This window comes from Bacillus glycinifermentans (assembly GCF_001042475.2).
Taxonomy (GTDB): domain Bacteria; phylum Bacillota; class Bacilli; order Bacillales; family Bacillaceae; genus Bacillus; species Bacillus glycinifermentans.
In genome coordinates this window covers 1-57,671 of record NZ_LECW02000001.1, presented here as the reverse complement: position 1 = coordinate 57,671, position 57,671 = coordinate 1, and the positions used below count along the sequence as shown (strand labels likewise).

Below are 57,671 nucleotides of genomic sequence, written 5' to 3'. Positions count from 1 at the left end.
CCAAGGAAAGAGGTGAAAGGGAACCTTGAAAAGGTTTTTCGTATTTATTGTTGCGATTATTCTGCTTTCAGGTATGCCCGAGAGTGCTGAAGCTAACAGCAGTCAGGCGTACAAGGTTGGAACCTCATCTTTAAATGTAAGAAATGCGCCTCAGATCAATGCAGAGGTTATTGGTTCCATACCCCGGGGTTCAACAGTGCAAGTTTATGAGAAAAAATACGGGTGGGCCAAGGTTGTTTATAACGGCCGCACCGGTTGGGTTGCTTCAACATATTTATTCAGGACATCTTAAAAGTCTGATCAACCGTCTTATAGCGGGCAAATTTCTGTAACCGGCAGCTATGTTCGCATCCGGACAGGACCCGGGACCGACTATAAAGTTGTGAGAATCGCAAATCAAGGCGATACATATCCAGTCCTTGAAAAAAAGGGGCAATGGGTACATATTCAAGTGGACAGCACTCAGTCAGGCTGGATCGCAGGTTGGTTGGTATCAGATTCAAATCAGTCAGGTTCTTCTGCAGTTTCTCGAACCTCGGCTTCTCAAAATTCTAATAGTTTAAGAGGAAAAAATATTGTGATTGATGCCGGGCATGGAGGGATCGATTCAGGATCGATTGGCTACAGCGGTTCTCTTGAAAAAAATCATACTTTAAGAACAGCATCACATCTTGCTTCCCTTCTAAAAGAAAAGGGGGCACATGTGATACTGACACGCGCGTCCGACCGTTATTTGAGTTTAAACAGCCGTGTTGCGATCAGCAATTCCTATCATACAGATGCATTTGTTTCTGTTCACTACAACTCATCTCCTGTTCATTTGAGCCGCGGGGTTGAAGTGTATTACTACAAAGGAGGCGCTGACAAATCGCTGGCTGCAAATGTTCTGCGCAACATATCCAACGAAACCGGATTTCCAAGCAACGGCGTTCGTTTCGGCGACTTTTATGTCTTGAGGGAAAATCCAAAACTTGCGGTATTGGTGGAACTTGGCTACATCTCAAATCCCGGCGAAGAATCGGCTATACAGGCAGAAACCTATCAAATAAGAGCAGCCAATGGGATTGTGCAAGGGTTATCTGATTACTTTTGTTCTTAATACGACACAAGTTCTGACAAATACGATAAGCGACCAGGTGGTTTTTACGGAGGTATCATGCAGACAATCAAAAAATCAGGGATATATGTAAATCCTAAAAAAAGGCGTTGGGAATATTGGGTTGTAGAAGAAAACAGCTCTCCCGTCCTCGTATCATGGTTAAGCCGGGGCGCTCCCCAAACCGTTTATGACAACTGGGAATCCAGTTTGGAACGATAGACGAATAAGATTAACAACAGGATATGAACAATTTAAAACCTAACCGTTTGGTTAGGTTTTAGATTTGCATTTACTTTCTCTTGAAAAGCAATTGCGAAAATCCGTATAAAGCCGATGCTAGCAAAAGAATGCCTGCTGACATATAAACGAATCGTACGCCAATCAAATCTGAAATAAACCCGATGCCCAGAATGGAAAGCATAAAAATCAACTGTACGAGAGCTGATCTGGCTGACATGATGTTCACTCGTGTTTGCTCAGTTGTAATGTTCTGAATCAATGTTTCCTGCGCTAAATCTCTCAGAATATATGCCGGTCCCATCAAGATAACCAATAAAAGAGCTAAATATGCATTACTTATAAAACCATATATTAAAGTTAACGTTCCATATGAGATAGCACCAATTAACATAAAAGTTATTAACTTGTGTTGGAATCTGCCCGAAAGTTTATAGATGATAAATCCTCCGATCATCGCCCCTAAATAATATGCTCCATTTATATAGCCCCACCACGATTCGCCTTTATGTAATGCCTCGTTTACAAAAGCCAACGAGACAGCCCCTATCCAAATCATTCCCGCCCATGACTCGATTACATCCATTATGATGATTGTTCTTAGCTTCTTTTGTTTAAATAAGTATTTCCAACCGCTTATTACACTTTTATAAGGCGTATTTTTTTCGATTATAGTGACATGTTGTTTTGTTCCAAGGCAAAACATGATGAAAAAAAGCGAAACCAACAATAAAAGGATCGTGATGATAATCGTGTATCCTTCTCCTAAAAAGGCGATGATAAGACCTCCCAGCGACCAGCCTACAAACTGAAACGTTTGATCTACTGTTGATAATAATCCATTTGCCTTCACTCTTTCATCGGGAGGGATGATTTCGCCAATCAATGCACTTTTTAAAGGCGCAAACCACCCATTAAAAAATGAAATCCCGCCAATCATCATAAAAACTAAAATCACCATTTCAAAAGAATACGTTCGCAAAAGAAAATAAACCAAGCATACTAGCAAAACAATTTGGATGAGTTGAGAAATCATTAATATAAGACGAAGATTTAATTGAGTTGCAACCAACGGCAATACAGCACTTCCTATAATACGAAACATAATACTGATGAATGTCACGAGAGAGGCGATCGTTGTAGAGTTCGTCATGTCAAACAGAAATGAAATGACTGCCATCGTATATAGAGAAAAACCTAAGTTTGTAGTGGTCTGGCTTAATAAAATAGAATAATAGCTTTTCTTCACAAAAATCCCTCCTTTTCTCCTCAAGGGCATATAACATATTAAAACAACTAGACGATTAACAACACTATTAGATTTCATTTTACATGCAATCAATAACTGTTATATATAATTATAAAAACCTGCACCTTAATATAACACCCTTTATATTATTGGGATTTGATATAAAATAAAAACTGTATTATATTATTCATAAAGTCTGTTATACAAAAAACAGGCTCCCTTGCACGTAACGAAACATTCATTTAAAGAGGATTGGGAGGGAAATGTTCATGTCAAACCATTCACCGATTACCCCTGATTTAAGCGACAGCGGAATTCGCTATTTTCAAGCTTATGACGAAAGCCTCGGTCTTTGGCCAGTTCACTACAAAGCTTTCTATGTATCTACCCGTTTCGGCCAAACGCATATTATTGCAAGCGGACCTGAGGATGCCCCGCCGCTTGTATTGCTTCACGGGGCATTATTCAGCTCCACTATGTGGTATCCCAATATCGAGGATTGGAGCAATAAATACCGAACATATGCAATCGATATCATAGGTGATAAGAACAAAAGCATCCCTGCAGATTTATGCGGTACGAGGGCGGGTTACGCCGATTGGCTTCTTGATGTGTTTGACGCTCTGGGGATCGAAAAGTCGCACATTGTTGGACTTTCGCTTGGCGGGCTTCATACGATGAATTTCGTTTTACGTGCGCCAGAAAAAGTAGAAAACGCAGCTATCCTTAGTCCCGCGGAAACATTTTTGCCGTTTCATCACGATTTTTATCAATACGCTCTTAGTCTCACAGAACCTGATGGAGTAGAGAATTTCTTAACGTGGATGATGACAGACCGTAATGTGTTACACCCGGTTTTTGCAGAGCAGTTTCATGCAGGCGTGATGTGGCAGGATGGATTAAGACAGCCAAAGCCTAACGCCGACGGATTTCCGTATGTTTTCACCGACGACGAATTAAAATCAGTAAAAGTCCCTATTCTATTATTGCTGGGTGAACATGAAGTCATCTATGACCCGCAATCAGCCTTACATCGCGCCTCAACATTCGTTCCTGGTATTGAAGCGGAAATCATAAAACAGGCAGGCCACGTTTTATCAATGGAACAGCCTCAATACGTAAATGAACGTGTATTACGTTTTTTCAGTAAATAAACGACAGTCTTGTAATTGTGTAAGAGAACCTCAATCGGTATTCGTATTCTGGATATTTTAATTAATATAGAAATAGAGTCTCTTATAGGCTCTATTTTTTTTCGCGGGATTAATGATTAGATTCAGCCTGCTCCGCATAGAAGGCCCCCCACTCAGACAAAGTGCTTAAAATCGGCAAAAGGCTTTTGCCGATTTCAGAAAGAGAGTATTCTACCTTAGGCGGTACTTGATGATGAACAAATCGATTGACTATACCGTCCTCTTCCAATTCCCTCAGCTGCTTTGTTAACATTTTTTGCGTAATTTGCGGTAAAGCTCTTTTTAATTCGCCAAAGCGCATATTTTTTTCGCCTAAATACCACAAGATGAGTACTTTCCATTTACCCCCTATCAGCTTCAATGTCAATTCTATTGAACATCTATACTCGTTATCCTTGTATTTCACCAGCATTCGCTTCCCTCCCCATATTAGTATCAAAATGGATACTGCGTGTCACAAAAGTGCCTGCTTGTTATTTTATACCATAGTTTTTATGATAGTATCAAAACCACGGAGGTGCGGGCTATGTACGTGATTACAGGGGCAACCGGACGAACAGGCAGTGCAGTTGCAAACTATTTATTAGACAAAGGACAGCCGGTCAGAGTGATTGGCAGAAACCCGGAACGCTTACAGCCGTTTGTGCGTAAAGGAGCTGAACCGTTTGTCTCTGAACCAGGAGATGCAACAAGGCTGATGAAGGCTTTTACCGGCGCGAAAGCAGTCTACGTGATGCTTCAGCCTAACTACATTGTGACGAGCACTGATTTTCGCGCTTACCAGACTCGCATGATCAATGCATTAATCCCTGCTCTGGCACAAACAAAAATTAAGAATGTTGTTTCTCTCAGCAGCTGGGGAGCAGATCAAGAAGGAGGCATCGGATCAGTAGCAGGATTACACCTGCTCGAACAACGCCTGAATCAAATAGAAGGGTTAAACGTTTTGCACTTACGGGCTGGATACTTCATGGAAAATTTACTTTCACAAATTCAAAACATTTTCATTCACGATGCTGCAAAAGGTCCTTTTCTCCCCGATGTCCAGTTTCCTATGATTGCCACACAGGATATTGGACAAATTGCAGGAGAAGCGATGCTAAAAGTTAACTATCAAGATCAACAAATAAGAGAGTTGCACGGCAGCTGTGACTTGAGTATGTCTGAAGCGGTGAGGCTAATAGGAAAAGCGATCGGCAAACCGAACCTCGGTTATATACAAACAACCGAAGAAGCAGCCCGAAATGAAATGAGAAGTCAAGGGTTTTCAGAACATATTATAGACCTTGTTTTAGAAACAGCACGGGCTCTGAATACAAGGCACATTCGAATGCTGGAACAGCGTTCATCCGAAAATACTACCCCGACGTCTTTTGACACGTTTATAAATGAAGTATTTATACCTCAATATGTTACTCTTTTATCCAGTTGAAGAAGAAGCTGCTATACTATGAAAAGGACAAACTCAGAACATCCAGACTGCCGCTCTATCATTATTTTGTTCTAAATAAAGAATAAAAGGAGCAGACTGCAATCGCATATTTTATCTGTGAAACATGCGGAGTCCAATACGCCAATCGTGCAGACAAACCGGCATCTTGTAAGATATGCATCGTCAGCATCGGCTATTCAACTTGCCATTGGTGCCATGTCTCTTAAAATAACCACAAAAAGCAACCAGTTTCGGCTGCCTTTTAATAAATTTAATGCAAATTTTTAGAAACCTTAGTTTGAAAACTTTTTTCTAACCTATGACCCTTAATATCTTCCTCAGACATGTCGAAACCCACGCTCAGGATAACGTTCAAGTGGGACCACTGCTTAAACTTCAAACATCATATATGTGTCATTCACTTGTGGTGTTTCAATTGCGGTTAGATCTGAAATACATAGTAGGTCTAATGTTGTCCGCTTTAAATAGAAGGTGGGAAAGAAATGTCCCTGCTTCCTTACTGTATAGGAATTAATATTTCACACAAATGATTATCAATCATTTGTGGAGTATATCTTTCTATAATTGGTTGTTCTCTTATTGATAGATTATTTCTTTCTATCTCAGAAGAAATATTGCCCCAAAAGTCTCTGACTGCCTCTTTTGTATGGTCAAGCAAGAAAACAGCATATTTCCCACCAGAAAATTCTCCAACATGAGCTGGTTTTTTCACATTCAAATCTTTATTTATAACAACACAAACATCATAACGACATTCCTCTTTAGGAGTAATCTCTGGGTTATCTTGCGGTATGCCTAAAATTGTAGAATTATCAAATACATCATTCAATTTTGCCCACTTTTTAAAAGTCTCCATTAATTCTTTGTTTTGCTTTTCACCGTACTCCCCAACATTTCTGAAATAAGCAATCCTTGATTCAGGTAATTCTTCAATAGTTATTTTCAAATTTTAGTCCTCCTTTCTTAGATAAGGTAATTCGATTTAAAATGTTTTTCAAGTTATTTTTTAAAAATATTCTGATTATAATATAGTTTAATTAAGCCATTAGCCACTGTATATTCCGAAGATCCATAAAAAAAAGAAGAGATTACCTCAAAAGCTTCTTGTTTTTTGGTATATTAAATAATGTATAGACAATACTGAATAAAAATTTGTATAGAAAGAAGGTGATTCCATGCCAACTAACAACAAACCCAATAGACTAATCGCTGAGAAGTCTCCTTACTTACTTCAACACGCTCACAATCCTGTTGACTGGCACCCGTGGGGAGAAGAAGCCTTCAACAAAGCAAAAAAAGAAAACAAACCGATATTGGTAAGTATTGGATACAGCTGTTGTCATTGGTGCCATAACAGACACCACTAGATTTAATTTTTAATTTAAAACGCATCTAACACATCTTTTTCCTTCGTCAAACTTTCAAATCTTGATTCTCCATTTACATACCAAATATTAAAATAAGTATTTGAACAGAATGATACATAAATGGTTAATTTTACAGATAGTGCAAAAGACCCTATAATAGAAGTGTCAAAGAGAAATGGGGGAGAATAATGAATACACAACATCCAGATGATATTATTGAGAAAGCAAAAGATTTTTTTAGAAACGAAATAGCAAAAAGTCATCTTGCGAACACTTTAAAGTTGAAAGAATTGAAACATTTATCACTGAATCCATTTTTAGATAAGTACAGAGCTAACTTTTTAGCAGGGAATGATGATCCGAAAAACATTGCAAGAGCATTAGTTTATCCAAGAGTATTAGGCACATCTTTAAACACAACATTTGGAAACAAGTTGCAGAAATTCTGTAGTGACGTCTTGGATGGTTTCGCCTCAACTACATCTGGAATTGATATTGAATTCGTTGATAAGTTAGACGGCAATAGAAAGTACTGTCAAATAAAGGCTGGCCCCAATACAATTAATGCTGACGATGTTCCAACTATTAAAAATCACTTTTTAGGGATCAAAAATCTTGCTCGAACAAATAATTTGAGTATTGGATTTAATGACCTTGTTGTAGGTGTGTTTTATGGTTCCGATGATAAATTAAGTGGTCACTACAAAAAAATCAAAGAAGAATATCCAGTAATTGTAGGTGCTGAATTTTGGTATAGACTTACAGGTGAAGAAAACTTCTATAAGCGATTAACTGATGCAATAGGAGAAATTGCATCAGAGTTTGATGGATCAAAACATATAGAAGAAGTAATTGATAGTCTAGCCAAACAAATAGAAGAGGAATTAAACGAACAAGAGTCTTTGGAAGAATAGTAATGAAAACAGGGATGTATAGTTTTCATCCCTGTTAATTTTTCCACAGAAAAAGCAGAATGCTCATGTTAGCTGATTTAGTGTGCTAATTATAGATAAACCAATAGCTTTAGCCATATTTACTGGAACGGCATTCCCAATTTGCTTATAAGCATTGTTTGTTGAACAATCAAAATTCCATGAGTCAGGGAAACTTTGTATTCTAGCATATTCTCTTACTGTAAATGGTCTGGTTTCATCTGGATGACATCTTTCTGTTTGCTTTTGTGCGGGAGAGCAAGTTAAAGTCAGAGAAGGCTCATCCCAAGATAATCTTCTAGCCATCCCCGTTCTTCCACCACCTGAGTAATAACTTTTTCCCATGTATTCTTTCGCTATTTCGTCAGGAAGATCTCTCCAGTAGCCACCAGGAGGGACGAGATCTAAAACTCTTTTTTTCGATTCTGGATATTTTGCTCCCTCAGATTCTGGAACATTTTTTAGAACATCCTTTAATGTAAGCTCATATCCATAAGGTTGCGGGAAGAAATAATTCGCCTCGTATTTCTCTACTAAATCATTTCTAATACCAACTAATACTATTCTTTCCCTCTTCTGTGCTACATCATAATCTAATGCTCTTAAAACTTTCCATTTTACTGTGTAACCAATATCAGAGAATACTTTTAACATAAGAGCTAAAGTTCGACCATTATCATGATTAACTAACCCTCTTACATTTTCAGCTAAGAACATTTTCGGAAGTAACTGTTTTAAAACTTGGGCATAGTAATAAAACATTGTACCTCTCGCATCGGATAACCCCATTTTCTTTCCTGCATAACTAAACGCTTGACAAGGATAACCTCCAGATAGTAAGTCTAATTCTCCAATTGGAACATTTACAAAGTTTTTAATCCCTTCTTCAGCAACATCAATGATATCCTTCTCAATAACATTCCAATGAGGTCTATTTTTTCTCAAAGTCTGACAAGCATATTTATCAAACTCAACAAGACCTCTAGATTTAAATCCAGCTTGTTCTAGTCCTAATGCTAACCCACCAGCTCCAGCAAAAAGTTCTACTACTGAATAATCTTTATTAGCTTTAATATCTCTTATATCTAAAAACTCATTACCTTCAAAACTTGAAACATTTATTTCCTCATCTATATTAGAATCTATTAAATTATCCGTTCCATCTAGTGATAACTCCATTTGTTCAGAATCAATAATTTCTTCAAAATTCACATTTAATATTTCACATAATTTTAATGCATTTGACTTTATAGGATTGAAATTTGGTGACAACAGCATGGAAAGCTGATTTTTACTAATTCCTAGCTGCTCTGCTAATTGTTTTTGAGTTGAAATCCCATGTTTTTTCATATGTAATCTAACTTTATTTTTACTTATAGTATACAATTGAATAACCCTCCAATAGAGTTAAAAAAATATTTAACTTTTATAGGGTTATTATGATCGATTTTTAACTTTAAGTCAATAAAACAAATTTAAACTATTACAGTTTTTATTTGGTGTATAGAATCTTGTTGTGTGGGAAAAAAACCTGAATATTATATACATCACTGTGTTACTTTAGGATATGATAAATTTAACTAAGTATTGAAAGAAGGTGATCCCATGCCCACTAACAATAAACCCAATAGATTAATCGCTGAGAAGTCTCCTTATTTACTTCAACATGCTCATAACCCTGTGAATTGGTTCCCTTGGGGAGATGAAGCATTTGATAAAGCGAAACGCGAAAACAAACCTGTTCTCGTATCTATTGGGTATAGCTAGCTCGGGTAGCTACACGCACATGTCATTGATGGCACGTTCGCTTAACTACACATATAAAAATATGCTATTCTAACAGTATACAATATCTTCATAAAGGTGATGCCATTGGATTTAAAAGAGAGAATAAAACGTGTAGCAATATATCTCCGAAAATCACGAAATAATGAAGGGGAAGAATCAGAAGAAACCCTTGCAAAACACAGGAAACGTCTATTAGACATTGCTAAAAAAAATAATTGGGCATATGAAATTTTTCAAGAAGTCGGCAGTTCAATGGATAACAACCGTGACGAATATCAGAGAATGATTCATAAACTTAATGATGGAATTTTTGATGCTGTTTTATCTGTAAATCTTGCTCGGGTTACAAGAGACGATTCAGAAACACCAAAATTCATGAGTTTACTAAGGCAAGAAGATATTCTTTTTGTTACGGACAGCGAAAGAATTTATGATTTAGAGATTCAAGAAGACTGGCAAGCCTTAAAATTCACCGGATTCGTTAACAATTGGGAATATGAAAATATTAAAGCTCAGCTCAGAAAAGGAAAAAAAGACAGCGCCAGAATGGGTAGATGGGCTAATGGAACACCTAATTACGGCTATATATATAATCGATTAGAAAAAAAGTTAGAAATAGATGAAGAAAAAGCCGAAGCTGTAAAATTGGCATTTCAAATGTGCATCAACGGAATAGGTGTTGACAATATAGCAATCGCTTTAAATCAACTCGGTTATCGCACCAATAAAGGTAATTTATTTTGGGGCAATAGTGTAAAAAGAATGATCCGTTCACCAATTTATAAAGGATGGATTGTTTCTAATCGTATAAAAGGAAGAAATAAATATCAAGGCAAATTAAGGCCTAAAGAACAATGGATAATCTCTAAAAAGGCTGCCCCAATAATCATTGACAAAGAAACCTGGGAAAAAGCTAACAACGCCTTAGACAAAAGAAAAGCGCTCTCTCCAAGATCAAGAGCACAAAAACACGGATTGTCTACTTTAATTAGATGTGGTATTTGCGGAAGAGTTCATGCAATCTCAAGGAGAAGTGATAGGGGTGGCGCAAGAGTTTTTCAATCATGTAGTAAAGTAAACCTACTTGGAGAAAAATGCTATAACAGCGGCATAATGTATGATGTGATGATGGAACTCATCATTGACAACATTAAAGAAAAAAGAGAACAAATAGCAATGGAAATCACAACATTACCAAACGACAAACAAACTATAGACCTTAAACAAATTAAAATAAAGAGAATAAAAGAACAAATAAAGAAGATTGAAAAAGCACTACACATGCTTCAATTACAATTAGAAGAAGACCTCATCGACCTCAACTATTTTAAAGAACGTAAATCCAAACGAACAATTGAACTAGATAACCTCAAAACTGAACTCAAGAATTTAATGGACACCACACAAGAAGACGAAGTAAAATCAAAAGAATCTTTTTTGAATAAAATGGATTCATTCCTTTCAAATTGGAAACAATTAGATGAAAGTGAATTAAATAAAGAATTAATGTCATTCATAGATAAAGTAACTTGGTATAGTCCAAGAGGCAGCAAAGAGCCACCTCAATTAAAAATTTATTGGTCAGAATAAGTTTAGAAGTGAGCCATTTTATTTTGCTCACTTCTTTTCCTTATTACGTTTCAATTCTGTCAGCAACAGTAAAACCTTTATCATGTGATGGTGATTTTTGGGCATTATTTATCCCCGTAATACCCAACCCCACTATCACTACCAATGATAAGATCATCAATTTGCGTTTCATAAATCATCTCTCCTTTTTGAATTTGATTTTTCGCCAAAATCACCTGACGATAGTAAAATGCAGACCTATCTGTATCACCCTTTTTCTGAAAAACTTCAGCTACTTCAAAACCAAATTCTTCAATATCCCCATACATTTTACGTTCCCTAAAAAAAGAAAATGACTCATCAATTAAATTATAGCATCCTTCCTTTAAATATAAAGCCTTTAATAAATCTAACTTTACAATATATTCAGAATTTTTTCGTTCTAGTGCGACCGCATACCCTTTTTCATAGTAAGACTTAGCAGACTCTTTTTCCCCTCTCTTAGCCTGCACATGAGCCAAATTAAACAGGGTTTTTTCTACGCAAGCATGATTTTCTTTTTTAAAGAATTCATTGGCTTCAATTAAAGATTTATAAGACTTTTCATATTCACCTATTAAGTTGTAGCAAATCCCGATATTTAACTTTGACGTAGCAATTAAAAGTTGCCTTCCCGTTTTCTTCGCAATTTTTAAAGTTTCTTCGAACATTTCTAACGCGCCTTTATAATCTAACGAATCAATTAAATTCCCTGCCACAACATATTGACATCGCAAAACACGATCTATGTAATTATCATACTTGTTATAAATACGAATCGCTCTCTTAACATAATCCAGAGAAAAATAAGTCTGTTTCATATAATAAAATATTTCAGCCATCTTGTAATAAAATTCAGCGTGTTCAATTTCATCATCAACAAATTCAAGTGATTTTTCTGCTCGTCTATACGCACTTATTGCAGCAACCAATTTTTTACGCCTAAACTCGTACATTCCCGTAAAGAAAAAGAAATAATAATCCAACATACCCTTTAAATGCCCTTGATGTTCTTTTAGAGCTTCATATGCATTTTTCAAATCTTCCTCATTTTTAGATTTTAGATAACTTAACATTAATTCGTGTCGAAACTCTAAAAGCTGATGATAAAAAAAAACATCCGAGTTCTTATCAACACGCCCAATAAACTTTTCAACCTCTTTTTTCAACGAGGTTGCTTCTTTATCGAGATTATTTCTTATCGCTGTATACCAATCATTCAGTTTCCTTGTAACAATATCATAAGGGATTCCATCATCGTAACGACGCATAGACACATGACCACGCAACCAAACACACCTCACTTACAAAAATTGCACGCGCATTTACATTAAATGTATTATGACAGATGATATAAACAGATGAAAGGGTAAAAAGTATCACTGATTGTTCTATATCCAAGCATAAAGAAGTGTTTCAATTCCATAAAAAGGGAAAAACAGAGTTAATCGTCCCTTTTATGAAAGTTTTGGATTTGTTTACGGGAGAAAGAGGAAGAATTTAAATATCTTGAAAGTAAAGGATTGTATCCTGATATTGAAGAAATGGCCGTAGATGCGGCTGAACATTATAATAAGATTGGGAAGTTAGAAGAGTCGGTCGAACTTTATCGAAAAGCAATTATGAATATCAACAAAAAGGGAGGAATCGGCCATTTTTTACCGAAAAGCAATTAAAGCAATGAAAATTGATGAAAAAGGGAGTTGTTTTAAATGATGAAGAAATTTTCACTAGGAATGATTACTGTATTATGTCTAGCTGCCTTTATAACGATCTCAAGCAATTTTGCTCATTCGTCTGAATCACACCATATTGCAGGCAGAATGATTACATCATCATTGAGCTTGGATGAAAGCACATTAACTTAAAAAAGCAGGCATATGCCTGCTTTAAACTTTACCATTATAAATCGCTATTACCTAAAGATGAATAGTTTTTCTTAATTATAGAACCTGAGTAAACAAGCAATAAAATGAATATAAGAAGCATATGATTCCCACGAAAAAAGTATATTTGTTGCGTTTATCCTCTTTTATTAACGTCATAAAGAAAAGACCGGTAAAGAAGAATCCAATGAACCAACCTATTGACATTTGCAAAAAAGCCAAAATAAAACCGACAATTCCCAACATTTGAAACGCTTTAGGTACAAATTTATTCACTAAATGTTCCCACCTTTGTAATATTTTTAGGAAAAGTTCTATTCATATCCCTTTTTTGTATGATACCATAAATTTACAAACCAAAAAATGAGAGAGAGTGAGGAATCTACCACAATGAAGAAGAAACTTTTGATCCCCCTATTATCTGCATCTCTTTTAGCTGGGATAGCTTCACCTTTTGCTAGTACAGCACATGCAAGTGAACAGCCTTCTAAAGAAGTAAAAAGAGCGTCCGAAACTATTCTTATTAAAACTATTAATTATGATGAGAAAGGTAATCCGATCGTTGCTCCAGGCGAGAGTGTTTTAAGAGTTCAGAATGTTAAAACAGCGAGTAGTTGGAGATATTACAAAACAGCTAACTATACTGATAAGATCGTATGGAGTACAGTTTCTACTGCCGCTGCTGTTATGGGCGCTAAATTAGGTATACCGAACTTATCAGTAGCTGGAATTGTAGGAAACTATTTAATAGCTAACAAAGGCGATTGGATTCACTACTCAGATAAAATGTATACTAGAATGGCAGGATATGTTTTCCAAACAGAACATAATGTAACTTGGTATAAGGACAAAAAACACAAGAAGAAACTGAAAACACAAGTTTACATTACCAATGATTACGGTGGCATGAAATAGCATAAAAGCAGGCAAATGCCTGCTTTTGAATTTATGTCGATTCTAATTCTATAACTTTGTTTCTTTCCCCTTGTCCTCTTCATAATCCGGTGTTTTCCTATCGAGACCCAAACGGTCGTTTTCCCCACTGCCAGGCATACGCTCTAGTTTTTTATAAGAATCTCCAGTCTTTTCATAATAAGAGTAAGTGATTCTTTTCTGATCATCTGAATAAAAGCCAAGTTGAATATATTTTCCTCCATCATAGACCCGAATTAACGCATTTTCTCTCTCCATACCATCCGTATCAAGATCATATTCTTTATATTCTTTTTTCTCAAGGCTGATGACTTCATCAATATTATCATCATATTTATTGCCCCCGCAGGCAGCTAACACAAACATCATCATAAGACTAAGGAAAATAAAAACGTATCTCAAAATAGCCGTCCCCTCCCTTTTCAATCTTAATTATATATAAATTTTTCTTGTTTTTCCACATTTCATCCATTCCCTTTAACCTGCACATCATCAACCAACCATTCATCCTTTACTTTTATTAGTGTAGTTTGAACAATCAACGTTTGATTTGTTGTAACAGAATTCGCTGTAGTAGCCAGTTCCACGACATTTAAAAACAATTCACGAGATTCATCAACTTTTCTCGAATAGCTTTCTAAAGAAAGCAATTCACTTTGTATGCTGACTGTATGCCTTTCATTGGTGCGGGAAGGAAAAGCATAATCCAATCCCTTTTCAGTTGTTAGCTTCTTTACATCCTCAAAACGTTTATCTACATCAGAATAATTAAAAAGCGCTTCAAAAAATGCCTTATTTTCCGAAGCGCTGTTTTCTGTTTCTTTTTGATTCAATTTTTTAATAGTTTCTTCTAAGACCTGGTTTTTTTCTTTCAAATTTTCAACCTTTAAATCTTGTTGCCTATGAACAAAAAACGCAGTTATCATAAAAATGAACACACAAACCGAAGCCCATACCACATGTATTTTCATTTTTTCACTCCTTAAAATTTTATTCTTCCAAAAGAAACAAGATGCTCTCGCCAGTAACCGGCTTTCAAATCAGAATACTCAACCCCGCTATCATTTGAATTAAACATTTTTCCATTCCCCACGTAAATTCCCACATGGGTTATTGCCTTACCTGCATATGTTCCGCCAAAAAAAACAAGATCGCCGGGTCTTGCCTGTTTTTCGCTAATCTTTTTGGTTGCTGAATATTGCTCTTGCGCTGTTCGTGGCAGAGATATTCCAGCTTTAGAATATGACCACTGAACCAAGCCAGAACAATCAAAACCAGTTTTAGGATTCGAGCCGCCCCAAACATAAGGCCGTCCTTCATATTTCAACGCTTCCTTCATAATCGTTTCATAGCCATCAATAGCACCATTTACAAGCTTAACGTCATTTGAGCCTTTGAGATAGCGCATCACATGATCAACATACTCAGGGTCACCATAGCTATTCCATCCCATTTTGAGTGCCTGTATGCGGCTAAATTCATACGCTAATTTCTTTGAATACTTGCCCCCCTTCTTTTTTACATAATCAATGAATCCGGACCCGAAGTTATAAGCTTGCAAAGTAAGTTTGATGTCCTTTCCTGCTTTAATAAAGACCTTTTTAAAATGTTTGATGCCAACCTTTATTGATAATTCCGGGTCAGTTATCGAGTTTGGGGGCAGCCCTATACTTTCTGAACTTTGCATAATATCTAAAGAACGCCCACCACTTTCTTGCATGGTGAGCGCCATAATAACATCTACCTGACCAAAAACCCCTTCCTGACGAGCATATTTTTCAAACACCACACGAAAACGTTCAACCTCTGGACTGATTCCATTAGTCACATATTCACTATCATTTCCGCCTATGTGTTTATTATCAATATTATTTTTGTTGCCTGCTATTATTGCGGCAACCACCACAATCATTACCATGAATATAAGAACAGGCGAAGAAAACAAGAACCCTAGAAAGATTTTTTTCAAAACACCCCCCCCTTTTTAATCACGCTCTCTCATCCCCTCTTAGCCTATCCTCTCCTTTGGAGGATGTACGGCTTGCAATATCATTTAAAGAAACAGTCTCCGCCCTATTGACTACAATTTGATGACTCCTTTTTAGACTTGTATTCTTTGTAGCAACCTTTTTTACAGCTTCCCTGTTTACAAACTGTGTTTCGCTGGATGGATTGTTCTGATTCTTTTCATTAAAAAAATTGTCTGTCTGAACACTAGGAGAAGGTGTGATCTGACGGACAATTTTTTCATTTCTCTCATTATTTTCTCTATGCGGTACACGAAGATTTTCTGTTTGGACATTATTTGAAGTTTGATGACTGTTGCTTTCTTCTTCCTTATGAAGTCCTGCAACAAATTGACTTTGATTTGTTCTTTCGATTTCTCTTGGATTTTCTTGAACTACTGGCGCTTTTCTTGAATTATCATCATCTTGTTCGTTTTGAAAATTAACAGCAGTATCATATTGATCATCAATCCTATTTTGTGAATCATTTAAACGGCTTTCAACAAATTCTTTTTGATCAGTTCGTTCAGTTTCATTTTTTGCATCTTGCAAGACTGGCGCACGTCTTAACTCATCATCGTCCTTAATAATCGCACCAACGTTAGGGTTTTGATCTTCACTTGTTATATTCTCGTTTTTATTTTCCGAATTTTTCAAAGCATTATTTTGTTGATCTTTCTCCATTAATTCTTGTGGTTTTCTTTCTAATGCTTTCTTATCATTCAGAGCATTAACAGTTTGATTTTTTTGTGGAGTTCTTTCAGCCGCAATTCCCCAACCAGAACCATAACTAGAAACACTAGGGTCTGAAGAATGTTTTAAATCCTCTCCATCGTCTTTTCTCCCAAAACTTTTTTTCACTTGACCAAACGCCCATGATACACCAGTTCCCACAACATTTGCTCCCTTTTTAGCTGATTCCCATGAAGGTTGAACAATTTCTTTTCTCATGTTTTCCATCAAATTGTTATCAACAGATACAACTTTTCCGGCAGTTACAAACCTCACAATTTTATTTCTGTGTTTAAATCCCATCCAAAATGTCAAAGCAAGTACAATGACATTCAATAAATACATTCCAAAATTATTTGGAGGTAATAAAGTGTCTATGATATAGCAAATAATATACACAAACAAAAATACAATCCCCAACATTGCTTTTAATATATAAACACTCCCTAAGCGCCCTAACGAAGCAAAACCGGAGTATGCAAATTGTGGTACATAAGCCACAACAAAAGCAAATGGAACAAAAAATACAATCACAAGCGCTATTATTTGAAGCAAAAAGTTTAAAAACGCCAATCCTAAAAAGGGAATCCCTAAGGCGATCGAAAAAAGCAGTGCAATTATGGATTCACCAAACTGATTAAATGCGTTTCCAGATGTTAGAGCTTCATTATTATATTTTCTTATTTCCGTACCCTTTATATATTCAAGCTTTGCTTTTTCACCATCAGAAGTTAGTTTATAGGACAACAATTTATCTACACGATCCAAGCCACCTTTATCACCGCTGCCCTTTTCATTAATTTTCTTTTCGTTTGTTTCACCGAAGTTAACAATCATATAGGGCTTTTTTAAGGCAAGATCAAAATACAAATTACGCAGTATCGCAATTGTACCTTCCATTTCCTTTCCCTTTTCAATGTTTGAAGTATCAACAAATCTCCCTTCATCCTTAGCAATCCCAAGCAGTCCATTACCTGCATTCAATAACTTCCCTTGTGCTTCGACAGACAAAGCATTTAATGATTTCATAACATAGCCTGCATTCGACATATACCAGCCACCAATAACTAAAACCATAATGAAAAGGATACTTCTTCTCATAGCTTCCTTTGCGCTTCCTCTTACGGCGAAAAGGTAAAATATATAGCCAAGAGCAAATATAAAAAGAGTTTCGCCAAAATTATTTTTTAAGGTTTTATAAACCCTCTTAGATACATTTGTAATTGAATCGGCAAATTTATCTATAGGTTGAAGGTTATTTAAAACATCCATCCCCACATCAACAACACGAACAACATTTCCAGCAGTAGAAAACAACACGTTTGTGAATCCAATGAACGGCCCTTTTAGCCAGTCATCAGAAGCCTCATTATTCGCTTGATAACGGGAAATCGGAAACCGTTTTATTTCTAATTCAACTCCACCAGCTTTTTCACTTTTCGGCTGTGTTGTTACATCGCCATCAGCAGAGAAAACAGTCAATGCAGAAGCAAAGGTTAAAAACAGCAAGACAATAGCCGATGCTATTAAAATCTTCTTTCTTTTCATGGCGTCCTCCTTAATCTAGTCTCGTGATCAAATAAAATTGATATTCAGCGTTTTTTAAATCCTCTTTTGTCAGCACTTTATTTTCCGGAAAGCGACCTTTCAAGTTGAAGCAGATTGCCTTTTGATATTTTCTTTGTCTAAAACACTTTCGACTTTGTTCAATCCTAATACCTAACAGCTCTTGCAGAAATAACGCCGTAGACTTGTGACCAATAAAGCTTTTATACGAACCATTACATAATGCCAAACATTTATGAACGTCTTCCAAGGAAATTTTCTCTGCTTTATAAATGCCCGGCCATGTCATTACCATAGAATTCAGAAAAGCAATTTCCATATTTTCATCCCCTTTATTATTTTTTCTTTTCTTCATATCCTCTTAAACCATGGAAGGCAGCAAACAGAAATCCCCCGTACGCAAGAATATAAGTTCCGATTGCCCCAAGGAGATAATTAGGGAAAAACTCTATTACAAACCAACAAATTAAACAAAAGAGTATACCAAATCCGAGACTTGAAAAGTATAAGCATTCGATCACATCAGACATTGACATCTTTCGACGATCAATAAATTCTTGCAATCTTTTTTTAAGAACAAGAAAAAGGACAATCCCTACAATTGCCCATAATATGAACATATTTAAATACCTCCATCCGGTTACAAATATTTTTCTTCCGCATATGCCACAGCTTTCTTCTCAACTGTTTTTAAAGCACCTTGCCACTCCTCAAATAAACACTCAATTGAAATTTTGGAGGTGCGCCCATAGTAATCTTTAAATAAACATTGACCTTGAAACATAGAGCCTAGCATTTTTTCATTTTCTTTTGTGACCTCCATATTCATCCACTTTAAAACCTCTTCACGTTCGTTTGGTTCATCAAAGGCAAAGGCAACACCGAAGTTTCCGGAATCCTCTTCTTTTAAAGCATCTTTTGTAGATTGAGAAATAAAAAATTCCGCATTGTTATATGATCGACCAATACGGCGCATCTGCCTTTCTACCTTTTTTCCTTGCTGGGACGTGGTAAATATCCACGCTTCATCAATAAACTCAACCGTCTGCTCATCAGGATTCATGCCAAACAGTTCACAGAATTTACCGAGCGCAAACATAACAGCACTTGATTTTAACTGAGAAATCGTATAATTCTCGATACGTTCTGAGTGCTCCGGCAAATCCAGATTTTCAACCTCTAAGATGGTGATACGCTCATCTAATGAAAGCGCTGGATTTGAACCATCATGAATACACAGTTTTAAAATTGAATCCGAAACAACTTCATTTAAATAATCTCCAGCTTTTCTGACTGCCGGCTCTTGATTCTCTCCCTGCATTTCTTTAATGATGTGGAGAGAACCAACTTGTTCGCCGCGTTGTTTTCTCTCAATCACATTTGATGTCGCCCTTAGAAAAGCCGTATTAATATCGTCCTTTCCCTTGAAGTCGTATACTTGTTCAAAGATAACTTGAACTAGTTCTTTCGCTTTCATCGGCGGCAAAAAACAAATTGGGTCAAGAGCGCCCCAGTTATTTTCGTTTTCATGATCTAATGTGATATAGTGAAACTTTTCTAAATGAGCAACATACAAAGGAAAATTTTCTATGATGTATTGATCATTTAAGACACGCTGAATCCATTTTCGCATTTCTTTTTTCGGATCAATATAAAGCGATTTTATTTTTAGAAAAGTAACGTAAATAAAAATCAACTTTGCCAGATAAGATTTCCCATTTCCTGTATCACCTGTGATCAAGCAATGAGGTGAACGAGTTTTCGAGCCTTTCAAATACTGATTCGCCAAGAAAGGATGGTATAGAACGAAATCTCGACTTGAATAAATAGCATTCTCTAAATCGGTGTGCTCCATAAATCGATCAATCCAACCAAGAAAAAATCCAATCTTGGAACCAATATCCGAGTTAATTGCAAATAAACATTCGGCTAATCCGTCTTGAGTGGTTTTCTGTATCCAGTTCTTATCTGTAATATCTAATTTTTCACCAGGCAGCATTTTATAAAATAAATTTAATTGGTCTGCAACAGGAAGCCTACACGTAATTCCTGCACCTTTTAAATGCCGTCTTACAATCGTAGCCTTTCTAACACACTCTTTTTTCGTGTCTCCATGAACCACAATAACAGCCAACCAATTCATTAAATAAACTTCTTCTTTTTTTATTTCATCTTGTAAATGTCTGACGAGAGTTGCGCTTGTAACTGTAGAAACATCACTTCTGTCTCCCGTACTTTGCTGTTCAAGCTGCTCTTCTTTTAATTGTTGTCTTTTGATATTTAAAGCCGGCTTTGTGATAGACTTCGATTCTGCTTGCACCTTCATTTGCACCTCTACAGGAAAAGGCAATGACTGAGTTTCATAAAACAAATCACTTTCCGCCATGTTATGAAGAAACTCGTCAATGACTACGAAAGATACAAAGCCTTCATCTCGATCACTGTGAAGGTTTAAAACAGATGGGTTTGTTGGGTCTATGATGGTATTTGTAATAGAATCAACTTTTCTTATTTCACTTTCTTCTTTTGTGTGATGATTTAAGCCACGGACAAAATGATAACGATTAATATACACCATCTCATGTTCTGAAAGCCTTTCCCCGCGAACAGATGTCATAATATTAGCGAGATTGTCTTCTACTTCTTCATATTGTTTAAAAAAAGAAGTGGAAACGCTTTGTTCCCACCCCAACATTTTCACAACTGTATCAGTAGCCGTATTAAAAAGCGAAAGAATATTATCCTTAACTTCCATGCTCATATTTACCAAGCTATTTTTCAACTTAACACCAAATATAAAATCATACTTTGTCAGTCTTTCTAAACGTTGTTCCAACAGCCTTACTGTTTCTTCATTGTAATATCGAGCTACGTCAAGAGCATCTTCCGCAATATCTGATTCCAACTCTTTGAAGCGTTTATCTAATTCATATTCACTTGGATACATCATCAAATGGAAGTCCTCATAAGAGGTAATTTCCTCAAGCAAATGTTGCCACTTCTTTTTATAAGCATTTACCTTTTCTTTATTCTGCATAGGAATCGAGTTGCTTTTTATGCGGTAATACGCCCAAACGTCTCCCGTTCTCGTCAACAACAAATTTTTGTGTATTGCCTTCATAGGCGTTTTCAATTTCATTTGGTTTACCCACCACCTTTACTAGTTTGCGAAATTCGATTTTCTTTTCATTACAAAGATCGACCTTTCGGTCATTGCAAAACTTTTTTTGAGGAAGCTTGATCATAAAGTAATACTTCAACAGATCAAAGAAATATAGATATATATTTTTTCCTTCCGGCTTAATTTTTGTCACGAGCATTGTTAAGAAGATTGGAATACCAAAAATCACAAAGATTGATGAATTTTCAAAAGCGTGAGGAAAAACCTTCCTCACGCCGTACCAAAAGCCAAAACAGAGAGCAACAAATAAGAAATAGTTGATTGCTGGTATTAACTCCACTGCAAAAGGCAACGAATAATTTTCCGTTAACTGCTGAATCTTCTTAGGCTCTCTCATTGCCTTACGATAGTTAAACACTAGACGCCCCATTATTCGACCCCCTAGAGTTTATCAATAAGGTTCTCGACCCAACCTGAAAGTGTAGACCAGTGATTCACAGCCCAACCCACAGCACTTGCAACACAGCAACCAAATACAATTCCACCGACTCTTAGCTTCAATAAATGCTTAGAAGCAAGAAACGCACCGACAATAAACGCAAACTGAGTAACAACATCTTTCACCCAGCCTTGAATACCCCCAAGAGTTGGGAGCGCTCCACCTAAAATAATATCGTTATAGAAATTAAAAAATCCCATTTCAATTAATCTCCTTTCTATTGATGTTTTAATTTTTCGACATAATATTGACCGCTGTTTTCAGTTAAACTTAAAGAAAAATTCTCGGTTATTGGTATTTCATTTTCTTTTTCTTTAAATTGGACAACACAAAAAGCTTCGAAACCATTTTTTGTCTCGAAGACTTTTACATTCTTAATTTCACCAAATTCTAGGGTATCATCCAACGCTTCCGGCTCCTTCATCATATAGACCATATCCTCTTTCTTTTCAGAAGCGTATTTTCCAAAGAAGGTTTGAAGGAATTTTTCTATAGAATCCTTCTTCTCCCCAGTATATTCATCCCTCGTTTCGTCTTCATTTTTGACAGTTATGTCACCCTTCAAATCATAAACCTGAGTGAAATAAGGAACAGCAGAAACAGCAAATGAATCACCTTTACTTATAACTGGAATATTCAATAGTAATTGTTTTTCAGCCTTTTCTTCCTTGGTGACTTTTTCCTTCACCTTCTTTTTCTTTTTTCCGTCCTTCACTGTTTTTTCAACTTCTTTTTCTACAGGGAACAGATTCGTGTATGTCACCTTATATTGAAAAAGGCTATATTTATCACCCTCTTTCACGTTATATAGACTGTATTCATTTAAGACCCGATCTCCCTTTAACCCGTCTAGTTGAAACCTTTCACTTTCTTCGAAATCATTTTCCGTTTGTTTAACCATGTATTTTTCAAGATTTTCTTTTCGTTTTTCGATCGAATCGTGATCATTTTTCACATTTACAAATTCCTGAATAAAGCCTTGCAAATAATTTTCCGCAGCAGTAACCGAGATTTTTTCTTGTTGTTGTTCAAAAGGCTTATTTGAACTAACTTTTATATCATTAACGACAGAACGAGTATTGACGGACAGAAGAACGGACAGCAATGCTAAGAACAGCAAACCCGACAGACTACACCATAATGTAATAGCAACCATTTTTGATCTATCCCTTGGAACTTTTTTATTTGCCTTCTCCGGCCTTTGAACACGTTTAATTTTTTGGATAACGGCGCGAAAAAAGGACTCTTCCTTTTTTTCTGACAAGCTTTCATTTTCAAGCAACATTTAACCCTCCTTTGTCATCTAAGCTGTGTTTTTTTCACAGCTTTTAATTTTCATATTTTTAGTGAGTTTCATGATTGATCTTGCAATCTTTTCATAATTCGGTTCATTCATTTCAGTAACGATGATTTTCATTTGTTTCCCACCGACATTGCAAACCTTTACCGTTTCTTTCATGGAAGACCTCACTTTCTTTTCCTTATTTTTTTCTTGCTCTCTTCGATCTGCTTTATTGATTCTAAGAATGATAAAAAGGATGCTACACGCGGCAACACCCTTCTTATGCTTTCATTCTCCATATAAACTTTTACACTTGTCATCCGGCCGTCAGGAAGATAGCGAGTTTTATAAAATGTGTAACGATATTCAGAAAAGCCTTTCCGGTTTTCACCTTCCACAACCAGCATGCAATCTCTGCTTAAGCTCCTTACAAAGACCAAAGACGGAATACCAACATTAAATCCCAGTCTTTTAAACTGATTGTCTACAGCAGACACCTACTCACTCCTTATATCTTCTCATTAAGTTGATTTACGTTAACTTCTAACTAATAATCCCCCTTTAATTTTTTTCTCAATACTTTTAATGATATGGGAAGTGCAAAACCCAAAAAACCAGTCAATGCTACAAATAAAATAGCAACTACAGCCGCAAAAACATAATCACGTTCAAGAATCGACACATAAAAAAATATGCTGTAATAGAGGAAACAATACATATAAGCCAATAAGACAAGTAAACAAAACATTATCTGCGTTACGAAATTGATCAACTTTTCAACATTTAAGCGTTTCACTATCACTTCTCCTTTCTTGGGCTTTGCCCAAACCCACCAACGTATGCACGTTGGATTGCAAAATATCAATCCCCCCATCCCCCCGATTCATCGGGGGGCTCCCTCGCCGGTAGGCAGGAACAAACGAATGTTTGTTCAATGCCAAGAGGGTTTTGGTGGCGCTGAATATGTCAACTCCTTATCCTCACTTCGTTCCGGTACCGTTGACACATACGTTTAATCGCATCACCTGTGTTTATAAAGGTTTAGCAACTTGCTTTTAAACGACCATGTCAGCAACATTAGCCATAAACACATCTAACATTTTTTTATGTTTATCTGCCAGTTCAGCTTCTACGATCATATCTGACAGATCAGTTTTCCCTAGGTGCTTATCAGCTTCAAGCACCATTTTCATAGTGGGGGCGCAAGAATTACGAAGCCAGTTTCTCGATTTTTGATAAAAGTCTTCCTGCGGTTTCATGAAAAGTCTCAATTTCCCTACATCACCTATAAAAGCTTGCCAGAAATCACTTGTTTCCCAATATCGGCGTTCTCTTTCGTTCGGATCAACGAATTTCACATAGTTGTTAATAATCTGCAATGCGATATATGTCAAATCTTGTCGTTTGATCAGTTCTTTAATGGCTACTTGTGCTCGTTCGTTTTTCAAACGAATTTCATAGCGATTCCAGTCGCCTAAATCCTCTAACGGGATATTGTTTTTTTCAGCCTGTTCATGATTTTTTTCATAGAAACATAGATAAGCTTCTGATTTTTTAGAACCAAAGTATATTGTTGTTCCACCCATTTGACCATCCGAGAGATCAAAAGAACCGTTATAATCTGATTTTCTAAATCGTGAAATACATTCGCCCTTTTGGGCTTTCTTTAACAATTCCGGTATAGAAAAGTACGTCTTTTTATCATCAATAGCCAAATCAAAGCGAGTAAATGAACCACCTTGTGCCATGCAATCTTGAAAGAAGTCGTACCATGTTTTCTTCCGGCATTCCAAGAAGGATTCAAATTGACGGCAACCTCGCCCAGACAACTCAATCAAAACACCTCTGTTATCATCCGGCGCAGAATAAAAGACCTTGATATAGTCCAGTTCATACGTACCAACGTAGCCATAAAAGCCGTTGGGCTTTTCAGTCATAAAATCTTTACTCAGATGGAGAATATTTTCAATAATGTGGTCAACATCGTGAGTTTTAAAAGTAACTCGAATGTAGTCAACCATTGATACTAAAGGATTTTCAACATTCTCTTTTTCTTCTTCTAACATTACTACCCCCCTGTTAGCGTGGGGGGGTTGGTTTAGCTCATCCATTCGCTTCGCTCACTCCTTCGCCGCTGGCCGTCCGGTCGCTTACGCTGCCGCTGGCGACTGCCGTCGCCTGCGCTCCCTCGACTCCAACCAGCGACTTTTTAATAGACGACTTAAAATCATATCCTTTTGGCACAATTGGACTGTAAAACTCTAATATTGAACCTGTGCCGACATAGGCATATCCTCGACCTTTCACATCTTTCTCCATAAACGTTTTATCAACGTCACCAAACATCATCCCATATCCAGTATCAGACATATTGCCAAGCGCAACGCGAAAACTAAATTGATCTCGTATCCCATCCGCTAGATATTTCGCATCTGGTCGCTGTGCCCCTAAGACTAGAAAATAACCAGCTTGACGACCCAACAAAACCAATTGTTTCATATAGGATAAGGCTTCATTCCTTTCTTTCATATCCAGCAAATCCATAAATGCCACATATTCATCAAAGAAGATAAAGACAGGTTTTAGCCCTAAATAGGCATAGTTTTCACCTGTCTTGTAATTGGGCATTTTCTTCATTTCATCCATTCGTTCCATCATGCCATCAACCGACTTTCTCAGACACATAAGGATGCCATTTTTCTGCGAATAGACTCTTTTCGGGAGCACCTCTTCCAAGTCGGCTAAATCAGCATTTTTTGGGTCTAAGATTTTCACATCTGCCCCAAGTCCTACACACGCTTTTATGACAGTCAACATGAAATAGGTTTTCCCTCCGCCTGTGCTACCGGATATGAGCATGTGCGGCAACTTATCAAATTGCCATGAAATATGCTTCATTAACGGAAGGACTCCATTTTCAGCTACTGCATCATCAATGGAAATACGATTCTTTTTGACATCGTAAAGAAGTTTAAAACATACAAATCCTTCTTCCATTTGCTTATCCACCAGGTCACAAAATAAGCCGTTTTCTAAATCCTTTCCTAAGTCTAGGAAGCGATTCTGAAAACGGCTCATGTCCATAGCAATACGAATATAAATGTGATTGTTTTTAACTTGGTAATACATCCTAGGAAAGTACGTGATTTTTTCCTTCGTCCCTGTATCATTTGAGAATAGCTTTTTAACCTTCACATGATCTTTTTCATAAAACTTGTTTGAGAAAATCATTCTTGCAAGCATCTGCCTGTGCTTTAACCTTTTAAAAAGTCCATTAAAAGTTAAACAGGCAACATACACACTTCCAATACCAATACACAACGAACAAACCAAGCTTTTAACGATCAAAAGTACATTCCATTCAAAGTGATTAATCACTTGAGATACATTAAAGTGAAGAAGATGATCTTTCCAAAAGAAAAACATGGATAAGAAAAAAACAGGCACAAAAATAATTGCGCCTGCCAGTTTTATGTTATTTCTCATAAATGGCCGAATACGTTTCCCTCGATACTTCCACAGTCTTTTTTCAAGAAAATTTTTCATACGGATCACCCGTTATCCTTTGCGACTTTACTTTTTATCACTTGTGGCAGTTGTAGCCGCAGTTTTGGAAACGCTAGAACCTTTCAAAATGATATCTTCTGCTTCAACAGTCCAGTTAAGACTAGCATAATTCCCGTTTGGTCTGGCAACAGCCGAAATTTTCGGATTTTTTAATTCAACATCTTTAAAGAAATCAAATTCCTTTAATTCCACATAAGCAGGAATTGTCACTTCAATCTGTCCGCCTTGCACACTTGACCCTAGATTATAAACCCTTGATTCCAAAGTATCCGTTCTTTTCCCATCCACATAAGCATAACGTTCACGGTTCAAACCTAAAAATTTCAGTTCACCAAAGGTCATGTTAATATCCGGTACAATAAAGTTTAAGTTCATTTTTCATATCCCCATTTCATTTTTTATTATTTATTTTCAAACGATCATCAAATTCGATTTTATATTTTGGATTCGCTCCGGTTCTGTATCCATCTTGGCGCTTATCAGTCGCTCCTGCCTTACAAGGCCATTATGGCAACCTAGTAGGCTATTTATAGCCATCAAGCTGTATACAGCTATCTCGCACGCTTGTTCTAGCCTGCTACAGTATTTGAAGTGATTACTGTACATCACCAAATACTCACGCATGACTTTTCATCAAAAATGCCGTATAATGAAGGTGTCTAAGTCTTCATGGCGTTCTTGATGATTTAATCGTCAAGGCGCTTTCTTTGTCTATATGTAATTTTCAAAGAGCAACACTCCATCAATAAATTACTGGAACATTTGAAATATGCGAACCTCTAAAAATAATCACTCTTGGTTTTCCACCATATAAGATTGGACCCTCATCAATTAACGGAAACATAAAAACTTCCTTCGGTTTTCCTTCATCGTAGAAACACCGTATAAACCAATCATAAAATTCTTGGTATTCTTCGACTAAATTTTCATCCATAGCCCTTTGAATCACTTGCGCTAAAGCTAAAGTAACAGGTTCTCTATGGTCTTCAAATTTTTTCAAATGATAATTAAACTCTTCGATTAACGTCAAATCACCACCACCTTTTTTTTCAGTTGAGCCATTATAGTGGTATAAATTCACACTATGATTAGCCCTTTAATGAAGCAATGTCCTTCCTGCCAACACCGTAATGTTTACAAATCCTTCGATAAGATACCCCCTTTCTAAGAAGAGCATTTACATTTTCAAGAGATAAAGGTTTGTCAAAATAATGATTCACAATCACCTTATTTAAGGCGATTTTCATCCTCGCAGTCCAATCGCCCTCCATTTGCCTCGCTAAGGCAACAGCTTCTTTCATAAACAAATGAGTATCCCTTCTTTTCATTTAGATAACCCCATTTCTTTTTTGCCTTTATACATATAGCGATCATCAAATTTAGATTTGTTAACCCGTCCCTTTATGACCTTATATCCTTCATCCTCCATTTCTGCATTTAAACTGCGAATAATCTTATACGCTTTTGCTCGTTTAACCCCTAGAATTCTCTGTACATCATCCACTGTATAAAACTCCTTCATGAAACCCTCCTTTCTCAAAAAATTTCTCAACCCTTTGTGGTTATCTTTATTATAACCCTCCGTATTGGAGATGTAAAGAAAAAAATGAACATTTTGGAGAGTTTTTAAAAAAATATGCAAAATTGGACTATATACGAAAAATTTCAGGATCATAATAACCCACCCGAAAAGGAGAGTCAATGATTACATGTACACTTTTTGTTCTCATGTATATTAATAAGTCAGCAAATGCTGATATTATAGTAATAACTCAACTTTTTGTGGAATGGATGATTAAAATGACATTAGGAGAAAGATTAAAAAAGGCTCGAAAAAAAGCTGGTTATTCTCAGAAAGAAGCTGCGATCAAAGTAAACTCTACAGAAAAAACAATTTCTAATTACGAAAGAGATTATAGAAACCCTGATCCCGAAACTCTAAGGAAACTAAGTGAACTCTATGATGTATCAACTGACTATTTATTAGGCCGCAAACCACACACACCTTCGAAGCTGGACGAAACAGTAAACGAAGCACTAGAAGAATTAATGAACGAAGAAACTCTCCTCTTTATGAAAAACGATGAAGAAATAGACGAAGAAACAGCACGTTTAATAAAACAAGCATTAATTAACGGTATCAAATATGTTGATGCTATGAAAAAGAAAAAATGAAAGGTTTTTTTAATCCTCCACATATCTTCACACAGAAAGAGTGATCCTTATTTACACCTCAAAAAACATTAAACATAAAGCCGAAAAGGTTATTCAAGAGAATGGAACAAATGACGTTTATGAAATTTGCGAAAGACTAAAAATTATAATATTAAAAGAAAATTTGGGATGTGTTCACGGATTCCTTCAATACTATAAGGAAGAAAACGAATATATTATTCATGTCAACAAAAAGTCAAATTATCCCCAAATCATAATCGCTCATGAGTTAGGACACTTTTTTCTTCATAAAAATTTGAACACATTTCAAATGGAAAACTGTTCACTTTTTTTAGAATCTAAATTAGAGCAACAAGCAAATATTTTCGCATCTGAAATTCTAGTCACCGATAAAATGTTAATAGACGAAATGCCAAGAATCCAAAGTTGGACGTATAAACAAATAGCGTCTTTTTTCAAAGTTCCACTATTCGTCATTGAACATAAAGTATCCCAACTTAACCTTATAACCCACAAGTCGCCAATTAGAGAAGAAAGAAATATCTTCAAGTTTGCATAACATTTTCATTGTTAAAGCATAATCATACCCATTTTTTGGATATCCTATATAAAGAAAAACAATTAAAAGAAAATCACTCAACGAAAGAAGGTGATCCCATGCCTACAAATCGCAAGCCCAATAGATTGATCAAAGAGAAGTCTCCTTACTTGCTCCAACACGCTTACAATCCCATCAATTGGTATACATGGTGTGACGAAGCATTCGAAAAAGCAAAACGTGAGGACAAACCTATTCTCCTTTCTATTGGGTATGGGTAGTTAAGCGAACATGTCATTGGTGCCACGTCATGGCCCACGAAAGCTTTGAAGACGAGGAAGTCGCCGAGCTCCTGAATGAGAAATACGTCGCCATTAAAGTCGATCGCGAGGAGCGGCCTGATGTCGATTCGATTTATATGACGATCTGCCAGATGATGACGGGGCAGGGCGGGTGGCCGCTGAATGTGTTTTTGACGCCTGAGCAAAAGCCGTTTTATGCGGGGACGTACTTTCCGAAGACGAGCCGCTTCAACCGCCCGGGGTTTGTCGAGGTGCTGAGGCAGCTGTCAAATACGTTTGAGAAAAAACGGGATTATGTCGAAGATATCGCTGAAAAGGCGTCCAACAACCTGAAAATCAAAGCGAAAAGCGATGCCGGCGAAGCGCTTGGTGAGGATATCCTGAAACGCACGTACCAGCAGCTGATGAACAGTTTTGACACGATATACGGCGGCTTTGGCAGCGCGCCGAAGTTCCCGATCCCTCACATGCTGACCTTTCTGCTCCGCTACCATCAATACAGCGGAGAGGAAAACGCCTTGTACAGCGTGACGAAAACGCTCGACAGCATGGCGAACGGGGGCATCTACGATCATATCGGCTACGGGTTTGCCCGCTATTCGACCGATCAGGAATGGCTCGTCCCCCATTTTGAGAAAATGCTCTATGACAATGCGTTGCTGCTGATCGCTTATACAGAAGCCTATCAGGTAACGAAACGCAAACGGTATAAACGGATTTCCGAGCAGATCATCGCGTTTATCCGCCGTGAGATGACAGACGGCAGAGGCGCTTTTTACTCTGCGCTTGACGCTGACACAGAGGGTGTTGAAGGAAAATATTACATATGGTCAAAAGACGAAATTGAAGAAACGCTCGGCGATGAGCTCGGCACGCTGTACTGCGCCGTCTATGATATAACGGACGAGGGGAATTTCGAAGGGCACAATATTCCGAATTTGATCTATGCGAACCTTGAAAAGGTAAAGGAAGAGTTCTCGTTGACAGAAGCTGAACTGGGAGACAAGCTGGAAGAAGCGAGACAAAAGCTCTTCGAAAAACGCCAAGAATGGATATATCCCCATGTCGACGATAAGGTACTGACATCGTGGAATGCTTTAATGATCGCCGGTCTCGCTAAAGCGGCGAAGGTGTTCGATGCCCCTGAATACTTGGAAATGGCGCGGACTGCGATGTCATTTATCGAAGACGAATTAATCAAGGACGGGCGCGTTATGGTGCGCTACCGCGACGGCGAAGTGAAAAATAAAGGGTTTATCGATGATTACGCGTTTTTGTTGTGGGCATATCTCGAATTATACGAAGCGTCGCTGAACCTCGACGATTTGCGAAAAGCGAAGGATTTAGCGGAAAAGATGATCGGGCTGTTCTGGGATGAAGATCACGGCGGTTTTTACTTCACGGGAAGCGACGCCGAGGCGTTAATCGTCCGCGATAAAGAAGTGTACGACGGTGCTTTGCCTTCCGGAAACGGCGTTGCCGCCGTCCAGCTGTTTCGACTCGGACGACTGACGGGCGACTTGCCATTGATCGATCGTGTATCCGGCATGTTTTCGGCGTTTCACGGGGACGTATCTGCTTACCCAAGCGGACATACGAACTTTCTTCAAAGTTTACTGAGCGATGTGATGCCGCAAAAAGAAATTGTTATCCTGGGTAAACGCGATGATCCTGGCCGGAAAAGGATCGTTAAGGCATTGCAGCAGGCCTTTCAGCCGACCTACGCCGTCCTGGCCGCTGAGTCTCCGGACGATTTTAAAGGGGTTGCCGACTTTGCGGCGGATTACAAAGCGATCGATGCCAAAACGACCGTCTATATTTGCGAAAACTTCGCCTGCCAGCAGCCGACGGCAGACATTGATGAAGCGCTGAAACGGCTTCTGTCCGTTTCATAAACGATGATAGCGGGAATAGCACCTGAAAGTTCACCAAAACTTTCAGAAAGGGGTTATGACCATGAAGAAAAACGTGGTGTCAGTGCTCACCGTTTCCGCAGTTGTCGGTGTCGCCTCTTATATGCTTAAGGACCAGGCCAACAGGCAAAAACTGAAGGAATGCTTGCAGAATATGAAGGCAAAACTGCCGTCTTTGCCGCAAAAGCAAGATACGGCGTCATTCCCGGTCGAAAAGGCGGGGCATCCGCACCCGCATGATATTGAAGACAACAAAATGGTCTCTGAAGGCTCGATGTATCCGGTTCAATATTACGATCAAAAGAAAAAATAACCATGGGAGAAGCTGCCGCGGCGTGCGGCAGCTTTTCTTAATGCCTCTCCCAAAAATTCCAGGCGATTGCCGAACGGATCATTGACATAAAATCTTGCCGCTCCTTCTAACGGTTTGCCCTCCGTTATTTGTACACCGTGTTGTTTTAATGGTGTCGGTTACGCTAAACGCCGGATGCGCTTTCAATGCAGGGATAAAAGGTTTTTAAATGCCGATGTGAAGCTCTTGCGGGCCGCACTGAAACCAAACAACTCCGCGTTTTTTCAAGTTCTCCGGCTTTGGAATCTCCCGCATCCCTAATACGTTCGGGAAAAGTTGTCTGCATTCGTTCTCGCTGTCCTTGGGAGCTGCAATTTGCACATGGTCGATACCTGAAAACATCGAATCCCCTCTTTTCATTTTTGAATATCACAAAAAAACTGCCACAGAATGGCAGCTTTAAATGTTATGCTCAAAGCAATAATGGTTGACCAGCTCCTCAATCAAATCGTGCTCGGGAAACTCGCCGGAAAATTCGAATCGGATTTCCTCGACAAACCGTCCGCGCCAGTATACATGGATCGCCCCGTTCTGTCTTGTCACGCTGAACTCGGGCTCAAACGTATAGCCGTTCCGCTCGATCGCACCCATTTCGTCTCGCCCGCCTTTCAAAACAGCAATTCGTATACTTCATTTAACTCTCTCGTCCGCTTGTGATCTTGTTCATTCCGTGCATATGTCAGTTCATGTTCGAGCACTTCGTTCAAAAAAGCGGCTTCCCGCTCGTCCAAGTGCCTGACAAACTCTTCTTCGTTTTCGTACTGCCGGGAGACGATTTTTTTGTAAATCTTCTGGCCCATGTCGTGTTCAAGATGGTTTGACAATGACTCCCGCAAATACCCCAATGTTGTATCCATGCTTTGATCTCCTTTTTACCCTATAGGTTGAGTGAATTCGTCCTTATTCATGCACTGTTTCTGAAAGTTTTTTAAACACACTCGTCTCAAGGAATGAGGGCTTTATTCACTCTCCATCAAACCGGCTTCCTTACAAAGCTCAACAAGCTGGTGCACGCCGTAAAACTGCCGGCGATTGCGCTGATGAATGCTTTCCAGCGCACGTTCGGTGACTTGCTTTGCCTTTTCAATGCTTTGGTGTTCAACAGCCTGCACGATTTCCTTCATATTCTCCAAAAAATAGACGGTTCGTCTCAATGTGCGGATCAATAAAATTTGCCTGATATGCACCGGTGTGAAAAGCCGGTAGCCATTTTCGGGGTCTCTCTCGGGAGTGATCAGGCCTTCTTTTTCCCATTGGCGGATGGCTGACGTCTGTACGTTCGTGAGGGCGGCTGCTTCCCCGATCGTCATGCGGCGTTTCATCTTGTGGCCCGGGACAATCGGAAGCTCGGGATCCCGCAATATGGCAAGCGTTTGATCGGCGACGGCTTTTTCCTCATGCAAATCGGCTTGCTCCTTATTCACAAACCAGAAGGCCGCATCAATATCACCGTTTTGAATATGACGCAACACCTTGCATGTAACGCTTACGCCAAATGCAGGAAACATGGCGCGAAGACAGCGGAAATAAGCCAAATGCAGGGCGGTATAAAGGCGGTAGCCGTTTTCGGCCCGCTCAGGTGCGGGAACGGCGCCCCATGATTCGTAATGGCGCAAAGCGCTCGTGCTGATGTTCAGCTTCCTGGCAATCTCAATCGGTTTGTAATAACGCATCTCCCATCCTCCCCATCGGTTTCAGTCGACCTTCACTATACCAGTCAGGTCCTCTTCCAGACAAACATTAGAGAAAAATCTTAAAGTGCTGAGATAATCTCCATATTAATAAAAATCAGCGATTTCATCCAGACCTTACCACTTGCATCAAGCTTGTAAAATAGATGGTGTAAGACATGAATTCGAAAATAAAGGAGGCCGACATGAAGATTTTTCATGAAGTACCGAATCCGCGGGAGGATCTAGAATTAAGAAACTGTGCAAAAGATGAGGATACCGTCAAAACGGCTTTAGAGCGCACAATTTTTTCAGCGGTCATCAGAGACGATCGCTCAGAGTTCATCGGCATAGGCAGAATCATCGGCGATGGCGGGTGCTTTTTCCAAATCGGTTGATGTGGCCGTCAAACCGTCTGAACAGGATGAAGAAGTAAAGCACATGATCATGGACGAAATCATGAATTTTCTCCGGCAGAACACTCCCCCGGGCGCCGAAGTGCTGATGATGGCCGACGTCCCGTCGATCCCTTTTTATCAGAAATTTGGATTTCAATATACCTATCCAAAGTCAATCAGCCTGTCAAAAACGATTTAGCAAAAAACCCCATAATTGATTGGGTGCTTTGAGAAAACCATGAAGAACTTTGGCACTTGCATGCATAGTTATTACCTCAGGGAAAATGTAAAAGGCTGTCGAGATTTTCTCGACAGCCGAAACACCTGTAAAGGGGGTTTTTTTATTTCTGATCCAAAGTCTGTGTCTCAACAGAAGCACGCTTTCCGATTCCGAACGCATAATAGCTGACTGTCACGAGAGCAAGGAAGACAACCCCTACGATCAGGGAGACCCGCGTGTCATCGTTAAACCACATGCCGACTAATACCATGAGCAGGAAGGCAATCGTCAAATAGTTCGTCAAAGGGGCGAAAGGCATTTTAAACGGATGTTTGCCGATTTCGGCCCCTTTTGCCTTTCTGAATCCGATGTGGCTGAACAGGATGACAAACCATGGGATCATCCCTGGAAGAACGCTCGCGCTGTATACGTACACAAAGATATTAGGCGGTGCAATGTAGTTTAAGACGACACCGATGACCAAGCCGATCAGGACGGCGATTGTCCCGTAGAACGGCACACCGTTTCTGGAAATCTTCTTAAAGAATGCCGGCGCCTGTCCGTTCACTCCGAGCGTATAAAGCATGCGCCCCGCGCTGAAAATCCCGCTGTTGCAGCCTGACATCGCCGCAGTAATGACAACGAAGTTAATGATGCCGGCCGCCGCCGTAATCCCGACTTTTGCAAAAGTCGATACAAACGGGCTGCCGATCGAATTCAGCTCATTCCAAGGATAAACCGTGACAATCACGAAAATAGCTCCGATATAAAAGATTAAGATGCGCCAAATAATGCTTTGAATCGCGCTTCTTAACGTGTTCTGCGGATCTTTTGCTTCCCCGGCCGTAATCCCGATCAGTTCAACGCCTTGATAAGCTGCGATTACAAGAGACAGCGCAAAGAAAAATCCTGAAAATCCGCCGGTAAAGAAGCCGCCGTGTGACCAAAGGTTGGACAATCCGATGGCGTGTCCGCCATTTCCGAGCCCGAAGAAAATAATCCCGAGACCCGCCACGATCATCAAAACAATCGTCACAATCTTAATCATTGCAAACCAAAACTCAAATTCCCCAAACGATTTGACAGAGATGAGGTTTGCCCCTCCAAGAATCGCCATTGCGATAATTCCCGGCACCCAAGCGGGCAGATCCGGAAACCAGTACTGCATGTACTCCCCGACGGCGATAATCTCGCTCATCCCGACAATCACCCATTGAAACCAATTGCTCCATGCGGTCATATAACCGGCCAGCGGATGGATATATTTATGGCCGAATGTCGCAAAAGAACCCGTGCTTGGCTCCACATACAGCATCTCTCCCATTGCACGCATGATAAAAAAGATAAAGATTCCGCATATTGCATAAGCAAGCAGGACAGACGGCCCCGTCCACTTAATCGTGCTGGAAGAACCCATAAATAAGCCGACACCGATTGTACCGCCGAGCGCGATCATTTGAATATGACGCGCCCCAAGACCTCTCTTCAATTCCTTGTTCACCACTTCTTTTCCTCCTCTAACACGGCTGATCAAATCTATTTCAGACGAAGTAGTAATAACAATCTGACAATTCCGATTTATAATATACGCCAAATTACTTATTTCATCATAATAAACTTCTCTGGAAAATACAATTGTTTTTTTCAGGAGAACACATTTTAATCTATTAAATGATTAAAAAACAATTATTTCAATATAAAGAAAATTAAGATATTTTAAAAAGGGTAGAAAAAACGGAACGCAGGAAGGCGTTCCCCTCTCATTCTAAGAAAAACACTTCAGGTTTAAAATGTCGTACAGCTCATCTAGTTTTTGAATTTGATAGGTTGGAGCAATGCCGGTGTCGTTCGCTTTCATGCCGGGGTTCAGCCAGCATGTATCAAGCCCGGCGAGCCCGCCGCCTTTGATATCGGCCGTCAAGGAATCCCCGATGATCAACCCGTGTTCTGTTGAAAACTCGGGAATCCTTGCAAACACATAGTCAAAGAATTCCTTCATCGGCTTTTGATAGCCGGTGTCCTCGGATACAAAAATCCCCTTAAACAGCGGATACATTCCTGAATCCCGCAAACGCCTGTGCTGTGTCTTTGAAACGCCGTTCGTCACAATATACAGATCATAGCGGGTATGCAGCTTTGTGATCAATTCCAAAGCCCCGTCCAACAGCTGATGGCCTTCCTCCAGAAAGCTGCGGTACCTCTTCTCCAGCAAAGCTCCGTCCGCCTCACGGCCATATTCGCTGAATAAACGGGAAAAGCGGGTATTGACCACTTCGTCACGACCAATCTTTCCTTCTTCAAACGCCCTCCACAGACCTTGGTTGATTCGCTTATAGTCGGCTTCGATTTCCTTTGTCAGCGGAAGGTCCTGTTCCTCGAAAAGCAGGCGCAATGCCATACTTTCAGCCGCGCGGAAATCTAAAAGTGTATCATCGACGTCGAAAAATAATGTTCGATATGTTTTCACAAATATGCCTCCGTTTTTTAATCATTAGATGTCTCCAAGTCTTCAAGTTCCTTCTTCAGGGCGCTTTCTGTTTCAGCTTTCTCCCGTTCCGTTTGCCTGTCAAAGACAAGCTGTTCGATAAATTCCCAAATATCCTCCAGCCTGCGCTTCACCTGATAAAACCGCAATGCATGACGGTTTATTTGAAAACCCACATGAACCAGACGGTAGACGCGCAAAAACTCTTGAAAATACGGCTGTTCCGCAAAAAACATCAGATCTGCTTCAACAGGAGCCAGTTTCAGCCCTTCCCAGTCGATCAACACCAATTCCCTCCCGGTTTTCATTAGATTCCAGTTGTGAAGATCGGTGTGGCATAAAGCCAACTTCAGATCGGCGTTTTTCAAATGGTGTGAAAGCTCTTCGACCGTCTCTATCGCGCGGCGTATTGATTTGGTATGCGGACCAATCAGTTCTGCGGCTCCACCGGGAAGCCCTTCACTCAGCAACGATCTCATCTGCCGGACAAATGGAACATCAAAGTTTTCCTTTATCCCGCCTGTATCAACCGGGATGTTTTCTCCATACGAATGAAGTGTTGCAATGATTTGTGCAAGTTTTTCAATCTCTTCCTTATAGAGCGGCCTGTCGCCGATCGTTTCTCCGTCAATGTATTCATACAAAAGGTAGATCCCATGGTCATCCTCGCATTTGTAGGCGCCGTCCTTCGTTAAGACCGGAACAGGAACGCTCCCTTTTAAGCGGACAGGATGGTTGAGCCACTGAACAATCGGAGCGTAGACATCGATAAGAGCCGTTAATTTCGCGGTCGAAGCCCTTTTTTTATCATAAGCCTTTAAAAAGTAATCCGCACCGCCGCCGGCCGCCTTATAAGCAAGAGCCGACCATCCGCCTTGCTGCGGGGAAACGGCGGTACTGTCTATACCATAATAAACGTTCAACACGTTCTTGACGTCAAACATCCCGTTCTCCTCCAAGAAAACTGCACCCCTTTATGAGGCCAGGGGTGCAGCCGCGTATTAATAAATCTCTTTCGCGTCAGGCTTCAGCTGCCGGACATGCTTCAAGTACTGCCTGACCTTGGCGGCGTCAGCATGAGGATACTCATATCCCAGGTGTTCCGCCACTTCAATCGCAGTCTTTTCAAATAACTCGGTCGATGTAAACAAAGCGTTCCACACATCGTCATAGTCTCCGTGAGGATACGTCGCCAATAGCCTGTTCCACGTCCCTTCATCAACATAACGCTTCAGAAACTTGGCGTTCTTTCCGATGCTGAGCGAAAAATCGGTTTCGATGCCGACCTTCCATTCGAGCATTTTCAAAAGCATCGCCCTGACAAGAACCAAATGGTCGATCGCATAAAGAATTTCCTGCCTCCACAAGCCTTTCGCCACATATGCCGAAGTCCACCAGCATTCATTGCAGCAGTCTGCAAAGGCTTGTTCGGACGGCCGGTTCACCCAATACTCTTCATCCGTCGGCGGCGGAATCGCAGGCAAGGCGCCATCCTTATCCAACAAGATAACGGTCAAACCGTCTTCACGGCAATATTCATCCTTCTCTTCCAAAGGAATAAGCATTAAGTCAATCCGGTTGCCGTCGGTAAACAGCATCATATAAGTAAAACGGTCGCCGAGCTCATTCGGAAACAGTTCCATGTCTTCCGGCGTCTGCATGATGATCCGCTCTCCAAAGACATCGATCCAATCCGGATCATCGAAAAAAGACTGCATATCTGTCACAAGATACGCAATATCATAATCCCGAAAAGGATCCTTGGGAACATTCGGATTCGTCCGCGACCCATTCATCCCGACCGCTCTGACTCTGTCATCTTCCTTGGCGACCTTAAGCACCAAATCCATGATTTCTTGTTCTGAACGCATATACTAAAACCTCCTGTTATGTGATTGTTTTCCCAACCCACACGTGTCAGGAGGTCCCCTAATGCAAGGTTATATAAAATGCTCCAAACATGTCATTGAAACATCCTCCTTTTTAAGCTTGTTTAAGGTGATCGTCGAGGCGTTCAAACTGTGAAGCAACACCCTGAATAACGCCCATATCCATGACTTGCTGCAGCGCCTCTTTAGACGCAAATTGAGAACGCATTATGAGCTTCGTCTTATTTTCCTCTTCAAAAAACTCAATCTTCACCAAAGTCTCCGGCATTCCGGGAGCTGCATTCCCTTCCTCATCCGAAAACACATCAACGTACACAACCCTTTCAGGCGCCGAGATATCCTGATAAACAGCCTTTCCCCAGGACACCTGTCCAAAATAGTCCCCCCTGGTTCTCATCAATCCACCGCATCCCATAATGCCAAACGCCGTTCGGTTGAAACGCAAACTTACGATTTTCGGTTTTCCAGCCTTTAGGCCCCCACCAGCTTTCCAGCTGCCCACCTTCTGAAAAAGCCTTAAACACCAGATCCCGCGGGGCATTGAAAAGCCGTTCTAAGACGAGGCTTCTTCCTTCTATTTTCACTTTCAAGTTGTTTGCTGTTTTGTCCGACATAATATCCCCCTGAAAAAGTGAATGTTTATGAAACAATAACAAGGCAAGAAAAAACATGAAGAATATATGTAATCGCTTTCTCCGGAAGTGTTAAACATTTCTTCATAAATTAAATATAACGAAAAAGGTTTTTTTCGCCAACATAAGAAACCTCTATAGATGATTTTGATCTATAGAGATTATGCTTAACATGCGTCTCTTTAAACATCACACGACAATGATTCTGCTATCCCTCGGCACTGAAAATAATCGCAAAACTGTTTAATGCCTTAAACGAGAACATTCTAATCAAAATTAAAATTTGCAGGAGTTACTTTTTTAAAGAACAATATCCCATCATATTGCTGAACCGGCTTAAAAGAAATACTCAAGCCTCCTCCCTCAAAAGCCTTCCACTTATTTTCCCCCCACCTTGATGTGCATGGTATAAAAAAATTTTGGTGGGGGGAATTGCTGAGGAGCCATTCCAAATGCTTCTTGTTGACTTTTTTTATAGGATGATCGCCCCCTTGGTGATCCCCCATTCTGCCCTCTCCTGCATAAAAACCAATAACAAAGCTGTCCTCTTTCATGAATGGTGGAAGGTTTTCTACAAATGACCGATATGGAGAAAACCGATTTGCACTGCTCTGTTTTTTGATGTGAAGGTTGTGAGCCCATATGATAAATTTCTCATCAGGATAAACATGCTGAGATAAAAATTCAAGATTCTTCGCCATTAATTCATCTCGATACTCGAACAATTTGGAAAAACCTTTTGTAAAATTCGCTTTAAAATAATTTATTCTGTTTTTCATCGTCTGTAACACGACATCACGAATCATGGCAGAGGGAAAAGTCTGTTTCTTAAGCCCCTTCATCAGTTCTTGGCCCATGCCTTCAATCTCTTCTACTGTTTTCCTAAAACGTCTTTTCAATATGTAATCTTTATCTAGCATCTCATTTGTGCGCGTATCAAATTCTACATACATCTTCCTGAGGTCCCCTGTCAAATGCGAACGCATGTAGGAGGAAAAGTGCTTATCCATGCTCTGCTGAACATCAACGCCTGTTAAATGCAAAGGCTGCCGCTGTTGGGTTTCCTTCATATACTCAAACAAATCGAGCATAAATTCGTTTTGCCAAACTTTCCCGATGGAACCGGACATAAATTCTTTGGAACCGAGTTCTTCTGAAAGGTAATTTCCTATGGTGCAATCTCCCAGTTCACTTTCAAAAGCAAGAATACGAAATCCTAATTCCTGATGCAGATATTTGATCAAACTTGCCTTCGCCTCAATGTATTCTTTGACGCAATGGCTGCTTTCTCCGAGAAATACAAATCTTTTATTTCCCAATATCTCTTTTAAAAAGTCAAATTTATAACCATCAACCCCTCCAATATTAATCGATTCATCTCTTACTTCATCAAATAAATCATTCACTGTTTAAGCCCCCTCCCACAATTGCTTGGTCATTGTTTGAATTGTACAGCTCGGTGTAAAACCCTTGATTACGAATCAATTGTAAATGGTTGCCCATCTCTTGAATCTCTCCGTCTTTTAGTACTAATATGAGATCTGCATCCTTAATAGTACTCAGCCTGTGAGCTATGACGATGCGCGTGCACTTTAATTCATTTAAATGTTGTTCTATGACCTTTTCATTTAAGTTATCAAGGGAACTTGTTGCTTCGTCCAGCAATAATATTGAAGGTCTTTGTAATAAAGCCCGCGCCAGCATGATTCTCTGTTTTTGACCGCCTGAAATATTCATCGACATTTCTGATACGGGAGTGTGGTAACCCATTGGCATTTCCATAATCTCGTCGTGTATTTGTGCAATTTTAGCTGCCGTAACAACTTTATCCATAGAAGGATTCTGATCATAAACAGATATGTTATGAAGAATAGATTTATTAAAAAGAGTCGCATCTTGTGGTACGACACCAATATTTCTACGCAGCCATTGCTTGTCTAAGTCGAATAAATTGATTCCATCATAAAAAATTTTGCCGGCAGTAGGTTCATATAAACCAAGCAGCATACGTGCCAAAGTACTTTTGCCAGAACCTGAGGGACCAACGATAGCGACTTTTTGTCCAGCTTTTATTTCCACACTAATATGTTTAAGCACAGGTTTACTATACTGGGTATATGAAAAGCTTACATTTTCCAGTTTGATATTTCCAGTTAATTCTTTTGGTTTAATTGAGTTTTTTGGTGTTTTTTCCACTGGGGCTTCCAACACATCGTTAATTCTTTGCAAATAAGTGTCCATTGTGATCATGCTTTTTGCTGTATCAACTAAAGAAGAAATCAAACCAAAAAATATTCCTGTCATTGAGTAGAACGCCACCATTGAGCCGGTGGTTATGTTTCCAAGTTGAACCTGGTGCAATGACAATCCTAAAATAATCAAAGGCGCAGCCAGCTCTAAACTGACTATGTACGAATTTATAGTATTAGAAAAATATTCATTTTTTTTGAATGCATACAATACCTTTTTAAACAAATGTTCCCATTGATGTAAAACTTGCTTTTCAACTCCGGCCATTTTAATTCCAAAAATTCCATAGAGCGTTTCTACCTGAACGTCCTGGAATTTGGACTGTTCAGAGAGTTCTTCTTCAGCACGTTGTTTAAGTGCATTTTGAGTAAAGGTCAACAATAATATGTTTACTATACCAAAGACAACCACCCAACCTGCTAACCATGGCGAAATCATCGCCATGTATCCCAGTATAATAAGAACGAGAGTTGAATCTAATACACTCATGATCGTCTGCTGAGAAAAAAGCTCTCGTATCATAATATGGGAGTTGGCTCGATAAACAATTTCGCCAAATGACCTTAACTGAAAATATTGAAACGGCAGATGAATTAAATGTCTAAAAAACCTGCTCATCAATCTCCAATCCAGATGCAACCTTAAATTAGTTAAAAAGCGGCCCCGCAAATAAGAAATAATCCCCTTAAATATAACCAAACCAAAAATACTAATAAAAAAAACGGTTAGAAATTCGTAATGATTCGGAATGGCAATTTCATCTATTGCAATCTTAGTTATAATTGGCATAGAAACAGTCAACAATTGAATGGACAGAGACCACACCAAAATAGAAAAAAGTAATTTTGGTTTTTCCAAAGTTATTTTTAAATAGGGAAGCCATACACTTTTAGGTTTTACTTGCTTAAAGTTTTCATTAGGTTCAAGGGTTAGATAATAACCTGAAAAATGTTCAAGAAATTCCTCTTCTGAATACGTGCATCGTCCTATTGCGGGATCAAGCACATGGTAGCCCTTTTTGTTTATTTTATCCAATACAACGTAGTGGAAATGATCCCAATATACAATAACTGGTGAAGTAATCGAACTGATACGATCAGCTTTTAAAACATTTGCAGAAAATCCAATCCCGGAGGCCGTATTGGACAGAGCGAAGAGAGTAACTCCGTCGCGCCCGCCGCCCAGTCTTTCTTTTAATTCATGAAAACCCACATGGCTTTTATAATAAGACACTATCATGGTTAGGCAACATAAAGCACAATCAGTTTGAGCAATTTGCCTTTTAAGCGGCACTCTTATTCTGGTTTTCAATTATAGCCCCCCCCTGTTCATTTGAAGGGTTAATATTGAAGGAACCTTTTCCGGGAAAGCAAGCCTTAATAAACCATAGCCTATACCTGCTTGTCCAAGCATTAAACCTAGATTTTTGACACCTGAAACAGTCCCAAACCTTGCATTCCCTTTGGTAATGCTACAGGCGACATCGCTGCCAATTTGTAATGCTGTTTCTTTTAAATTTTCACTTTTGAATTTATTCGCTGCCAAAAGAAGTAAATCTAAATTTCCTAAATCCCCATGGCATAAGCTGTGAGTTATACCAAATCCACTTTTTAATGTTTGATTGACTGCCGCATCAATTTCATTCAGCAACTCAACATTATTCGTATAATCGCTCATCATAATTCGGCTCATTCCAATTCCAGCCGCTCCGTGGCACCACATGGAATTTCCATAACGCCCGGTATCTTCCCGCAAATCCAACCAGTTCTTTTCCTTTTTATTAAATAAGGATTTTTCATAATCCATAGAATCCATGAATGCTTTTTTGAAATCCACATTTTTTGTAAACTTATATAATGCCATTAGGGCCCATGTAAATCCCGAAGAACCGTGAGAAAGTCCTGAAAGAGGCTTGTCAAGCTGATTTGAACGCCATCCGGCACCATTCATTTGCTGCTCCTTTTTGTTCACAAGCAGCTCCCCGCACCTATTCGCAATATCCAATAAATAAGGCTCGCCTGTTTTTTTATAAAGGTGTATACATACTATGATCAGGCCGGCAGAACCTCCTAAATAATCAAGCGATTGATCTTCTTCTATTGAGCCTATCACTCTATTCAGCATTTTTTTTGCTTGTGTTAAATAATCTTGGCAATGGAAAATAAAAGAGAAATTACTTAGTACATATGCGTATGCTCCATAACCGTAAAAAGCCGATAACGGAAATTCTAATGAATAGTTTTCCGCGTAATTTAAGGCTGAATTCAATGCTTTGTCAGCGATATTCTTATAGTCCTCTTTCTTAGTAACATGATATAAGTTTGCATAGAACAGCCCTATTCCAAGCAAGCCATCATATAAATCAAATTCAAGCGGACTAAAAGCTAGTTGATCATTATAATTTTGATTGATCCCCAGCCATGTAACATCATCTTTCTTTCCGAAGATGGCGTGGTTTTTCATCTCATCGCCTATTTTTTCTGCAACTTCTAAAAATTGTTCTGGAGAATAGCCTGTTGTTTGATCATGAAAAGCATAGATTTTGTTGTTCGTGTTGTTATAGGAGTCAGTATGATGCGGATATTGGGCGGCGAGAGAGTTTTGTATAAATTCGATTTGCATTTCCATATCACTTTTATTCAACGAATTTGCTTTTTTCATTAAACAGTCAAAATTCGACATTTCAAAAAAATTGCTTTTCACTTTACCCAATGGATGATACAAATCAACTGAATCGGCATGACAATAAAAATAAGGAATATCTCCTTTTATGATATCTCTGCATTCATACATGATGACATCTTGATGTACCGGCCGGCTTTTCCCGCCAACCCATAGAAAATTGATAAGCCGTTCTCTGCTGTATCCATCTCTTAAGTAATCCGGGTGATAACTCGAGTCTAAAAAGGTAGAATAAACTTGTGTACTTCTTAAAATGACCCTTACCCGATCATTTTTAAAGCGGCTCAACGGACTGTTTGAAGACAATAGCTCTTTTTTATGGCGAAGAAATAATGAATAGATATCCCGAAAACCTTTCATAATTTCAGAAGAAAACTGTGAAGCGGATACCACTTTCTCACTTTCAAGAAAAGGCTTATTTTTACTGCCTTCCGAAAGAGCCTCAACCTTAACTAACTTGATCTCATCTGTTTGAATATTTTCCAAAGTAAAAGTATTTTGTCCTGTCGGCTGACCTTCATCTCCGCCAAGGCCGCTAATATCAAACCCTAATATGCTGGATTTAATATATGTAACAGGTAGCATCCCAGTAGCTAATACTGAGTCTATCAACTTATTGAATGCAATATTATATGCTGAAGATTCGTCCTGCAAATCTTTTGCCGTATTTTGCACTAATCCTTCAAGATCAATCAATACAGGATGTTCCCCGCATGCAATTAAATTTTCAAAATGAAAGTCGGTTGCATTAAGCAAATATAGTATTGCGATATATTCACCTTGCCTTTCATAAAAACGGGAAATTTCACTATTGGATTGACAGGGTTTATATTCTACATACTCCTGCCACCCATAATCGTTTTTATTTATAATTTTTAATGTTCTTAAAGGCCTGCAGCCTTTCTTCTTATTTATCCAATGCAAAAGCTCCTGAAAGTGTAAATCAACTGAGAGGGACCTAGGTTTATAAACGATTTTTTTATTTGATTCAAAATGAAACACCATGACACTTCTGCCATCGTTATGGGAATCGCCTAATTGCAAAGATAAAGAGGCCAGCTTGTCTTCCCCTTGAAAATCGAATTTTTCAAATATTACTTTCCTGTCATTTAAAAAACGCATAACAGCTTCTGTAATGCTGTCTATATGATTTAATATAAATTCGCACAAAACTCTTGTTAGGACAGGATATTGACAAAGTATTTCGAGCCTTTTTTCCTTGGTTGACAACAAATGGTTTACGTAATATTCATATCGTTCCCCGGGGTTTTCTCCTTCAAGTCTTCCTTTCTCTCTTTCTTCATTTATATCTTGTATTAAAGCTCTAATGCTTAAATATGCTACATGTTCTTGTATATTCGCCATGATATTCTTTTTTAAATTTGCGATATCGCAAATCATAGACAAATCATATTGTTTGCATAGCAGGTCTAATTTAGATTCCAAGTAATCAAGAGACAGCTTTAAAAAATCCGGATAGAAGGATTGAAATTCACTGGACATATTTTCTTCATCTGAATAAGACTTAACATCTTCTTCATGATCCAAATACTGTTGCCATAGATGAACCCATTCGCTTGACTTTTCATTTAAAAGCAGCTCGTTAACGGGAGTATCGGCATCGGTCTTTTTTCTTCTTTCTGAAGGATAGAATGATTTGCTTTGAACGGTTTCTTTAATGTCAAAATCAAATATTTTTCCCATAAAACCAACCCCTTCTTAAAAAAATTCACTGGCCAAATAGAGAGTTATTTCTAACTCTCTATATTGGCAGTGAGAAGAGAAAATATTCTGAACTTTACATCCAGCATTTTCTCTTAAAACTTGGACAGTATTTTATACTCCATTTGCAAACTCTTAAGCTAACGCAAACAACAGTGCTTTGTGGAGTAATCTCATCATTTCCTCCCGCCAAGCTCTTCAGTTCCTCTTCAGATACTTTGCTTACAAAATCCTTATTTTTCATTTTATACCCCCCTTTCCTGAAAAATAATGAAATTCTAATATATGTAATACCCCTTCAATATAACATATACCATATTTAATAATATATGTAAATGATTTGATCTTATTTTCATATTTTTATATGTGATTTTTAACCTTCATTTAAACTTGTCTTAACTTTATTAAGGGAGAGTATTGTTTTAGGGGGGCAAATTCCCTCTTTATTCTGATTCAAATTCCCCCTTTTTGCACCAAGCAATGATTTGTCAACTTACGAAAAAAACCCTTTAGATTGTCTTTATCTAAAGGGTTCCAAGTATGCTGGTATTGGTTAGTAAGACTTCCCTCCCACATCACATTGCAAACCTTCTGCAGAATTTTTTATTTTCCCGTTTCCTCTGCAATCACCCGCTCAAACACCTCTCGAGCCGCAGCCCCGGCGATCCGTTCGCTGCCGATGATAAAGGTCGGCACGGCGGTGATGCCGGCTTCTTCATAGGCGTGCCTGATCGCCTGCTGTTGTGTTTTCCGGTACTTTCTCGATACCAGCGCATCTTTAAAAGCCTTCCCATCCAAGCCTGATTCTTTTGCAAGCTGTGCGAGAACCCCGATGTCGCCGATGTTTTGCTTCTCCTGAAAAAATGCCTGATAGACCCTGTCATTGTATGCTTTCGCTTTGCCGTGCTCTTTCGCAAAATGATAGCCTTCATGGGCCAAATCTGTATACGGATGCGGGGAAACGTTCGGAAGTTTCATATTGACATCCCACGCTTCAATTCTCGGAGCAATGGCGCTTTCCCACATCGCCAATTTCGCCGGATCGTTCAGCGGATCCAATGGCTCGTAAGGACGCGGCCGCAGTTCGAACGGCATCCATTCCACCTCCACATCCTTTCCTTCAATTGCTTTCTCAAACTGGTCTTTTCCGAGAAAACAGAATGGGCAGACGTAATCGGAGTATACTTTAACTTTTATTGTCATGTTGTTTTCCTCTCTTTATTTATTCGTAACAATGGTAGTTACAAACGGATTATCTGTCAAGAATGATTGACAAGCTCCAAAAAAGTACTATACTAAAAAGGACAACATGTTGTCTAAAGGAGTGGGAAAATGGATTTTTCAAAAGAGCTTAAAGATTTGTTCTTGATGCAGCAAGCGTACGCAACGCTGTTCTCGGTTTTAAACAAAATTCAAATTCGCGGTGATGAATATTTTGAAGACTTAACGTCAAGGCAATTTATGACGATTGTCGCTATCCTCCATCTGCCTGAGGATGAAACGACCATCAATAATATTGCCAAAAAGCTTGGTACGTCAAAACAGAATATGAACAGACTCATCAACAGCATCGAAAAAAAAGGATACTTGCTCACAGAACCGAGCAAGCGGGACAGACGTGCGGTCAATGTTAAAATCACCAATTTAGGAAAACGGATCATGGAAGAATGCGGCGAAAAAGCGATTTATTTTATGGCCGATCTTTTCAAAGAATTTACGACGGAAGAAATCGAAACACTGTGGAACTTGTTGAAAAAGCTGTATCGCTATGACGGAGAACAGCAAGATGGCTTTGAAGAAACAGCGCCTGACTTTGAACTCGAACAAAACCGCGAAGAGCTGCAAGCCAGGGTGTTACAGGAATTTTCAAGACGAAGAAAAGGAGATGTCACGTGAATCACATTGTCGAAGTTGAACATCTAAAAAAACATTATAACGAAAAAGCGGCCATAGACGGGGTCAGCTTTGAAGTGAACAAGGGAGAAATTCTCGGCCTTTTGGGCCCGAACGGAGCCGGAAAAAGTACAATGATCAATATTTTAGCAACCGTTTTGTCTCCTACAAGCGGAAACGTAAAGATCTTCGGCTATGACCTAAAAAAAGGTGTCAAGCATATTAAGCAAGGGATCGGCATCGTTCCTCAAGACCTTGCGATATTTGAGGAAATTTCGGCCGAGAAAAACGTGCAGTTCTTCGCCGGCCTCTACAACCTGAAAGGAAAAACTGTGGATGAGCAGGTTGAGGAAGCATTGAGATTAGTACGTTTATACGATCGTAAAGACGACAAACCGAAGACATTCTCGGGCGGGATGAAAAGAAGGTTGAATATTGCATGCGGCATCGTCCACCGGCCACAGCTCATCATCATGGATGAACCGACCGTGGGGATTGATCCCCAATCCCGAAATCATATTTTGGAATCGATAAAAACGCTGAAGGACAACGGAGCAACGATTATCTATTCAACCCACTATATGGAAGAGGTTGAAGCCATTGCGGACCGCATCATTATCATGAATGAAGGGCACATCATCGCTCAAGGGACAAATAAAGATTTACACCAACATGTTAAAGATGAAACCACATACGCCTTCCACTTAACGCAATGCGAACGGGTAAACGTCAACCTGATTCATCAAATTGAAGGAGTAATCAACGCCCATCTGACAGGGGATACCCTTGAAGTCACCGTTGACCAGTCAAAGGATAACCTTAGTGGCATCATCGCGACACTGACGACAGAAGGCTGCCAAATTGTCGGCATGACGAGCAAAAAAGCTTCTTTAGAAACGGTCTTCCTTGAACTAACCGGAAGATCCCTGCGAGATTAGGGGGTAGTTCGTATGATCTTGAAAATGATCAAGTTTGACATGGTGAATATCGTCAGAAATCCTACTCTGCTTTTTTCAAATACAGCCTTCCCGTTCATTTTGATTGCGATAATGGGGTTTGTGACGAAAAACACTTTCGAAGGAAAAACCGTCAGCTCATACGATTATTATGGGGTCAACATGACTATTTTTTCCGCAATGCTGATTGCGATGACAGCTTCAAACACGTTTATGGAGGAAAAAGTGAAGAAGGGAAATATCCGAATGGTATATGCCCCTGTTTCCAAGGCTTCCATCTATCTATCCAAATTGCTGTCCACTTATATTTTCGGAACCATTTGTTACTGCACTGTTTTATTTTTAGGCCAAACACTTTTTCACTTGAACCTTGGCGGACGGTATCTCCCGTATTTGATGCTGCTAATTGATGCCCTGGTGTTGTTTGGCTGCTGCTTCGGCACGATGTTCTGCTGCATATTCAAAAATGAAGAGCAGGCAAACGGCATCATGCAAATCCCAGTCGCCTTTTTCGTCTTTTTTGGAGGCGTGTTTTTCGGTGTTCACCGGCTTGGAGAAGCGATCCATTTGATCTCGACATTTTCGCCGGTTTATTGGGTTTCTGAATGTGCGTTCCAGCTCATCTATGATCACGATTTCAGCCTCTTCCTGCCGGTAACTTTATGCCTTGTGCTGGCCTCGATTGTCTGTACTGCCGTTTGCCAAATCGCATTTAAGCCGGAGGGATATGTATGACAATAACTGTGTTTAGAAACCGGCTGGACCGGATGCTAACAAAAAAAGCGGTCTTGATCATTGCAATTGTGGTCATACCGCTCATGATCGGAGCAGCCATCTTCTTTTCCAGCCAAACGATTGTAAAAGACAAGGTTGCTTTTATAACCGATGATTCTCTACATATACCAAGCGATCCGAAAATAGACGTCGTACAAGTCGATAAAAAACCTCCCTTCTCCTCGCTTGTATTAGGACAGTACAACTTTTTGGTCGAAAAAAAGGGAAGCGGCTATAAGGTCACAACGTTAAAAAATGAAACAGATCAAAAAAGGATTGAACAATTTTTCAAAACGGGACACCTCACGGAAAGCTACCGGGGGGATGACCAAATCCGCAATGACCGCGGGATCGGAACGAACATTTTAGGGTTTATTGTGATGCTGGTGTTCATGCAGGGCGTTGCCGTCACTGCTCTGTACCCGGAGGATCGCACGATCGGTGCATTCAGGCGAATGCTTGCGTCACCTTTAAGCGTCGGCAAGTATTTGTTCGCACAGTCGATTTTTACTTTTCTATGTTTGTATATTCCATCCTACGCAGCCATTGTCATCACTAGCAAACTTTTCGGTGCTGATATCGGCTACAGTTTTGAAATGCTGGCCGTGTTGATCGGAATTCTGACGGCACTGGCGACGGGGTTTTCAATATGTATGACCTCTATTATGAAACGCAATATCAATTTAGCGGCAAGCGGAATTAGTATCGTTACCTGTGTGCTTGGCGGCTGTTTCATTTCGTTTACGAGCAGCAATCCCATCCTGGAGGCGATCTGTACGATTCTGCCGCAAAAAGCGTTCATGACGTTGATTCACGGCGTAGAAATCGGACGGAGCGCGATGGAATACAAAGGTCAGATTATCTATTTGTTCATTTGGACGATCATGCTTTGGCTCATTGGAGTTTTTATCACAAAACGGAGAATATGCAAGGGAATTTATGAATAGCGGTTCTAAAGTCAGTACGCTGACTTTAGAACCTTATTTGTTTATTAAAAATCTTTCTTCTCTGGAACTTTATAAGATTCATAGCGTAATAGTATTCGTCAGGAGTAGAAGAATGATCACAAGATGTTTAGTTCATAAAACGAAATAAAGGAGTTTAATTATGAAAACAGAGAACAAACAAAACAGCTTAAAACCGTTTTTCTCATTGATTCTCTCGACCGGCGTCCCTAAGCTTGCATTGACCATCGGTTTGGCCGCAAGCCTCGTTACATCGGCAGTCGGACTGTCAATCCCGCTGTTGACCAGGGAATTGGTAGACGGATTTTCCGCCAATTCGATCAGCATGGGCTTAGCGGGCATCCTTGCGCTCGTTTTTATTATGCAAGCGGTCTGTGACGGATTTTCAACCTACTTTCTTGCCTATGCAGGGCAAAAGGTGGTCGCTTCTTTGCGGGAACGGATGTGGTTTAAACTGCTGCGCCTTCCTGTCCGCTACTTTGACGAAAAGACGAGCGGCGAAACGGTCAGCCGCGTCGTCAATGATACCGGCATCGTCAAAGGTTTAATTTCCGAGCATTTTCCGCAGTTCGTTTCGGGGCTGATCACGATCATCGGCGCCGTAATCATTCTGCTGATTATGGATTGGAAAATGACGCTTCTTATGCTCATTGCCGTCCCGATTACGACCGTCATTATGGTCCCGCTCGGCATGAAAATGCAGACAGTGTCTAAAGCATTGCAGGACGAGACCGCTTCGTTTACAGGAAATGTCCAGCAGACATTAAGCGAAATCAGGCTGATGAAAGCATCGAACGCTGAAACAGCAGAAGAAACAAAGGGGGCATCAGGCATTGCAAAACTGTTCACATACGGCCTGAAAGAAGCGCGCATTTTTGCGTTTATTTCCCCAATTATGCACTTTGTCATTATGATCGTTATCGTCGCGATCATCGGCTACGGCGGCATCCGCGTATCAGAAGGCACGATGACAACCGGCTCGCTTATCGCCTTTTTGCTTTATCTCTTTCAAATCATTTTTCCGATTACAATGTTTACAATGTTTTTTACTCAGCTTCAAAAAGCAAAAGGCGCCACAGAGCGGATTATCGACATTTTGAATACGGTAGAGGAAGAAGGCCGCGATGGGAAGGAAATGGATATCTCAGACAAAGCGATACACGTTCAGAACGTGTCCTTCTCTTACACCGATGATGAGCCCGTCCTTCGCAATGTATCCTTTGCCGTCGAACCCGGCCAAATGATCGCGTTTGCCGGTCCGAGCGGCGGCGGGAAAACGACGATGTTCGGCCTGCTTGAACGCTTCTACGAACCAAGCTCAGGAGTCATTACAATCGGCGACACCCCGATTCAGGAGCTGTCGATGAAATCGTGGCGCAGCCAGATCGGCTATGTATCACAAGACAGCCCGATGATGGCCGGGACGATTCGCGAAAACCTTTGCTACGGATTAGACAATGCAGATGGGATCAATGATGAAAAACTATGGGAAGTAGCCAAAATGGCGTTTGCCGATGGATTCATCAAGCAGTTCCCGGACCAGCTCGATACAGAAGTCGGAGAACGCGGCGTCAAGCTCTCGGGAGGACAGAGGCAGCGCATCGCCATCGCCCGCGCCTTCCTGCGCGACCCGAAAATTTTAATGATGGACGAAGCGACGGCAAGCCTTGACAGCCAATCGGAAGGCATCGTCCAGCAAGCGCTCTCCCGCCTCATGGAAGGACGCACAACCTTCGTTATCGCCCACCGCTTATCAACGATCGTTGACGCGGATCAGATTATTTTCATCGAAAAAGGCGAGATTACCGGGATGGGGCGGCATCATGAGCTGATTGCTTCCCATGCGTTGTATCGGGAGTTTGCCGAGCAGCAGTTGGCATAGTGTAAAATAAAGGTGTCCTGAATAAGATCGGGACACCTTTTTATCTAGCTTTTTTCGATTTTTGTAAAACAAAACTGAGTTCCAGTTTGATTGGATTGTAAAGTATAAGTAATATTGAGCATTCTTGATATGTCATCGATGATGTTTAATCCAAGCCCCGCTCCTTTCCGGTTCATATCAAAGCCGGTGCCGTCATCCCTAATAGAAACACTTTCATTTTCAATGGCTACCTCAAGTTTTTTCGCTTTTGAATGTTTTAACGCATTCTGAAAAATGTTATCGAACATCCTTTGAAGCCATAATTCGTTGCTCGTCCATGTCAACTCTTGATTTGTTCTGCGGTATACGAGTTCAATTCCGTGGATGGTATACAAATAACCCCACTTTTTCGCCATGCCGGCTAATACAGCATTTACATTCACTACATCGTTTACAATATACGAATCCTCTAACGTGTCCGTGGAATATAAATGAAATTCATTAGATAATTCAGCGATATATTGAATTTGCTGATATAGCGATTCAAATACGGCTTGATCATGGTATTGACCTTCCAAATCAAACAATTGCAATCTGAGGGCTGTTAAAGGCGTGTTAATATCATGCCTTAATTTTTGCAAAAGCTCCTTTTTCATTTCCTCTTGCTGTCTTAGTTCAAGTTCCCGGTATGTTGTCCTTTCGATTAACAAATTGACAGACTTAATCAGTTCGCCAATTTCGTCATCGTTTTTGACTTCCAGTTTATCAGGAATTTTTTTATCTTCGGCTAAATGCCGAATGGTTTGATTCAATATATTGATTTTACGCAGCAAAGAGTTAATGGATTTTGAAAATAAAAGCGCCAACAATAAAAGTGAACATAAAAATACGACCAGCATTGCTGTATACGCAAAAGACCTGTGAAAGGGCATGCCATGATTCATCTGCTTAAACATGCTTTCATAAATCATCGACATCAAAATGCTAACCGCCAGCAATATCACAGGCACACTAATCACGGCCGTAAATAGTAACAACTGATATTTTTTCTTCAGCTTCATTTCTTCACAAAGGTATTCATCCGATACCCTTCTCCATATATATTTTCGATAATTTCACCCGCTGAATCATTGATTTTCGCTCTGATTTTTTTAATGTGCACATTCACGATATTCGGGTTTCTGTCTTCGAGCTGCCACAGATAATCAAAGAAATGCTCCTTCGTTAAAATGCTGTTCCTGTTTTCATATAAATAAAAGAATATTTTCCGCTCAATCGCAGTAAACAGCACCTCCTGATGCAAGCTCCCGTTGAATACCTTTTTGGTGTCTGCATCAATATATACATGTTTGATCTGTGTAAAGGTGCCATAATGATGCTCCAGCATATTCTTCATTCTTAAGAGCAGCTCTCTCGGATCAAAAGGCTTGACCATATAATCCTCGCCGATTCTCAAACCTTGAAGCTTGCTGTCCATGTCATTGCGGGCAGAGAGAAAAATAATGGGAATGTTCAGCCCTAAATCTTTTATTTTCTTAGACATTTGGTATCCGTCTTCCCCCGGCAGCATGACATCCATAATGACCAAATCCGCCTTCTGAATGATCGAAAGCACATCCTCTCCGTCGGTTTTCCAACTGACATCGTACCCTTCACGCTGCAAAATCTTTTTCAGCAGCTTGCCAATCATCACATCGTCTTCCACGATTAAAATATGATAACCTTTCATCTTAACGAACCTTTCTCATAAACTCCATGGAAAGCTTATATATTTGATCAGGCTGATATAAATAAATACTGTGTGTACCTCTCAGCTCTTTCACATCTGCTGTATTTAATCGAGCCGCAAACGCCTCATAATCTTTGCGGTTTTGGATTGCATATTTCGAATTTCTATTTTGATCAGAAACGGCATCTAAAAACAAAATCGGGGTTTCTTTTGGCATCGGAAGATTTACGGATTTGTTGCCGTTATGGTAAGACTGTAAAAGTTCATGCTCCATATCTGAATTGAAAAATTGCTTAAAATAAATGGCTTTATATATTTCTTTTTCGTGTTCAGTTAAAAAAGTCTGCCGCAGCACTTCCGGATTATATGCAGCAGAAGGCATCAGCCGATGAAAACCGGCTGAAGTCAACAGATGGAAGCCTCTCACTTGCAATTGATCCATCCAGCTCATTTTATACGTCACATACTGCTGAGGCAATCCAATATCCATCGCGATAATCGCCTTGACTTCATCAGGATATTTCTGCGCCCAATAAATTGCTTCGATCCCGGATATGGAATGAGGCATTAAAACATAAGGAGGTTTATTCCCGCTTTTCATAAGGGCTTTTCTCGTCTGTTCCAATATTGTATCAATATCTCTGTCATCATCATACTCATCACTGTATCCATAGCCCGCCCGATCGACTACAGCAATCTTGTTTTCTTTTGAAAACTTGCTGTACAACCCCTTCATCTCGTAAACAGGCGCAGCGATCCCCGAACCGGGCATTAACACAAATGTATCCTTGCCGCTTCCTTCTTGATACACATTCATCTTCTTACCATCAACTTCGACTAATGTGCCTTTGCCTTTCAGGAGGGCTGCTTCCTTGTTTAATTGATAATGGTGGTATATAAAAACGGTTAGGGACAACAGCAGGATCACGGCAGCGATTGCGCCAAAAAAGATTTTTAGGACTTTCAGTAATTTTCTCATATTGATCTCCTTCCATTTGATATTGAAAGGATACGATATGAAAATAAATTTCTGATTAATTTTTAGAATTAAAAACACTTTTGACATTCCCCTTACGGAAAGGTGTATAACAGAATGGAACAAAGAATCATTCAAGAACGGAGGTGACCTCTTGCTGTCGATTGGAGAATTTTCGAAGGTATGCGGAGTTTCTACAAAAACGCTGCGATATTATGATGAAATCGGATTAATACATCCTGATGAAATTAATCCTGAAAACGGATATAGATATTATTCCATCGGGCAGCTAAAAAAGATGCTTTTGATCAACCGTTTGAAGTCTTTTCATTTTTCTTTGGAAGAAACCAAAATCATTTTGGAGTTGGATGATGAAAAGCTTTATACTGCCCTTCATCGCAAGAGAAATGAACTGCAGGAAAAGTTACATGATCTTGAATATGCTCTTAAACAAATGAGCACTGATATTTCAAATTTAGAGAAGGGCATTCCAATGATGGCTTCTCTCGACAAAATAGAAGTACAGCTTGTCGAAACCGGGCCAATGAATCTCCTTTATATCCGTCAGATGCTGAGCAGCGACGATTATGCTGCAGGATATGGAAAGTATATCAGCAGGCTTTATGAAAAGATTGCCGACGAAAAGCTCACCTTGCTTGGTATGCCGATGACGATTTACCACAGCCAGGAATACAACCCTAGCGGCAATGATACGGAGTTTGCCTTCCCGATTAAAGAACCCGTACAGGGAACGAGAGATTTCCCCGGAGGCCTTTGTGCGATGTCTGTTTTAAAAGGTCCATATTCAGAATTGACATCGGTATACGCCAGGCTGAGGGAATGGGTAGAAAACGAAGGATACGAATTGGTGAGTTCGCCATATGAAGTATACGTAACAGACCCTAATCAAACCGCCACGCCTGAAGAACTTGTGACCGAGGTGTATTTTCCCGTAAAGAAAAAATAGAGAGGTATCGATCATGCAAAACAACGACTGGCAAGCAAAAGACCCGAGAACCTTGGATATGGACTCTGAAAAACTTTCAGAGCTGGAACCTATGATCAAATCGGAGTACAGCAATATAAACGGTATTGTTGTTGTGAGAAATGGATATATCGCTTACGAAAGATATCATAATGGCTATGACCCCGATGATATGCACCATGTCGCATCTGTTACGAAAAGCATCGTCTCAGCTCTCATCGGTATTGCAATTGAGGCAGGATATATCAAAGATGCCGATCAAAAGGTGCTGGACTTTTTCCCAGAATACGATCCTGCCGATAAGACAAAACAAGACATCACCATACGCCATCTTCTCATGATGACGGCTCCCTATCCATTTAAGGACTGGCACGAACCGCTCGACAAGATGTGTATGCAGCCTGACTGGGTAACGTATACGCTGGATATGCTCGGCCAAAAAGGCACGATTGGAACTTTTAAGTATTCCACCGCAGGTGCGCACCTGCTTTCTGCCATCATCACCCGGAGTACGGGACAAAGCGCCCGTGAGTTTGCCAACAAACATTTATTTGCACCAACCGGCATGAAAGAAATCCCGGATTATAACATGACATCATTTGGCTTTGACGACCTTTTCGGAAAAAACGTGAAGGGCTGGGTGAACGATCCGGACGGCAACTCTGCAGGCGGATGGGGGCTTACGCTGACTCCACGGGATATGGCGCGTTTCGGTTTTTTATATGTAAACGGCGGAATTTGGAATAATCAACAAATTGTTCCGGAGTCGTGGGTTGAAGAATCAACAGCGATGAACCCAAATCAATACGGTTATCTATGGTGGCTGCGTGAAGAGGACGGCGTTTTTGCACACTGTGCGCTGGGCGATGGCGGCAATGTCATTTGCTGTATTCCGGAGAAAGACCTGGTCGTAGCGATTGCTTCAGAATTCATGAAGAACCCTCGTGATAGGTGGACACTGATGAAGGAATGTATAATCCCGGCTGTCGTAGACTAGCGGCGGATTTGAAAAAGCTGCCGTGTTCTATTTGCTCTTTTCCAAGCGTTCAAATTAAAATGGGTTTAATCTCGTTTAGGTTGTCAGCCTGCCCGCCTCATCCAAACGTTAAGGGGGTCACAAACATGAATTTTCAGCTCAAAGAAGCAATCGAAATTCTGGAACGCACGCCAAAAACGCTGAGCTATATGCTGACCGGATTATCGAACTCGTGGATCAATTGCAATGAAGGTGAAGCCACATGGAGCGCCTTTGATGTAGTCGGCCACCTGATTGAAGGGGAAAAGAATAATTGGATCCCGCGAATCGAAATGATCCTGACAAAGGGAGAAACGGAAACATTTTCTCCTTTTGACCGTTTCAGTCAACTTCAGCAAAACGCCGACAAAACAATCGAAGAGCTGCTTAGTGAGTTTGCAAAGCTTCGTCGGGAAAACGTGGAGACACTGCGGCGGCTGATTCACACGCATACTGATTTTGAAAAAACGGGTGTACACCCTGAGTTTGGTATCGTCAAACTAAGAGAGCAGATCTCAACATGGGTGGCTCACGATCTCACCCACATATCGCAAATCGCAAGGGTGCTGGCGAAGCGGTATCAAGAGGATGTCGGGCCCTGGAAGGCTTATTTGCGGATTTTGAACAGCTGATGGTACACGTAAATATTTTTACTCCAGAACAATCTTTGAAAACATATTATTGTACCTTCTGACACGATCTTGAACGTTTTTAGAAGTTCTTCTGGATATAAAAACCCCCTTGGGTTACCTTGAACTGACCCGTTAAAAT

The 57,671-nt window shown here is 39.7% G+C and carries 62 protein-coding genes and 4 pseudogenes; 23 read left to right on the top strand and 43 right to left on the bottom strand.

Annotated elements, in window-relative coordinates; genetic code table 11:
- Positions 1-25: 25 nt before the first annotated feature.
- Positions 26-292, top strand: coding sequence for an SH3 domain-containing protein (locus tag AB447_RS00305; RefSeq protein ID WP_053075430.1), 267 nt, complete (start codon positions 26-28; stop codon positions 290-292).
- Between the two features lie 30 nt (positions 293-322).
- Complete coding sequence (locus AB447_RS00300; RefSeq protein WP_332835249.1) at positions 323-1,099, top strand: N-acetylmuramoyl-L-alanine amidase family protein; 777 nt, start codon at positions 323-325, stop codon at positions 1,097-1,099.
- A 289-nt stretch (positions 1,100-1,388) separates the two neighbouring features.
- On the opposite strand, the gene AB447_RS00295 is transcribed toward AB447_RS00300, so the two are convergent.
- Entirely contained in the window at positions 1,389-2,585 is a 1,197-nt protein-coding gene (locus AB447_RS00295) for an MFS transporter (protein WP_048405996.1), read from the bottom strand.
- A 269-nt stretch (positions 2,586-2,854) separates the two neighbouring features.
- Between AB447_RS00295 and AB447_RS00290 the strand changes: the two genes are divergently transcribed.
- Positions 2,855-3,739 carry a carboxylesterase gene (locus AB447_RS00290; protein ID WP_048355745.1) on the top strand — a complete coding sequence of 295 codons (885 nt, stop codon included), beginning with the start codon at positions 2,855-2,857 and terminating at the stop codon, positions 3,737-3,739.
- A 109-nt stretch (positions 3,740-3,848) separates the two neighbouring features.
- Here the strand turns inward: AB447_RS00290 and AB447_RS00285 are convergent, their stop codons facing one another.
- Positions 3,849-4,190, bottom strand: coding sequence for a winged helix-turn-helix transcriptional regulator (locus AB447_RS00285; protein ID WP_172796303.1), 342 nt, complete (start codon positions 4,188-4,190; stop codon positions 3,849-3,851).
- Between the two features lie 114 nt (positions 4,191-4,304).
- On the opposite strand from AB447_RS00285, the gene AB447_RS00280 reads away from it, so the two are divergent.
- A complete protein-coding gene (locus tag AB447_RS00280) occupies positions 4,305-5,210 on the top strand; it encodes an NmrA family NAD(P)-binding protein (RefSeq protein ID WP_048355744.1) in 906 nt (301 codons plus the stop codon).
- Positions 5,211-5,727: 517 nt separating this feature from the next.
- Here the strand turns inward: AB447_RS00280 and AB447_RS00275 are convergent.
- Positions 5,728-6,177: an AraC family transcriptional regulator gene (locus AB447_RS00275; RefSeq protein ID WP_006640009.1), complete on the bottom strand. Its 450-nt coding sequence runs from the start codon at positions 6,175-6,177 to the stop codon at positions 5,728-5,730.
- A gap of 229 nt (positions 6,178-6,406) precedes the next feature.
- Between AB447_RS00275 and AB447_RS24840 the strand changes: the two are divergent.
- Together AB447_RS24840 and AB447_RS00270 are read left to right on the top strand one after the other, a co-directional pair.
- Positions 6,407-6,595: pseudogene (locus AB447_RS24840) on the top strand (DUF255 domain-containing protein); the annotation flags it as partial.
- A 191-nt stretch (positions 6,596-6,786) separates the two neighbouring features.
- Positions 6,787-7,512: a PmeII family type II restriction endonuclease gene (locus AB447_RS00270; RefSeq protein ID WP_041351256.1), complete on the top strand. Its 726-nt coding sequence runs from the start codon at positions 6,787-6,789 to the stop codon at positions 7,510-7,512.
- Between the two features lie 63 nt (positions 7,513-7,575).
- Here the strand turns inward: AB447_RS00270 and AB447_RS00265 are convergent, their stop codons facing one another.
- Entirely contained in the window at positions 7,576-8,880 is a 1,305-nt protein-coding gene (locus AB447_RS00265; RefSeq protein WP_052478213.1) for a DNA cytosine methyltransferase, read from the bottom strand.
- Between the two features lie 255 nt (positions 8,881-9,135).
- Between AB447_RS00265 and AB447_RS24835 the strand changes: the two genes are divergently transcribed.
- Together AB447_RS24835 and AB447_RS00260 are read left to right on the top strand one after the other, a co-directional pair.
- A complete protein-coding gene (locus AB447_RS24835; RefSeq protein ID WP_080316903.1) occupies positions 9,136-9,297 on the top strand; it encodes a DUF255 domain-containing protein in 162 nt (53 codons plus the stop codon).
- A 105-nt stretch (positions 9,298-9,402) separates the two neighbouring features.
- On the top strand, positions 9,403-10,908 hold the full coding sequence (locus AB447_RS00260; RefSeq protein WP_048355743.1) for a recombinase family protein: 1,506 nt from the start codon (positions 9,403-9,405) through the stop codon (positions 10,906-10,908).
- Between the two features lie 104 nt (positions 10,909-11,012).
- On the opposite strand, the gene AB447_RS00255 is transcribed toward AB447_RS00260, so the two are convergent.
- On the bottom strand, positions 11,013-12,215 hold the full coding sequence (locus tag AB447_RS00255) for a response regulator aspartate phosphatase (protein ID WP_057957382.1): 1,203 nt from the start codon (positions 12,213-12,215) through the stop codon (positions 11,013-11,015).
- A gap of 987 nt (positions 12,216-13,202) precedes the next feature.
- On the opposite strand from AB447_RS00255, the gene AB447_RS00245 reads away from it, so the two are divergent.
- Complete coding sequence (locus tag AB447_RS00245; protein ID WP_048353869.1) at positions 13,203-13,727, top strand: hypothetical protein; 525 nt, start codon at positions 13,203-13,205, stop codon at positions 13,725-13,727.
- 48 nt (positions 13,728-13,775) lie between these two features.
- On the opposite strand, the gene AB447_RS00240 is transcribed toward AB447_RS00245, so the two are convergent.
- From AB447_RS00240 to AB447_RS00155, 20 genes and pseudogenes are all read right to left on the bottom strand, one after another.
- Positions 13,776-14,147: a cystatin-like fold lipoprotein gene (locus tag AB447_RS00240; protein ID WP_048405786.1), complete on the bottom strand. Its 372-nt coding sequence runs from the start codon at positions 14,145-14,147 to the stop codon at positions 13,776-13,778.
- 62 nt (positions 14,148-14,209) lie between these two features.
- On the bottom strand, positions 14,210-14,716 hold the full coding sequence (locus tag AB447_RS00235; protein WP_048355810.1) for a hypothetical protein: 507 nt from the start codon (positions 14,714-14,716) through the stop codon (positions 14,210-14,212).
- A gap of 11 nt (positions 14,717-14,727) precedes the next feature.
- A complete protein-coding gene (locus tag AB447_RS00230; protein WP_411801412.1) occupies positions 14,728-15,657 on the bottom strand; it encodes a bifunctional lytic transglycosylase/C40 family peptidase in 930 nt (309 codons plus the stop codon).
- Between the two features lie 76 nt (positions 15,658-15,733).
- Entirely contained in the window at positions 15,734-18,031 is a 2,298-nt protein-coding gene (locus AB447_RS00225) for a CD3337/EF1877 family mobilome membrane protein (RefSeq protein ID WP_048355811.1), read from the bottom strand.
- A 10-nt stretch (positions 18,032-18,041) separates the two neighbouring features.
- The gene (locus AB447_RS00220) at positions 18,042-18,368 is read right to left on the bottom strand and encodes a YddF family protein (RefSeq protein ID WP_048355820.1); all 327 of its coding nucleotides are present in this window, start codon (positions 18,366-18,368) and stop codon (positions 18,042-18,044) included.
- Between the two features lie 16 nt (positions 18,369-18,384).
- Positions 18,385-18,669 carry a hypothetical protein gene (locus AB447_RS00215; protein ID WP_048355812.1) on the bottom strand — a complete coding sequence of 95 codons (285 nt, stop codon included), beginning with the start codon at positions 18,667-18,669 and terminating at the stop codon, positions 18,385-18,387.
- A 20-nt stretch (positions 18,670-18,689) separates the two neighbouring features.
- Positions 18,690-21,188 carry an ATP-binding protein gene (locus AB447_RS00210; RefSeq protein WP_156183562.1) on the bottom strand — a complete coding sequence of 833 codons (2,499 nt, stop codon included), beginning with the start codon at positions 21,186-21,188 and terminating at the stop codon, positions 18,690-18,692.
- On the bottom strand, positions 21,076-21,600 hold the full coding sequence (locus tag AB447_RS00205; protein WP_048355814.1) for a conjugal transfer protein: 525 nt from the start codon (positions 21,598-21,600) through the stop codon (positions 21,076-21,078). Before AB447_RS00205 ends, AB447_RS00210 begins: the two co-directional genes overlap by 113 nt.
- A gap of 11 nt (positions 21,601-21,611) precedes the next feature.
- Positions 21,612-21,869, bottom strand: coding sequence for a hypothetical protein (locus AB447_RS00200; RefSeq protein WP_048355815.1), 258 nt, complete (start codon positions 21,867-21,869; stop codon positions 21,612-21,614).
- Between the two features lie 17 nt (positions 21,870-21,886).
- Entirely contained in the window at positions 21,887-22,954 is a 1,068-nt protein-coding gene (locus AB447_RS00195; protein ID WP_096891969.1) for a conjugal transfer protein, read from the bottom strand.
- 18 nt (positions 22,955-22,972) lie between these two features.
- On the bottom strand, positions 22,973-23,128 hold the full coding sequence (locus tag AB447_RS26065; protein ID WP_172796302.1) for a hypothetical protein: 156 nt from the start codon (positions 23,126-23,128) through the stop codon (positions 22,973-22,975).
- A gap of 8 nt (positions 23,129-23,136) precedes the next feature.
- A complete protein-coding gene (locus tag AB447_RS00190) occupies positions 23,137-23,448 on the bottom strand; it encodes a hypothetical protein (RefSeq protein ID WP_048355816.1) in 312 nt (103 codons plus the stop codon).
- 50 nt (positions 23,449-23,498) lie between these two features.
- Positions 23,499-23,747, bottom strand: coding sequence for a hypothetical protein (locus AB447_RS00185; protein WP_048355817.1), 249 nt, complete (start codon positions 23,745-23,747; stop codon positions 23,499-23,501).
- Positions 23,748-24,006: 259 nt separating this feature from the next.
- Positions 24,007-25,062, bottom strand: coding sequence for a replication initiation factor domain-containing protein (locus AB447_RS00180; protein ID WP_048355818.1), 1,056 nt, complete (start codon positions 25,060-25,062; stop codon positions 24,007-24,009).
- Positions 25,055-26,497 carry a DNA translocase FtsK gene (locus tag AB447_RS00175; RefSeq protein WP_048405785.1) on the bottom strand — a complete coding sequence of 481 codons (1,443 nt, stop codon included), beginning with the start codon at positions 26,495-26,497 and terminating at the stop codon, positions 25,055-25,057. The genes AB447_RS00180 and AB447_RS00175 overlap by 8 nt, the downstream gene beginning before the upstream one ends.
- 27 nt (positions 26,498-26,524) lie before the next feature.
- Positions 26,525-26,893, bottom strand: a complete 369-nt coding sequence (locus AB447_RS00170; RefSeq protein WP_048405784.1) for a YdcP family protein — start codon at positions 26,891-26,893, stop codon at positions 26,525-26,527.
- Positions 26,894-26,909: 16 nt separating this feature from the next.
- Positions 26,910-27,058, bottom strand: a pseudogene (locus AB447_RS27415) (hypothetical protein).
- 202 nt (positions 27,059-27,260) lie between these two features.
- On the bottom strand, positions 27,261-27,548 hold the full coding sequence (locus AB447_RS00165; protein WP_048352821.1) for a hypothetical protein: 288 nt from the start codon (positions 27,546-27,548) through the stop codon (positions 27,261-27,263).
- Between the two features lie 58 nt (positions 27,549-27,606).
- Positions 27,607-27,846 carry a hypothetical protein gene (locus AB447_RS00160; RefSeq protein ID WP_048352820.1) on the bottom strand — a complete coding sequence of 80 codons (240 nt, stop codon included), beginning with the start codon at positions 27,844-27,846 and terminating at the stop codon, positions 27,607-27,609.
- Positions 27,843-28,040 (bottom strand): ICEBs1 excisionase, encoded by a 198-nt coding sequence (locus AB447_RS00155; RefSeq protein ID WP_048352823.1) that lies wholly within the window; start codon positions 28,038-28,040, stop codon positions 27,843-27,845. Before AB447_RS00155 ends, AB447_RS00160 begins: the two co-directional genes overlap by 4 nt.
- Before the next feature lie 179 nt (positions 28,041-28,219).
- Between AB447_RS00155 and AB447_RS00150 the strand changes: the two genes are divergently transcribed.
- The 4 genes and pseudogenes from AB447_RS00150 (at position 28,220) to AB447_RS00135 (ending at position 31,759) form a co-directional block, all read left to right on the top strand.
- The gene (locus AB447_RS00150) at positions 28,220-28,693 is read left to right on the top strand and encodes a helix-turn-helix domain-containing protein (protein ID WP_326076114.1); all 474 of its coding nucleotides are present in this window, start codon (positions 28,220-28,222) and stop codon (positions 28,691-28,693) included.
- Between the two features lie 40 nt (positions 28,694-28,733).
- Positions 28,734-29,252: an ImmA/IrrE family metallo-endopeptidase gene (locus AB447_RS00145; RefSeq protein WP_048352819.1), complete on the top strand. Its 519-nt coding sequence runs from the start codon at positions 28,734-28,736 to the stop codon at positions 29,250-29,252.
- Positions 29,253-29,350: 98 nt separating this feature from the next.
- A pseudogene (locus AB447_RS00140) lies at positions 29,351-31,428 on the top strand (thioredoxin domain-containing protein).
- A gap of 55 nt (positions 31,429-31,483) precedes the next feature.
- On the top strand, positions 31,484-31,759 hold the full coding sequence (locus tag AB447_RS00135; protein ID WP_096891968.1) for a hypothetical protein: 276 nt from the start codon (positions 31,484-31,486) through the stop codon (positions 31,757-31,759).
- On the opposite strand, the pseudogene AB447_RS00130 reads toward AB447_RS00135, so the two are convergent.
- The 4 genes and pseudogenes from AB447_RS00130 to AB447_RS00115 all read right to left on the bottom strand — a co-directional run bounded on the left by AB447_RS00130 (position 31,744) and on the right by AB447_RS00115 (position 33,471).
- Positions 31,744-32,158: pseudogene (locus tag AB447_RS00130) on the bottom strand (VOC family protein). The gene AB447_RS00135 and the pseudogene AB447_RS00130 overlap by 16 nt on opposite strands.
- 39 nt (positions 32,159-32,197) lie before the next feature.
- Positions 32,198-32,389: a YbxH family protein gene (locus AB447_RS00125; RefSeq protein WP_048352817.1), complete on the bottom strand. Its 192-nt coding sequence runs from the start codon at positions 32,387-32,389 to the stop codon at positions 32,198-32,200.
- A gap of 17 nt (positions 32,390-32,406) precedes the next feature.
- Positions 32,407-32,655 carry a sigma-G-dependent sporulation-specific acid-soluble spore protein CsgA gene (locus tag AB447_RS00120; protein ID WP_048352816.1) on the bottom strand — a complete coding sequence of 83 codons (249 nt, stop codon included), beginning with the start codon at positions 32,653-32,655 and terminating at the stop codon, positions 32,407-32,409.
- A 102-nt stretch (positions 32,656-32,757) separates the two neighbouring features.
- Positions 32,758-33,471: a TioE family transcriptional regulator gene (locus AB447_RS00115; RefSeq protein ID WP_048352815.1), complete on the bottom strand. Its 714-nt coding sequence runs from the start codon at positions 33,469-33,471 to the stop codon at positions 32,758-32,760.
- A gap of 203 nt (positions 33,472-33,674) precedes the next feature.
- On the opposite strand from AB447_RS00115, the gene AB447_RS00110 reads away from it, so the two are divergent.
- Entirely contained in the window at positions 33,675-33,866 is a 192-nt protein-coding gene (locus tag AB447_RS00110; RefSeq protein ID WP_053071180.1) for a hypothetical protein, read from the top strand.
- Positions 33,838-34,065 carry a GNAT family N-acetyltransferase gene (locus tag AB447_RS00105; RefSeq protein ID WP_156183561.1) on the top strand — a complete coding sequence of 76 codons (228 nt, stop codon included), beginning with the start codon at positions 33,838-33,840 and terminating at the stop codon, positions 34,063-34,065. Before AB447_RS00110 ends, AB447_RS00105 begins: the two co-directional genes overlap by 29 nt.
- A 142-nt stretch (positions 34,066-34,207) precedes the next feature.
- Here the strand turns inward: AB447_RS00105 and AB447_RS00100 are convergent, their stop codons facing one another.
- The 11 genes from AB447_RS00100 to AB447_RS00060 form a co-directional block, all read right to left on the bottom strand.
- The gene (locus tag AB447_RS00100) at positions 34,208-35,590 is read right to left on the bottom strand and encodes an amino acid permease (RefSeq protein WP_048352814.1); all 1,383 of its coding nucleotides are present in this window, start codon (positions 35,588-35,590) and stop codon (positions 34,208-34,210) included.
- 261 nt (positions 35,591-35,851) lie between these two features.
- A complete protein-coding gene (locus tag AB447_RS00095; protein ID WP_048352813.1) occupies positions 35,852-36,553 on the bottom strand; it encodes a YjjG family noncanonical pyrimidine nucleotidase in 702 nt (233 codons plus the stop codon).
- Positions 36,554-36,570: 17 nt separating this feature from the next.
- Positions 36,571-37,515, bottom strand: a complete 945-nt coding sequence (locus AB447_RS00090) for an aminoglycoside phosphotransferase family protein (RefSeq protein ID WP_048352812.1) — start codon at positions 37,513-37,515, stop codon at positions 36,571-36,573.
- 57 nt (positions 37,516-37,572) lie between these two features.
- Positions 37,573-38,442 carry an aminoglycoside 6-adenylyltransferase gene (locus AB447_RS00085; RefSeq protein ID WP_048352811.1) on the bottom strand — a complete coding sequence of 290 codons (870 nt, stop codon included), beginning with the start codon at positions 38,440-38,442 and terminating at the stop codon, positions 37,573-37,575.
- Between the two features lie 112 nt (positions 38,443-38,554).
- Positions 38,555-38,857, bottom strand: a complete 303-nt coding sequence (locus tag AB447_RS27365; protein WP_326076165.1) for an SRPBCC family protein — start codon at positions 38,855-38,857, stop codon at positions 38,555-38,557.
- Positions 38,784-39,074 carry an SRPBCC domain-containing protein gene (locus tag AB447_RS27360; protein WP_326076124.1) on the bottom strand — a complete coding sequence of 97 codons (291 nt, stop codon included), beginning with the start codon at positions 39,072-39,074 and terminating at the stop codon, positions 38,784-38,786. The genes AB447_RS27365 and AB447_RS27360 overlap by 74 nt, the downstream gene beginning before the upstream one ends.
- 284 nt (positions 39,075-39,358) lie before the next feature.
- Positions 39,359-40,498: an erythromycin esterase family protein gene (locus tag AB447_RS00075; protein WP_048352810.1), complete on the bottom strand. Its 1,140-nt coding sequence runs from the start codon at positions 40,496-40,498 to the stop codon at positions 39,359-39,361.
- Positions 40,491-42,653, bottom strand: a complete 2,163-nt coding sequence (locus AB447_RS00070) for a peptidase domain-containing ABC transporter (protein ID WP_048352809.1) — start codon at positions 42,651-42,653, stop codon at positions 40,491-40,493. The genes AB447_RS00075 and AB447_RS00070 overlap by 8 nt, the downstream gene beginning before the upstream one ends.
- On the bottom strand, positions 42,654-45,728 hold the full coding sequence (locus AB447_RS00065) for a type 2 lanthipeptide synthetase LanM family protein (protein ID WP_057957381.1): 3,075 nt from the start codon (positions 45,726-45,728) through the stop codon (positions 42,654-42,656). It abuts the gene before it with no gap.
- A 94-nt stretch (positions 45,729-45,822) separates the two neighbouring features.
- Positions 45,823-45,990 carry a class II lanthipeptide, LchA2/BrtA2 family gene (locus AB447_RS25605; RefSeq protein WP_156183560.1) on the bottom strand — a complete coding sequence of 56 codons (168 nt, stop codon included), beginning with the start codon at positions 45,988-45,990 and terminating at the stop codon, positions 45,823-45,825.
- A 359-nt stretch (positions 45,991-46,349) separates the two neighbouring features.
- On the bottom strand, positions 46,350-46,949 hold the full coding sequence (locus AB447_RS00060; RefSeq protein ID WP_048352808.1) for a DsbA family oxidoreductase: 600 nt from the start codon (positions 46,947-46,949) through the stop codon (positions 46,350-46,352).
- A gap of 129 nt (positions 46,950-47,078) precedes the next feature.
- Here AB447_RS00060 and AB447_RS00055 point away from each other — a divergent pair, with 129 nt between their 5' ends.
- From AB447_RS00055 to AB447_RS00035, 5 genes are all read left to right on the top strand, one after another.
- Entirely contained in the window at positions 47,079-47,642 is a 564-nt protein-coding gene (locus AB447_RS00055; protein WP_048352807.1) for a MarR family winged helix-turn-helix transcriptional regulator, read from the top strand.
- Positions 47,639-48,577, top strand: coding sequence for an ABC transporter ATP-binding protein (locus tag AB447_RS00050; RefSeq protein WP_048352806.1), 939 nt, complete (start codon positions 47,639-47,641; stop codon positions 48,575-48,577). Before AB447_RS00055 ends, AB447_RS00050 begins: the two co-directional genes overlap by 4 nt.
- A gap of 12 nt (positions 48,578-48,589) precedes the next feature.
- Positions 48,590-49,330, top strand: coding sequence for an ABC transporter permease (locus AB447_RS00045; RefSeq protein WP_048352805.1), 741 nt, complete (start codon positions 48,590-48,592; stop codon positions 49,328-49,330).
- Positions 49,327-50,316 (top strand): ABC transporter permease, encoded by a 990-nt coding sequence (locus AB447_RS00040; protein ID WP_048352804.1) that lies wholly within the window; start codon positions 49,327-49,329, stop codon positions 50,314-50,316. The genes AB447_RS00045 and AB447_RS00040 overlap by 4 nt, the downstream gene beginning before the upstream one ends.
- A 160-nt stretch (positions 50,317-50,476) precedes the next feature.
- Positions 50,477-52,216 (top strand): ABC transporter ATP-binding protein, encoded by a 1,740-nt coding sequence (locus tag AB447_RS00035; protein WP_048352803.1) that lies wholly within the window; start codon positions 50,477-50,479, stop codon positions 52,214-52,216.
- A 44-nt stretch (positions 52,217-52,260) separates the two neighbouring features.
- On the opposite strand, the gene AB447_RS00030 is transcribed toward AB447_RS00035, so the two are convergent.
- From AB447_RS00030 to AB447_RS00020, 3 genes are read right to left on the bottom strand one after another with little or no spacing between them, the layout of a single operon-like run.
- Positions 52,261-53,256: a sensor histidine kinase gene (locus AB447_RS00030; protein ID WP_048405777.1), complete on the bottom strand. Its 996-nt coding sequence runs from the start codon at positions 53,254-53,256 to the stop codon at positions 52,261-52,263.
- On the bottom strand, positions 53,253-53,924 hold the full coding sequence (gene ybdJ / locus AB447_RS00025; RefSeq protein ID WP_048352802.1) for a two-component system response regulator YbdJ: 672 nt from the start codon (positions 53,922-53,924) through the stop codon (positions 53,253-53,255). The genes AB447_RS00030 and ybdJ overlap by 4 nt, the downstream gene beginning before the upstream one ends.
- A 1-nt stretch (position 53,925) precedes the next feature.
- Positions 53,926-54,903 (bottom strand): alpha/beta fold hydrolase, encoded by a 978-nt coding sequence (locus AB447_RS00020; protein WP_048352822.1) that lies wholly within the window; start codon positions 54,901-54,903, stop codon positions 53,926-53,928.
- 151 nt (positions 54,904-55,054) lie between these two features.
- On the opposite strand from AB447_RS00020, the gene AB447_RS00015 reads away from it, so the two are divergent.
- The 3 genes from AB447_RS00015 (at position 55,055) to AB447_RS00005 (ending at position 57,532) form a co-directional block, all read left to right on the top strand.
- Positions 55,055-55,867 carry a MerR family transcriptional regulator gene (locus tag AB447_RS00015; protein ID WP_048352801.1) on the top strand — a complete coding sequence of 271 codons (813 nt, stop codon included), beginning with the start codon at positions 55,055-55,057 and terminating at the stop codon, positions 55,865-55,867.
- A 13-nt stretch (positions 55,868-55,880) separates the two neighbouring features.
- Positions 55,881-56,882 carry a serine hydrolase domain-containing protein gene (locus AB447_RS00010; RefSeq protein WP_057957380.1) on the top strand — a complete coding sequence of 334 codons (1,002 nt, stop codon included), beginning with the start codon at positions 55,881-55,883 and terminating at the stop codon, positions 56,880-56,882.
- Between the two features lie 125 nt (positions 56,883-57,007).
- Positions 57,008-57,532: a DinB family protein gene (locus AB447_RS00005; protein WP_048352800.1), complete on the top strand. Its 525-nt coding sequence runs from the start codon at positions 57,008-57,010 to the stop codon at positions 57,530-57,532.
- The last annotated feature ends 139 nt before the right edge of the window (positions 57,533-57,671 follow it).

What these genes read in the sequence shown, in the direction of transcription:
- AB447_RS00290 (WP_048355745.1), top strand. Translation starts at nt 2,855, where the DNA reads ATGTCAAACCATTCACCGATTACCCCTGATTTAAGCGACAGCGGAATT.
- AB447_RS00285 (WP_172796303.1), bottom strand. Translation starts at nt 4,190, where the DNA reads ATGCTGGTGAAATACAAGGATAACGAGTATAGATGTTCAATAGAATTG.
- AB447_RS00280 (WP_048355744.1), top strand. Translation starts at nt 4,305, where the DNA reads ATGTACGTGATTACAGGGGCAACCGGACGAACAGGCAGTGCAGTTGCA.
- AB447_RS00270 (WP_041351256.1), top strand. Translation starts at nt 6,787, where the DNA reads ATGAATACACAACATCCAGATGATATTATTGAGAAAGCAAAAGATTTT.
- AB447_RS00265 (WP_052478213.1), bottom strand. Translation starts at nt 8,880, where the DNA reads ATGAAAAAACATGGGATTTCAACTCAAAAACAATTAGCAGAGCAGCTA.
- AB447_RS24835 (WP_080316903.1), top strand. Translation starts at nt 9,136, where the DNA reads ATGCCCACTAACAATAAACCCAATAGATTAATCGCTGAGAAGTCTCCT.
- AB447_RS00245 (WP_048353869.1), top strand. Translation starts at nt 13,203, where the DNA reads ATGAAGAAGAAACTTTTGATCCCCCTATTATCTGCATCTCTTTTAGCT.
- AB447_RS00235 (WP_048355810.1), bottom strand. Translation starts at nt 14,716, where the DNA reads ATGAAAATACATGTGGTATGGGCTTCGGTTTGTGTGTTCATTTTTATG.
- AB447_RS00230 (WP_411801412.1), bottom strand. Translation starts at nt 15,657, where the DNA reads ATGATTGTGGTGGTTGCCGCAATAATAGCAGGCAACAAAAATAATATT.
- AB447_RS00225 (WP_048355811.1), bottom strand. Translation starts at nt 18,031, where the DNA reads ATGAAAAGAAAGAAGATTTTAATAGCATCGGCTATTGTCTTGCTGTTT.
- AB447_RS00220 (WP_048355820.1), bottom strand. Translation starts at nt 18,368, where the DNA reads ATGGAAATTGCTTTTCTGAATTCTATGGTAATGACATGGCCGGGCATT.
- AB447_RS00215 (WP_048355812.1), bottom strand. Translation starts at nt 18,669, where the DNA reads ATGTTCATATTATGGGCAATTGTAGGGATTGTCCTTTTTCTTGTTCTT.
- AB447_RS00210 (WP_156183562.1), bottom strand. Translation starts at nt 21,188, where the DNA reads ATGAAATTGAAAACGCCTATGAAGGCAATACACAAAAATTTGTTGTTG.
- AB447_RS00205 (WP_048355814.1), bottom strand. Translation starts at nt 21,600, where the DNA reads ATGGGGCGTCTAGTGTTTAACTATCGTAAGGCAATGAGAGAGCCTAAG.
- AB447_RS00200 (WP_048355815.1), bottom strand. Translation starts at nt 21,869, where the DNA reads ATGGGATTTTTTAATTTCTATAACGATATTATTTTAGGTGGAGCGCTC.
- AB447_RS00195 (WP_096891969.1), bottom strand. Translation starts at nt 22,954, where the DNA reads ATGTTGCTTGAAAATGAAAGCTTGTCAGAAAAAAAGGAAGAGTCCTTT.
- AB447_RS26065 (WP_172796302.1), bottom strand. Translation starts at nt 23,128, where the DNA reads ATGAAAGAAACGGTAAAGGTTTGCAATGTCGGTGGGAAACAAATGAAA.
- AB447_RS00180 (WP_048355818.1), bottom strand. Translation starts at nt 25,062, where the DNA reads ATGGATGAGCTAAACCAACCCCCCCACGCTAACAGGGGGGTAGTAATG.
- AB447_RS00175 (WP_048405785.1), bottom strand. Translation starts at nt 26,497, where the DNA reads ATGAAAAATTTTCTTGAAAAAAGACTGTGGAAGTATCGAGGGAAACGT.
- AB447_RS00170 (WP_048405784.1), bottom strand. Translation starts at nt 26,893, where the DNA reads ATGAACTTAAACTTTATTGTACCGGATATTAACATGACCTTTGGTGAA.
- AB447_RS00160 (WP_048352820.1), bottom strand. Translation starts at nt 27,846, where the DNA reads ATGAAAAGAAGGGATACTCATTTGTTTATGAAAGAAGCTGTTGCCTTA.
- AB447_RS00155 (WP_048352823.1), bottom strand. Translation starts at nt 28,040, where the DNA reads ATGAAGGAGTTTTATACAGTGGATGATGTACAGAGAATTCTAGGGGTT.
- AB447_RS00150 (WP_326076114.1), top strand. Translation starts at nt 28,220, where the DNA reads ATGATTACATGTACACTTTTTGTTCTCATGTATATTAATAAGTCAGCA.
- AB447_RS00135 (WP_096891968.1), top strand. Translation starts at nt 31,484, where the DNA reads ATGACCATGAAGAAAAACGTGGTGTCAGTGCTCACCGTTTCCGCAGTT.
- AB447_RS00125 (WP_048352817.1), bottom strand. Translation starts at nt 32,389, where the DNA reads ATGGGTGCGATCGAGCGGAACGGCTATACGTTTGAGCCCGAGTTCAGC.
- AB447_RS00120 (WP_048352816.1), bottom strand. Translation starts at nt 32,655, where the DNA reads ATGGATACAACATTGGGGTATTTGCGGGAGTCATTGTCAAACCATCTT.
- AB447_RS00115 (WP_048352815.1), bottom strand. Translation starts at nt 33,471, where the DNA reads ATGCGTTATTACAAACCGATTGAGATTGCCAGGAAGCTGAACATCAGC.
- AB447_RS00110 (WP_053071180.1), top strand. Translation starts at nt 33,675, where the DNA reads ATGAAGATTTTTCATGAAGTACCGAATCCGCGGGAGGATCTAGAATTA.
- AB447_RS00105 (WP_156183561.1), top strand. Translation starts at nt 33,838, where the DNA reads ATGGCGGGTGCTTTTTCCAAATCGGTTGATGTGGCCGTCAAACCGTCT.
- AB447_RS00090 (WP_048352812.1), bottom strand. Translation starts at nt 37,515, where the DNA reads ATGTTTGACGTCAAGAACGTGTTGAACGTTTATTATGGTATAGACAGT.
- AB447_RS00085 (WP_048352811.1), bottom strand. Translation starts at nt 38,442, where the DNA reads ATGCGTTCAGAACAAGAAATCATGGATTTGGTGCTTAAGGTCGCCAAG.
- AB447_RS27365 (WP_326076165.1), bottom strand. Translation starts at nt 38,857, where the DNA reads ATGAGAACCAGGGGGGACTATTTTGGACAGGTGTCCTGGGGAAAGGCT.
- AB447_RS27360 (WP_326076124.1), bottom strand. Translation starts at nt 39,074, where the DNA reads ATGTCGGACAAAACAGCAAACAACTTGAAAGTGAAAATAGAAGGAAGA.
- AB447_RS00065 (WP_057957381.1), bottom strand. Translation starts at nt 45,728, where the DNA reads ATGGGAAAAATATTTGATTTTGACATTAAAGAAACCGTTCAAAGCAAA.
- AB447_RS25605 (WP_156183560.1), bottom strand. Translation starts at nt 45,990, where the DNA reads ATGAAAAATAAGGATTTTGTAAGCAAAGTATCTGAAGAGGAACTGAAG.
- AB447_RS00060 (WP_048352808.1), bottom strand. Translation starts at nt 46,949, where the DNA reads ATGACAATAAAAGTTAAAGTATACTCCGATTACGTCTGCCCATTCTGT.
- AB447_RS00055 (WP_048352807.1), top strand. Translation starts at nt 47,079, where the DNA reads ATGGATTTTTCAAAAGAGCTTAAAGATTTGTTCTTGATGCAGCAAGCG.
- AB447_RS00045 (WP_048352805.1), top strand. Translation starts at nt 48,590, where the DNA reads ATGATCTTGAAAATGATCAAGTTTGACATGGTGAATATCGTCAGAAAT.
- AB447_RS00040 (WP_048352804.1), top strand. Translation starts at nt 49,327, where the DNA reads ATGACAATAACTGTGTTTAGAAACCGGCTGGACCGGATGCTAACAAAA.
- AB447_RS00035 (WP_048352803.1), top strand. Translation starts at nt 50,477, where the DNA reads ATGAAAACAGAGAACAAACAAAACAGCTTAAAACCGTTTTTCTCATTG.
- AB447_RS00030 (WP_048405777.1), bottom strand. Translation starts at nt 53,256, where the DNA reads ATGAAGCTGAAGAAAAAATATCAGTTGTTACTATTTACGGCCGTGATT.
- ybdJ (WP_048352802.1), bottom strand. Translation starts at nt 53,924, where the DNA reads ATGAAAGGTTATCATATTTTAATCGTGGAAGACGATGTGATGATTGGC.
- AB447_RS00020 (WP_048352822.1), bottom strand. Translation starts at nt 54,903, where the DNA reads ATGAGAAAATTACTGAAAGTCCTAAAAATCTTTTTTGGCGCAATCGCT.
- AB447_RS00010 (WP_057957380.1), top strand. Translation starts at nt 55,881, where the DNA reads ATGCAAAACAACGACTGGCAAGCAAAAGACCCGAGAACCTTGGATATG.
- AB447_RS00005 (WP_048352800.1), top strand. Translation starts at nt 57,008, where the DNA reads ATGAATTTTCAGCTCAAAGAAGCAATCGAAATTCTGGAACGCACGCCA.